The 57,671-nt window shown below is 48.5% G+C and carries 43 protein-coding genes (2 of these 43 running past the window's edge); 14 read left to right on the plus strand and 29 right to left on the minus strand.

Features of this window, described 5'->3' with window-relative positions; translation table 11 throughout:
• The 6 genes from LZG72_RS11575 to LZG72_RS11600 form a co-directional block, all read left to right on the plus strand.
• A protein-coding gene (locus tag LZG72_RS11575; protein ID WP_233871845.1) for a DsbA family protein crosses the window boundary here: on the plus strand, nt 1–456 show its 3' portion. 285 nt of this gene lie to the left of the window's left edge; 456 of the gene's 741 nt are visible here — the last part of the coding sequence; its start codon lies off the left edge, out of view; its stop codon occupies nt 454–456.
• 24 nt (nt 457–480) lie between these two features.
• Entirely contained in the window at nt 481–2,658 is a 2,178-nt protein-coding gene (gene glgX, locus LZG72_RS11580; RefSeq protein ID WP_233871847.1) for a glycogen debranching protein GlgX, read from the plus strand.
• Nucleotides 2,655–3,383, plus strand: coding sequence for a DUF421 domain-containing protein (locus LZG72_RS11585; RefSeq protein ID WP_233871849.1), 729 nt, complete (start codon nt 2,655–2,657; stop codon nt 3,381–3,383). The genes glgX and LZG72_RS11585 overlap by 4 nt, the downstream gene beginning before the upstream one ends.
• On the plus strand, nt 3,380–4,072 hold the full coding sequence (locus LZG72_RS11590; protein ID WP_233871851.1) for a DUF421 domain-containing protein: 693 nt from the start codon (nt 3,380–3,382) through the stop codon (nt 4,070–4,072). Before LZG72_RS11585 ends, LZG72_RS11590 begins: the two co-directional genes overlap by 4 nt.
• A gap of 69 nt (nt 4,073–4,141) precedes the next feature.
• Entirely contained in the window at nt 4,142–5,692 is a 1,551-nt protein-coding gene (locus LZG72_RS11595) for an FAD-dependent oxidoreductase (RefSeq protein ID WP_233871853.1), read from the plus strand.
• A gap of 107 nt (nt 5,693–5,799) precedes the next feature.
• On the plus strand, nt 5,800–6,345 hold the full coding sequence (locus LZG72_RS11600) for a ferritin-like domain-containing protein (protein ID WP_233871855.1): 546 nt from the start codon (nt 5,800–5,802) through the stop codon (nt 6,343–6,345).
• 68 nt (nt 6,346–6,413) lie between these two features.
• Here LZG72_RS11600 and LZG72_RS11605 read toward each other — a convergent pair whose 3' ends face one another.
• The 3 genes from LZG72_RS11605 to LZG72_RS11615 are packed head-to-tail and all read right to left on the minus strand — an operon-like array spanning nt 6,414 to nt 9,065.
• Nucleotides 6,414–7,085: a DUF6766 family protein gene (locus tag LZG72_RS11605; RefSeq protein WP_233871858.1), complete on the minus strand. Its 672-nt coding sequence runs from the start codon at nt 7,083–7,085 to the stop codon at nt 6,414–6,416.
• Nucleotides 7,086–7,087: 2 nt separating this feature from the next.
• Nucleotides 7,088–8,056: a TIGR03885 family FMN-dependent LLM class oxidoreductase gene (locus LZG72_RS11610; RefSeq protein ID WP_233871862.1), complete on the minus strand. Its 969-nt coding sequence runs from the start codon at nt 8,054–8,056 to the stop codon at nt 7,088–7,090.
• Between the two features lie 46 nt (nt 8,057–8,102).
• Nucleotides 8,103–9,065: an MBL fold metallo-hydrolase gene (locus LZG72_RS11615; protein WP_233871865.1), complete on the minus strand. Its 963-nt coding sequence runs from the start codon at nt 9,063–9,065 to the stop codon at nt 8,103–8,105.
• Between the two features lie 268 nt (nt 9,066–9,333).
• On the opposite strand from LZG72_RS11615, the gene LZG72_RS11620 reads away from it, so the two are divergent.
• Nucleotides 9,334–10,659: a Gfo/Idh/MocA family protein gene (locus tag LZG72_RS11620; protein WP_233871868.1), complete on the plus strand. Its 1,326-nt coding sequence runs from the start codon at nt 9,334–9,336 to the stop codon at nt 10,657–10,659.
• Between the two features lie 92 nt (nt 10,660–10,751).
• Here the strand turns inward: LZG72_RS11620 and LZG72_RS11625 are convergent, their stop codons facing one another.
• The 4 genes from LZG72_RS11625 to LZG72_RS11640 form a co-directional block, all read right to left on the minus strand.
• A complete protein-coding gene (locus LZG72_RS11625; RefSeq protein WP_233871872.1) occupies nt 10,752–11,573 on the minus strand; it encodes a T9SS type A sorting domain-containing protein in 822 nt (273 codons plus the stop codon).
• 76 nt (nt 11,574–11,649) lie between these two features.
• Nucleotides 11,650–16,308: an Ig-like domain-containing protein gene (locus tag LZG72_RS11630; RefSeq protein ID WP_233871875.1), complete on the minus strand. Its 4,659-nt coding sequence runs from the start codon at nt 16,306–16,308 to the stop codon at nt 11,650–11,652.
• A 133-nt stretch (nt 16,309–16,441) separates the two neighbouring features.
• Nucleotides 16,442–17,182 (minus strand): glycosyltransferase family 2 protein, encoded by a 741-nt coding sequence (locus tag LZG72_RS11635; RefSeq protein ID WP_233871878.1) that lies wholly within the window; start codon nt 17,180–17,182, stop codon nt 16,442–16,444.
• A 20-nt stretch (nt 17,183–17,202) separates the two neighbouring features.
• On the minus strand, nt 17,203–18,903 hold the full coding sequence (locus tag LZG72_RS11640) for a hypothetical protein (RefSeq protein WP_233871881.1): 1,701 nt from the start codon (nt 18,901–18,903) through the stop codon (nt 17,203–17,205).
• A 295-nt stretch (nt 18,904–19,198) separates the two neighbouring features.
• Here LZG72_RS11640 and LZG72_RS11645 point away from each other — a divergent pair, with 295 nt between their 5' ends.
• Complete coding sequence (locus LZG72_RS11645; RefSeq protein ID WP_233871884.1) at nt 19,199–19,744, plus strand: alpha/beta hydrolase; 546 nt, start codon at nt 19,199–19,201, stop codon at nt 19,742–19,744.
• A 73-nt stretch (nt 19,745–19,817) separates the two neighbouring features.
• Here LZG72_RS11645 and LZG72_RS11650 read toward each other — a convergent pair whose 3' ends face one another.
• The 5 genes from LZG72_RS11650 to rbsK form a co-directional block, all read right to left on the minus strand.
• Nucleotides 19,818–20,804: a nucleoside hydrolase gene (locus LZG72_RS11650; protein ID WP_233871887.1), complete on the minus strand. Its 987-nt coding sequence runs from the start codon at nt 20,802–20,804 to the stop codon at nt 19,818–19,820.
• A 63-nt stretch (nt 20,805–20,867) separates the two neighbouring features.
• Complete coding sequence (locus tag LZG72_RS11655) at nt 20,868–22,601, minus strand: RagB/SusD family nutrient uptake outer membrane protein (protein WP_233871890.1); 1,734 nt, start codon at nt 22,599–22,601, stop codon at nt 20,868–20,870.
• 30 nt (nt 22,602–22,631) lie between these two features.
• A complete protein-coding gene (locus tag LZG72_RS11660) occupies nt 22,632–25,709 on the minus strand; it encodes a TonB-dependent receptor (RefSeq protein ID WP_233871893.1) in 3,078 nt (1,025 codons plus the stop codon).
• A 134-nt stretch (nt 25,710–25,843) separates the two neighbouring features.
• Nucleotides 25,844–26,848 carry a GRP family sugar transporter gene (locus tag LZG72_RS11665; RefSeq protein WP_233871896.1) on the minus strand — a complete coding sequence of 335 codons (1,005 nt, stop codon included), beginning with the start codon at nt 26,846–26,848 and terminating at the stop codon, nt 25,844–25,846.
• A 21-nt stretch (nt 26,849–26,869) separates the two neighbouring features.
• Nucleotides 26,870–27,805: a ribokinase gene (gene rbsK / locus LZG72_RS11670; protein ID WP_233871899.1), complete on the minus strand. Its 936-nt coding sequence runs from the start codon at nt 27,803–27,805 to the stop codon at nt 26,870–26,872.
• 213 nt (nt 27,806–28,018) lie between these two features.
• On the opposite strand from rbsK, the gene LZG72_RS11675 reads away from it, so the two are divergent.
• Nucleotides 28,019–29,485 carry a tetratricopeptide repeat protein gene (locus tag LZG72_RS11675; protein WP_233871902.1) on the plus strand — a complete coding sequence of 489 codons (1,467 nt, stop codon included), beginning with the start codon at nt 28,019–28,021 and terminating at the stop codon, nt 29,483–29,485.
• On the opposite strand, the gene LZG72_RS11680 is transcribed toward LZG72_RS11675, so the two are convergent.
• The 4 genes from LZG72_RS11680 to LZG72_RS11695 form a co-directional block, all read right to left on the minus strand.
• A complete protein-coding gene (locus tag LZG72_RS11680) occupies nt 29,482–31,215 on the minus strand; it encodes an ATP-binding protein (RefSeq protein ID WP_233871905.1) in 1,734 nt (577 codons plus the stop codon). The genes LZG72_RS11675 and LZG72_RS11680 overlap by 4 nt on opposite strands.
• A complete protein-coding gene (locus LZG72_RS11685) occupies nt 31,215–32,345 on the minus strand; it encodes a universal stress protein (RefSeq protein ID WP_233871908.1) in 1,131 nt (376 codons plus the stop codon). Before LZG72_RS11685 ends, LZG72_RS11680 begins: the two co-directional genes overlap by 1 nt.
• Nucleotides 32,345–33,427, minus strand: coding sequence for a porin (locus LZG72_RS11690; protein ID WP_233871911.1), 1,083 nt, complete (start codon nt 33,425–33,427; stop codon nt 32,345–32,347). The genes LZG72_RS11685 and LZG72_RS11690 overlap by 1 nt, the downstream gene beginning before the upstream one ends.
• A 121-nt stretch (nt 33,428–33,548) precedes the next feature.
• Nucleotides 33,549–34,109, minus strand: a complete 561-nt coding sequence (locus LZG72_RS11695) for a K(+)-transporting ATPase subunit C (protein WP_233871914.1) — start codon at nt 34,107–34,109, stop codon at nt 33,549–33,551.
• Nucleotides 34,110–34,251: 142 nt separating this feature from the next.
• Between LZG72_RS11695 and LZG72_RS11700 the strand changes: the two genes are divergently transcribed.
• Nucleotides 34,252–34,482 carry a hypothetical protein gene (locus tag LZG72_RS11700; RefSeq protein ID WP_233871917.1) on the plus strand — a complete coding sequence of 77 codons (231 nt, stop codon included), beginning with the start codon at nt 34,252–34,254 and terminating at the stop codon, nt 34,480–34,482.
• Nucleotides 34,463–34,876, plus strand: coding sequence for a PIN domain-containing protein (locus LZG72_RS11705; protein ID WP_233871920.1), 414 nt, complete (start codon nt 34,463–34,465; stop codon nt 34,874–34,876). The genes LZG72_RS11700 and LZG72_RS11705 overlap by 20 nt, the downstream gene beginning before the upstream one ends.
• Nucleotides 34,877–34,878: 2 nt before the next feature.
• On the opposite strand, the gene kdpB is transcribed toward LZG72_RS11705, so the two are convergent.
• The gene (gene kdpB, locus LZG72_RS11710; RefSeq protein WP_233871923.1) at nt 34,879–36,915 is read right to left on the minus strand and encodes a potassium-transporting ATPase subunit KdpB; all 2,037 of its coding nucleotides are present in this window, start codon (nt 36,913–36,915) and stop codon (nt 34,879–34,881) included.
• 374 nt (nt 36,916–37,289) lie between these two features.
• Between kdpB and LZG72_RS11715 the strand changes: the two genes are divergently transcribed.
• Nucleotides 37,290–37,649: a four helix bundle protein gene (locus LZG72_RS11715; protein WP_233871926.1), complete on the plus strand. Its 360-nt coding sequence runs from the start codon at nt 37,290–37,292 to the stop codon at nt 37,647–37,649.
• 296 nt (nt 37,650–37,945) lie between these two features.
• On the opposite strand, the gene kdpA is transcribed toward LZG72_RS11715, so the two are convergent.
• The 12 genes from kdpA to LZG72_RS11770 form a co-directional block, all read right to left on the minus strand.
• Nucleotides 37,946–39,634, minus strand: a complete 1,689-nt coding sequence (gene kdpA, locus LZG72_RS11720) for a potassium-transporting ATPase subunit KdpA (protein ID WP_233871929.1) — start codon at nt 39,632–39,634, stop codon at nt 37,946–37,948.
• A gap of 15 nt (nt 39,635–39,649) precedes the next feature.
• Nucleotides 39,650–39,727, minus strand: coding sequence for a K(+)-transporting ATPase subunit F (kdpF, locus tag LZG72_RS29445; RefSeq protein WP_409017695.1), 78 nt, complete (start codon nt 39,725–39,727; stop codon nt 39,650–39,652).
• Nucleotides 39,728–40,032: 305 nt separating this feature from the next.
• Nucleotides 40,033–41,370, minus strand: a complete 1,338-nt coding sequence (locus tag LZG72_RS11725; RefSeq protein ID WP_233871932.1) for a sigma-54 dependent transcriptional regulator — start codon at nt 41,368–41,370, stop codon at nt 40,033–40,035.
• Nucleotides 41,371–41,376: 6 nt separating this feature from the next.
• Entirely contained in the window at nt 41,377–43,692 is a 2,316-nt protein-coding gene (locus LZG72_RS11730) for a neutral/alkaline non-lysosomal ceramidase N-terminal domain-containing protein (RefSeq protein ID WP_233871935.1), read from the minus strand.
• Nucleotides 43,693–43,694: 2 nt separating this feature from the next.
• The gene (locus tag LZG72_RS11735) at nt 43,695–45,812 is read right to left on the minus strand and encodes a PVC-type heme-binding CxxCH protein (RefSeq protein ID WP_233871938.1); all 2,118 of its coding nucleotides are present in this window, start codon (nt 45,810–45,812) and stop codon (nt 43,695–43,697) included.
• 6 nt (nt 45,813–45,818) lie between these two features.
• Nucleotides 45,819–47,192, minus strand: coding sequence for a mandelate racemase/muconate lactonizing enzyme family protein (locus LZG72_RS11740; protein WP_233871941.1), 1,374 nt, complete (start codon nt 47,190–47,192; stop codon nt 45,819–45,821).
• Between the two features lie 29 nt (nt 47,193–47,221).
• Nucleotides 47,222–48,634 (minus strand): hypothetical protein, encoded by a 1,413-nt coding sequence (locus tag LZG72_RS11745; RefSeq protein ID WP_233871944.1) that lies wholly within the window; start codon nt 48,632–48,634, stop codon nt 47,222–47,224.
• A 6-nt stretch (nt 48,635–48,640) separates the two neighbouring features.
• Entirely contained in the window at nt 48,641–50,290 is a 1,650-nt protein-coding gene (locus tag LZG72_RS11750; protein ID WP_233871947.1) for a RagB/SusD family nutrient uptake outer membrane protein, read from the minus strand.
• A 24-nt stretch (nt 50,291–50,314) separates the two neighbouring features.
• Entirely contained in the window at nt 50,315–53,662 is a 3,348-nt protein-coding gene (locus LZG72_RS11755; RefSeq protein WP_233871950.1) for a TonB-dependent receptor, read from the minus strand.
• Between the two features lie 48 nt (nt 53,663–53,710).
• Nucleotides 53,711–54,694: a FecR family protein gene (locus tag LZG72_RS11760; protein WP_233871953.1), complete on the minus strand. Its 984-nt coding sequence runs from the start codon at nt 54,692–54,694 to the stop codon at nt 53,711–53,713.
• Nucleotides 54,695–54,821: 127 nt separating this feature from the next.
• A complete protein-coding gene (locus tag LZG72_RS11765; protein ID WP_233871956.1) occupies nt 54,822–55,412 on the minus strand; it encodes an RNA polymerase sigma factor in 591 nt (196 codons plus the stop codon).
• A 196-nt stretch (nt 55,413–55,608) separates the two neighbouring features.
• Entirely contained in the window at nt 55,609–56,166 is a 558-nt protein-coding gene (locus tag LZG72_RS11770; protein ID WP_233871959.1) for an RNA polymerase sigma factor, read from the minus strand.
• A 203-nt stretch (nt 56,167–56,369) separates the two neighbouring features.
• Between LZG72_RS11770 and LZG72_RS11775 the strand changes: the two genes are divergently transcribed.
• Nucleotides 56,370–57,404, plus strand: coding sequence for a FecR family protein (locus LZG72_RS11775; RefSeq protein WP_233871962.1), 1,035 nt, complete (start codon nt 56,370–56,372; stop codon nt 57,402–57,404).
• 35 nt (nt 57,405–57,439) lie between these two features.
• Nucleotides 57,440–57,671: the 5' portion of a TonB-dependent receptor gene (locus tag LZG72_RS11780; protein ID WP_233871965.1), read on the plus strand. Its footprint extends 3,275 nt past the window's final position; 232 of the gene's 3,507 nt are visible here — the first part of the coding sequence; it begins with the start codon at nt 57,440–57,442; its stop codon lies beyond the right edge, outside the window.

Below are 57,671 nucleotides of genomic sequence, written 5' to 3' on the forward strand. Positions count from 1 at the left end.
CCGCCCGCCTCCTCCTATCCGGCTTCGATCGCCATAAAAACCGCAGGCTTGCAGAGTTTTGAAGCATCGGAATATTACCTGCACGCCGTTTGGAAAGCGGTGATGGTGGACTCGCTGAACATTTCAAAAAAGGAGATCCTGCTGGAAGTCGCCCGCAGCACCAGTAACGCCCACCCCGAAATTTTTGATTACGACCGGTTTGTGAAAGATTACGACGATCCTCTAAGCCGCGATGCATTTCGAAGCGACCTTCGACAGGTGGCCTACGCGCAGATCGGCCGGTTTCCGACAATAACCTTAACTAAATCGGGCAAAGGGTTGATCATGACAGGCTTCCGGCCCTACAACGCGCTGGTGGATGCATTCAACCAGTTACACGTATCGTTCCAGCACCCGGTGAAATCTGGCACAAAAATTACTGAAGATCGCTCCCGGACACCCATATCAACAAATTGAACAAGCTTTAAGAATAATAAGACAATGGAAAGACGCATTGAAAACGAACTGCTGGAATCGCCAAGTGGCCAGAAGGTAAAAACATTGCCTGGCAGGCCCTACCCGCTCGGTGCAACCTGGGATGGCAAAGGGATCAATTTTGCCGTTTTTTCCGAAAATGCGGATGGCATAGAACTCTGCCTTTTTCAACCGGAAAATGAGGCGGAGGAATTCATGAAAATAAAGATTGAAGAGGTAACCCATCATATCTGGCATGTGTACATTCCGGGACTTGAACCCGGCCAGTTATATGGCTACCGGGCGTTCGGACCCCATGATCCTGAGAACGGCCACCGTTTTAATCACAACAAATTATTGCTCGACCCATATTGTAAGGCCATTAATGGCAGTATCAAATGGGACAATTCTGTTTTTGGCTATGAGTTCGGCGATCCTGAAGAGGATCTGAGTTACAACGAGGGGGATAGTGCGGGTTTTATGCCTAAAGCGGTGGTGATTGACCCCGGCTTCGACTGGCAGGGCGATACGCGACTGGAAATACCTTATCACAACACTGTCATTTACGAAGTACATGTAAAAGGTTTTACCATGATGCGGGAGGAAATTCCCGAGGAGATCCGCGGAACCTATGCCGGTATCGCCCACCCAGCTTCCATTCAGTACCTCAAAGATCTGGGCGTCACATCTGTGGAACTGATGCCTGTACACCATTTCATAGAAGACCAGCACCTGCTCGAAAAGGGACTTACCAATTATTGGGGTTATAATACATTGGGCTTCTTTGCACCCGACAACCGTTACAGCAGCAACAGGGAGCCGGGCGGACAGGTCAGGGAGTTCAAGGAAATGGTTCGCGAGCTGCACAAAGCTGGCATTGAAGTAATCCTGGATGTGGTTTATAACCATACCGCGGAAGGCAATCACATGGGGCCCACATTGTCGTTCAAGGGACTGGACAATGCCGCCTACTACCGGCTGATGAAAGACGACATGCGGCATTACATGGATTACACCGGAACCGGGAATACATTGAATGTCCAGCTTCCCAATGTACTGGCGCTCATCATGGACAGCCTCCGGTACTGGGTGACCGAAATGCACGTGGATGGTTTCCGGTTTGACCTGGCGGCGGCGCTGGCCCGCACCTTGCACGAAACGGACAGTCTGAGCTCATTTTTTAATATTATACATCAGGACCCTGTCATTTCGCAGGTGAAGCTTATCGCCGAGCCGTGGGATATCGGGGAAGAAGGTTATATGGTTGGCAAGTTCCCCACTGGCTGGGCAGAATGGAACGGCATTTACCGCGATCAGGTCCGTGACTTCTGGCGGGGCTCCGACATTGCAATGACGGCATTTGCCCATCGTTTTACCGGCAGTCCCGACTTGTACCAAAGCGATTACCGGAGACCGACTGCGAGTATCAACTTTATCACCGCCCATGATGGCTATACCCTGAACGATCTGGTAAGCTATCATGAAAAACACAACGAGGCCAATGGCGAGGACAACAACGATGGCGACGACAGCAACCATTCGTGGAACTGCGGCGTAGAAGGCCCGACGGATGATACCCAGATTAATGCACTGAGAGCCAGGCAGAAAAGAAACCTTTTGACGACCATGTTCCTTTCACAGGGTGTTCCCATGCTGGTTGCCGGCGACGAGTTCGGCAGAACCCAGAATGGCAATAACAATGCCTATTGTCAGGACAACGAGATCTCCTGGCTGGATTGGAAAGCGGCGGATCAGCAGCTATTGGAATTTACCAAATCGCTCATCCGGTTTTGTGAAGAACACCCCACTTTCCGCCGTCGTCGCTGGTTCCAGGACCTGCCTGTCATCGGTTCGGATGTAAAAGACATCATGTGGTTCCGGCCGGACGGGCATCAGATTCCCGATCAGCAGTGGGACGACGACATTGCCCGCTCCTTCGGCGTCTTTCTCAACGGGCAAGGTATCCGGTGTGTGGATTCTGACGGCAACAGACTTCAGGACGATCACTTCTACATTATTTTTCACACGGGGGACGAGCCGCTCGATTTTGAGCTGCCCAATGAAGAATGCGGTGACGAATGGCACATTGTGATCAATACTGCGGAAAATTTTATTGGAGAAAACGAATACACGGTCGCTTCCGGTGATACGCTGAATGTAATGGGGCATGCTGTGGTTGCACTCAGATGTCCTGGTAAACGATGAAAAAAGAAGAAATTATACCCGGAGACTGGAATCGGATCCTTTTCGGACAAGCGCCGCCGATTTTTTTAGTAGAAGTGCTGATCCGCACATTCATCATTTACCTCATCCTACTGGTAATCGTGAGGTTAATGGGCAAACGAATGGGCGGTCAGCTTACCATTTCCGAGCTGGCCGTAATGATCACCCTTGGTGCGATCGTTTCTCCCGGTATGCAAATGCCCCAAACGGGTTTGCTGCTGGGAATAATGATCCTCGTTTGTGCGCTGATTTTCCAGCGTGGCTTAACCCTGGCTGAGTACAAGAGTGCAAAGTTCGAGGACATAAGTCAGGGAAGTGCGAGCATTCTGGTGAAAGACGGTGTCATGGAAGTAGACACGATGCGTAAGACCAAAATATCCAGGCAGCAGTTGTTTTCGGCTCTTCGCGGGAAGGAAATATTCAACCTCGGCGAAATTGACCGGGTTTATCTGGAAGCATGCGGCATTTTTACGATTTGTAAGAAAAAGCAGCCAGCGCCCGGCCTGATCCTTTTTCCACCGGACGACAGGGAAATTAATTCCTTTTCGCAGGAGGTCAGCGAGGGCAAGAAGGTATGCCTGAATTGCGGAAAAACGCTACCCGAGGAGTATGCCTCGGGCCAATGTCCGGTTTGCGATTCCAATCATTGGGAACAGGCCAGTATGTCGGTTTCGACTGAATCCAATCAAATAATCAGCCAAAAATGAAACCTGAAGATATTCAATTCAACGACTGGCAGCGCATATTCGTAGGCGAAGTCCCGGGTGCATTTTACTGGGAAGTTATTCTGAGAATAACCGTGATCTATGCCATTCTGATGATCTCGATGAGGTTAATGGGTAAACGGATGGCTTCGCAGCTCAGCCGGAACGAAATGATCGCCATGGTTTCACTGGCAGCGGCCATTGGTATTCCATTACAGGCCCCCGACCGCGGGATCCTTCCGGCATTTATCATTGCCGCAGTTGTGACCCTGATCCAGCAACTGACCGCCTGGCTGGCTACGCGGAGCCAGAAGCTCGAGTCGCTCACCCAGGGTAACATTTCCGTACTTGTATCCGACCACCATTTGAATTTGAAAAACATGAAAACGGCAGGGATTACCAGGGAGCGCGTTTTTGCTCAGCTTCGCAGTAACGATGTCCTGCATTTGGGGGAAGTAAAGCGGCTGTATTTTGAGGCGGGAGGCAATTTCGCCATCATCCGCGACACGGACGTATCACCCGGATTGGGCGTATTGCCGGATATGGATACGGAGTTCCAGGACCAGACCTACAAGCACGAGCCGGTAAAGGTGTGCGGTATATGCGGCTATAATCCAGCTGGCGCGGCGCGCGATCGGCCTTGCAGCAACTGCGGAAGTGACCGGTGGTCGCCGGCGGTATCTTTGCAATGATATACCCGGGATCATTCACCTTGGTATGATTTTAGTTTTTGGTACCGACTAAAAAAATATTTGCTATATATGGAAACCAATCAAAACACACGCGACGGACGAAATCAAAGTCTCTGGCAAAAAAATACGACACCCACGGCGGATCAAACGCCATTTAACCCATCCAAAACGTATGATGTACTGGTAGTCGGAGCGGGCATTACCGGCCTGACTACTGCTTTATTATTACAAAAGGCGGGTTTGCAATGCGTTGTTGCGGATGCCCATAACCTCGGGTACGGGACCACCGGAGGTACTACTGCCCACATCAATACCTTTGCGGACACGACTTATGCCGAAGTGGAAAGCGCATTCAGTAAAGATGCCGCCAGGCAGTTTGCCGAGTCCATTGCCGAATCCGTGGAGCTGATCCACGAGCTGGTTGAAACCTACCAGATCGACTGCGATTTTGAATGGAAGAATGGTTATGTGTATTCACAAAACGAGCAGGAAACCAAGGAGCTCGACGACATTCTCGACAGCTCCATCCGGGCCGGGGTTGAAGTGCGCGTTACCAACCAGGTTCCTGTAACCGTTGAGTATCAGAAGGCGATTGTCTTTGACCGTCAGGCGCAGTTTCATCCATTAAAATACATCCTTGGCTTGCAAAGCCAGTTTAGCAACCTTGGGGGCGTCGTGCTGGAAGATACGTTCATTCAGGATGTAAAAACCGAAGAAGGAGTTCATATCGCCTCGGCAGGTTCGGCACAGATCAGGACGAAAGCGATTGTATACGCTACCCATATCCCGCCGGGTGGGATCAACGTGCTGCATTTCCGGAATGCGCCTTACCGCAGCTACGTCATCGCAGCTACCTTGACTTACGACGCCTATCCCGACGGCCTGGTTTATGATATGCAGGAACCTTACCATTATTTCAGGACGCATGTCATCGATGGACAAAAATACCTGGTGGCTGGCGGCCATGATCATAAGACAGGCCATGGCGATCCCCAGCAGTCTTTCGAAGATCTGATCAGTTTTACAAAACAATGTTATCCGGTCAAAGAGGTAGTCACCCAATGGTCGGCACAATACTACGTTCCGGCAGACGGCCTGCCTTACATCGGCAAATTGCCGGGTGCCCCGGACGGCATTTATACAGCAACCGGCTTCAACGGCAATGGGATGATCCTCGGAACCGTATCCGCAATGGTGCTGAGCGACCTGATCCTGCAGGGTGAAAGTGAGTACAAGTCGCTTTACGATCCGGCACGCATTAAACCGATTGCCGGTTTTACCGAAATAATTAAAGAAAATGCAGATGTCGTCGCGCGTTTCGTAGGCGACCGTCTCGGCCTGGAAGAGATCGAATCCGTTTCTCAACTGCCTGAGGACTCCGGTGAGATTGTGGAATACGATGGTCAGAAGCTCGCGATTTATAAAGATCCGCATGGAAACATCCAGGCCCTCGATCCGGTGTGTACGCATGCCAAATGCATTGTCCATTGGAACAACTCGGAGAAAAGCTGGGATTGCCCGTGTCATGGCGCACGTTTTGATACCGATGGAACGGTACTGACCGGCCCTGCGCGGGAAAACCTGACGCGTATCGAAGCGAACATTCCTACTAACCAGTAAATGACGCGCATTTCAGATGTAGGGTAGGGTTTAAAGGAGGTTGCGGTTGGTACGGTTTTTTAAATTAATACAACAAAAAATCAACGAACACTTTAAACCTAAAATCTATGAAAACTGCTAAAAGCAAAACCACTGCAAAAAAACAAATAACAGAACAAGACGGTGACAAATTAAAAGAGTTACTGGTGGATGGACTAAAAGACATTTACTGGGCTGAAAAGAACCTGGCGAAAGCTTTGGTAAAAATGTCAAAAAGTGCGACTTCGGAAGAGTTGAAATCGGCATTCGAATTGCATACCACTCAAACTGAGCAACATGCTGCCACTGTAGAGCAGGTGTTTGAGATTATCGGTGAAAAAGCACAGGCAAAAAAATGTGCTGCAATGGAAGGTTTGATTGAAGAAGCGAACGAGATCATCGAAAGTACAGATAAAGGAACGATGGTCCGTGACTGCGGCCTTATTATGGCTGCCCAGAAAGTGGAGCATTATGAAATTGCTTCTTACGGTACATTAAGAAACATTGCGAGAACGCTGGGATATGAAGATGTAGCCGGACTGTTGCAGCAAACACTGGATCAGGAAGGAGAAACGGATCACCTGCTTACCGAACTCGCCGAATCATATGTCAATGAACAGGCGAGTGTAGAGTAATTTCAATCGATACCCACAAGAAAAAAGCTGGCTACATACTAGTCAGCTTTTTTCTTGTGGGTAAGTTGTTATTTGCCAGTTTCAGAATGCGGGGCGTCGACTGGCTTGGACTCGGGCGACCCTTTTTGTCTCAAAAAAATTGTGAGGAGTACAATGCTGGCGATCGACAAAAATTCGCTCTGCCAGTTCTGAAAGGTTTCAAACCAGAAATTGGCCTGAGTTAAATAGTTTGCCACAGTATCTTTTCCTTTGCCTTCGAGCAAATTCTGCTCGTTATGGTCGGTCCAGCTGCCGTACAAGTGCAGCCCCCAGCTGATCAGGAATAAAATAGCGAAAGCGATAAAAAGCGAATTTTCATACAGTTTCAATACCAAACCTCCCTTTCTGACCGGCCATGGGGCATCCGGACCGGCAACCGGCTCCCTGTCCACATCCTCCGGCTCGTCGAGCGATTTCGATTCTGCCGATCCTTTCTGCCGCAAGCCCACCGTCAATACCACATATAAAGCCATCTGAAGAAACTCACTTTCAAAATTCTCAAAGGTCGCAGAAATGAAATGTCCACTGGAGAAGTAACTCAGCATGCCGATTGCAGGCGCTCCATTTTGCTGAAGTTCTGCATTATGCTCATGCCAGCCCGTGAATATCTGTCCAACAAGTGCCACAACAAACAAGGTGAGAGCCACCAGTCCCAGCCCGTTTCTGTAGAAAAAAGAATGAGATTTCGACGACGAGGTCATAGTTAGCGATTTAAATGGGGAAGTACCTTCTCTCCAAACATAGTAATAAAATTGGATTGGTTTAGATTTACATTGTGAAGGTAAAGCTCCGAAACGCCGGCTTCAATATCCCTGGACAGCCATTCCACATGCTGCTCGGTACTGTCGGAAATCCTCACACCCGACTGCATATCCTCCGGCCTCACCAGCGCCCCTGCCGCATCGAACCCGACTGGGGAACGGATATCAGAAAGAAGCGATGACGCGAACACGTTGTTTCTCCATTGCTGGTGCGCACCTTCGGTAGCTTGTGCCAGGGACGTGTCATAAGATAATTGAACTTTAAGGTAAACAGGCTTGCCTTCCCCGCCTCCTGCCCTGAACGCGTCGATCATTCTTTTCAGCTCATCCGGCGGCCGGGATGTGGTGATCATCGCGTCGGCCCAGCTACCAACCCACCGGGCGGTTTGCTCGGTAAGTGCAGCGCCGACAATGGCTGGCATGTAATCAGGCCGTGTATATAATTTGGCGTCATACACCTGCACCATCCCGTCGTGTGTCACAGATTCACCAGCCCATAGTGCGCGCATGATATCGACACATTCTTTAAGCCGCTGGTTCCGTTCTTTCTTTGCCGGCCACCTTTCTGCCGTAATGTGCTCATTCAGAAATTGTCCGCTCCCCACTGCGATCCAGAACCTGTGCGGGAACATTTCGCAGAGCGTAGCCACTGCCTGTGCAATAATAGCAGGGTGATAGCGCTGGCCGGGTGCATTTACAATGCCATAATGCATATCCGTTGCCTGCATGGCTGCCCCGAGCCAGCTCCATGCAAAGCCGCTTTCACCCTGCGTTTCGCCCCATGGGAAAAAATGGTCCGAGCTGAGCGCATTTGTGAAGCCGCTCTGCTGGGCCTGTTTCACAAATGTGGTAAGCTCACTGGGTTTAAACTGCTCGTGAGAAGCATGATAACCTACTTTAATCTTGGTCATACCTTTTTTGTTTCAATATGTTAATAATCATTTTGTCTGCCGAACTTCAGCGTAATGCAAATTTTCCTTTTTTTGCAAGGCTGGTCCCGATGGCAAAGCCCAATCCTGCCATAGCCACTACCCCCGCACCGAGAGCGATCCTTTCGGGCATTCCGGGCGTTTTTGGCGGTAATGAGACAACTCCATATTCATTGGTAACCGCTGGATCTGGCACATATCTGCCATGTGCAGGCATTGCCAGCCGCTCAAACTCGTCGGCCAGCCGCATCAAATCCTGCCGCATTTCCGGTCCCCGCATAGGTTTTCCATGACCCGTCGCAACCACCTCCGGCTGCAGGTCAGCCAGGGTTTCCACAGAGGTTTTGGCAAGTTGCCAGTCGCAGGTAAAATATCGGGGCGGGCCCGACAGGATCTTTGTTTGTGTGAGTGTCGAGAAGGCCGATTCCTGCTTGGTAGTGACGAATGCGTCACCCGCGATCAGCACTCTGTCTTCTTCCCGCCACAAGCTGATATGCCCGGGCGCGTGGCCGGGCGTGTGAATGTAACGCCACTCCGGAAGTACCGGAAGTTCCTGGTTGAACGGAAGTGATTTTACCGTTCCGCTCACGTCGATGGGATCGCGAGGGTAAAAATCCGCCAGGGCAGTCATTAACCCACCACCCGCAGAAGAGTCAGCGGGCGGGTATGCCGACTTCCCCGTGAGATAGGGTAGTTCGAGATGATGTGCGTAAACCGGCACATCCCAGTCCAGCAGGAGTTGTTCCAGAGAACCTCTGTGGTCGAAATGTCCGTGAGTGAGCACGATTCCCAGAGGGGGAACACCATCGCCAAATAGTTGGCCTGCTACGTTTTTTATCTTTTTATAAGCACTTTTAAGGCCTGTATCCACGAGGACCCAGCCTTCGGCTGTTGAAATAAAGTAAACATTTACCATAACGTCCTTCATTCCCCAGATACCCTCCGCTACCTGAAAATAGCTTTCCTGCCTGACTTCAATCGATTCTTTCATTTTCCGGATTGGTTAGTTTAAATGAATGACCGCGTGATCTACAAAATTGTGCCACTGAAATCAGGGTTGTAAAAATGGAGGTATTCGTTGCGGGATTCCGCCGGCATTCGTTTTATAAATGCCAGTTTTCCCCGATCTTAGCTTAATCGTGCATAGAAATGATACACGATTCCCTGGCACAATACGCGATGAAAAAAGGGTAGGCTGAACAGCTGAATGCCTTTTCCTTATTTGCAAATTTCGAATTTGATTAAAATACATCTGGTTTATGAACGAAGACAGTAAAACGACCATTAACGCCGGTCGCCGTGATTTTATAAAAGAGTCGGCTACACTTGTGGGTGGTGCCCTGATCGGCACCGCTTTCGCCGGAAAAGCGAATGCCTGGACCCTGAGCAGCGACCCGATCAAAATAGCGCTGATCGGCTGTGGAAGCCGTGGCGCCGGAGCTGCCTTAAATGCACTGAGCGCCAACGCCAATGCCGTATTGGTGGCTATGGCCGATGTGTTCAAGGACAAGCTGGACGAAACTTACGCGACGCTGATGAAAGTGGGACGGGTAAAAGACTTCGTAAAAGTACCTGAGAATCAAAAATTCGTCGGCTTTGACGCTTACGAAAAAGCCATTGCCTGCGCCGATGTGGTTCTTCTCGTAACTCCTGCGGCTTTCAGGCCGTTACATTTCTCTGCCGCAGTGAAGGCTGGAAAACATGTGTTTATGGAAAAACCACTTGCTTCCGATGCACCGGGAATCCGGCAGGTACTTGAAACGGGCAAGGAAGCTACACGTAAAAACCTGAAAGTGGTGGTAGGTCTGCAGAACCGGTACGACCCGGGCTATCAGGAAATGGTTAAGAAAATTCAGGAGGGAGCGATCGGCAGGGTCATTTCGGCTACCGATTATTACCTGATCGGGCCGGTAAAGAATATTCCACGCGTCGCCGGGCAGTCGGAAATGGAGTATCAGCTGCGTAACTGGCGCCATTTCAACTGGCTTTGGGCGGGATCACCCGCCGGCTTGCAGATCCACAATACGGATATAGTCAACTGGGTAAAAGGAGGTTATCCGATACGTGCGCAGGGAATGGGCGGCCGGTCTTCATTGAGCGGCCCCGACAGCGGCGATATCTTCGACCATTTTTATATTGAATACGAATACGCTGACGGGACCAAACTAAACAGCCAGATCCGCCACATCAGCGGTACCTGGAACAAAGGCGGGGCGACGTTTCAGGGAGCCGACGGTACCGCAAGCCTTCAGGCCGGAATTAAGAATGCCAAAGGAGAGCAGATATGGAGAAACCCGAACAAGGATGCAGCAAGTGCATACCAGATCGAACATAATGTACTGTTTGATGCGATCCGGAATAATACGCCATTAAATGACACCGAATGGGGCGCCAAAAGTACGATGACCACCATTCTGGGACGTATGGCTGTTCACTCGGGTAAAATGGTGGAATGGGACGAAGCTCTCAATTCCGACCTCACGCTGCTGCCCAGCAGATTTGCCTGGGACGCCGAGCCGCCGGTAAAACCCGATAAAGACGGTAATTATCCGGTTCCGATTCCCGGCCTGTCGCAAGTCGTGTGACCGGCCATGAAAAGCACCTAGCCCTCATCTAAATTCTTCTTTTTTTCTGCGGCTGGTAATCAAACTAAACCGACCATCCCTGGGTGGTCGGTTTAGTTGATTACCAGCTTTTTGTAGACTCTCATATTTGCTCCCTTGATTTCTGCGCTGTAAATACCCGAGGCCACGTGCTCAGGGATGGTAATGAGCTGGGATGCCGATCCGCCGGGATGGAGCACTTTTTTCGTGTAAATGACCTGGCCAGAGGTATTGATCAGCTTCAGATCGTATTGACCTTTGGCCAAGTTCAGCAATTCAAGATTTACTTCTTTGCCGGTTACAGGGTTGGGATAAAGATTACTTTCGCTACCCGCTTCACCTAAGCTGACCCGCACGATTCTGGTAAACGAAAAAGTCGCATCCAGGTCCAGCACCTTTAATCTGTAATAATTATGACCAGAAAAAGGTACTTCGTCGGTAAAACCATAATTTATTGTCCCGTCTCCGCCAGTCGCCATTACCTCGCCGATCTTGGAAAAGCTTTTCGCATCCGCACTTCTTTCAACCTCATATTTCAAAGTATTTTCTTCTGTAATGATCTTCCATGTCAAAGCGACGGAATGTTCTCTTTGATAAGCTTTAAATTCACTAAACACGACCGGAAGCGATGTGTTGAGCAATAGTACCGTGGCATCTCCGGCGGTTGGCGAAGCCGGGTCGTCGGTGGGTACGTCTGCAAAATTGTTACCCTTCACCGTTCCCTGATTACTGATCGAAACGGCATTGTCGGGGACCAGCGGGTTATTGATGGTCACGTCGTAGTAAATCACGATGCTGTCGCCGGGATGTATCGTGCCGACATTGAACGGGCCCTGCGCGAAGCAGGTATTGGCGGCGAACATGGCAAATGCAATGGCCGGAATTCTATTGAGCATAGATGTATATTTCATAATCGGTTCAATTCATGTTTAACTAATGCGCACAAAGTTTGCTGCTAATCGCCAAAACGGGCTAAGGGTTCGTGGGCGTCAAGGCGGTACCGCCGGCCGGACCGGTAGCACTGGAGGATAAGCTTACTGCCAGCGTCGAAGCCGTTGCTGGCGGATTATTGCCATTGTTATTCCAGGTAGCCACCGCATCGTCTTCAAGACCGGACCCGCCATCAACGAAGCCTTGTAAAAACATAAGCGGATTGGTAGTGCCGTCCAAATCAGAGACACGCAAGCGTATTACGTTCGGCGCACCTCCGGCAAGAATGTTGTTGCTGATAATGTTGGCGTATACCAGCGGACTCGTTTCGTCCGATCCCGATGAACCCGCAATGATGTTGATGGCCGCCAGTGCGGTGGGGTCGGCGTCGATTGTATTGCTTGCCAGTGTAATATCTATTCTTGCTGTTTGAAAACGCGCCTGCATGTCAATCGGCGAGCTGTTATTCGCGTCGCCCATCGTAATATTGTTGCTCTTTACTTCAATGATCAGATGGGAGGTTTCCTGCGCGACAGCGCGCACCCCACTGCCGCCGCCGTTAATCCCGTTGGCTGTAATGGCAGGATTATTGTTGACCCTTCCCATCACATTCGCATCCAGAAACGACGTGATATTGACCGTAGATCCGCCGCGGCTCCGGAGAACCGGATTGTTTAAGATGTTGAAGTTGACCTCCGCCATATCATTTCCATTGATGTCAATGCCGGCGCCGATGTCGTCGAAACTGTTGATGTTACAGTTCGTAATATCGATGTTAAGTTCCGAGTCGTCCTCGGCGATCGCCTGGATACCCTGAGTCCTGAGCCGATGAAACGAGCTGTTTTTAATTTTTACATTACTCACAGGAATTCCGGCTGCATTGCTGAAACTCCTGAACTGAAACCCGCCTTCCCCATGTTCATTGGCTGCTCCCCCTGATGATACCGTTTGCGTATCACTGAATGTCGAACCGTCGATGGTTAAAGTAAGGTTGGCATCTGTATTCAAGATATCCAGACTATTGGTCTCTGAAAATGTGATGCTGGTGTTCGTAATGGAACAAACTCCCGATAAATTCTGCAATTCCATCCCGCTCTCGTGAGCTTCATTTCCTGCGCCATTGATCGTACAATTGTTCATGGTAAGATTGCTGACATTGAGCCCGGTAATGCCATTTTCCACCATTGTTCCACTTAGATCGATGTTATCCAGCGCGACAGTGCTGACGCTACTCAGATAAATCGCAGCATTGCAGCCGCCGATCACCAGGTCGTCACAAGCCCCTGTCCCGCCCCCGTCGGCACTGTTATTGGCACTTATCAGGTTCATATTTTTCAGATTGATATTTCCTGCGGAGATCAGTTCAATTCCCCGGGTCGAGTTGTTCTGGATCGTTCCGCCCGATCCGTCGGTCGTGCCGGTACCGGTCACCGTCAAGCCACCTGACCCGGTACCGTTCAGACTGATCCCTTTTGACGCCCCGTTGGCACTGATACTCACAAAAGTTAAGCCGCCGGCGCCGATGGTCGTTGCATTTACATTTAGTGCAGCGCCGGTAGTAGAAAAGATGGTATTGCCGGTTCCGGTTACCGACACCGTCCCACCGCCCGTGGCATTAAAACCCGCCCCGCTGGTTGTACTGATCACCAATCCGCTGGTTCCGAAGTTAATGGTACTTCCTGTGTTGTTGGTTAATGTAACTGCCGCATTACCGCCCGTGGTTAAAGATTTGGAAGGATTATTGAAATTGATTGTTCCGGCTCCGCTATTCTGTACCCTGATCCCGTTCGCAGAGGAAGTTATGTTTCCGGTCTGAAACGTGATGGTATTGGCGTCGTGGTTATCGATGTCGACAACAAAACCAGTGTTATCCGTAATGCTGCCGCTGTACGTAACCGTCGCGTTACTTGCTGTGGCACCGGATAGGTTAAACGCAGTGCCGCTTGGGTTGGTAATGGTCGTGTTGGTTCCAAAGGTGAAAGTACCCGAAGTCCCGTTCAGCAGATCGATGCCCGCATCCCCGCCATTCAGAGTGGTGGTCCCATTGAAATTGTAAATACCATCGGCATTATTGAACTGCAGGCCGGCGCCATTTGTAGCACTCAGCGTGCCACTACCAAAAGTGATGGTACCTGTAGCATGTCCCCCTTCTACCCGGACCAAATCGGCATTGTTGGTTTGAGAAATATTGCCGCTGTACGTTACAGAAACAGATCCTCCATTTACGTTGAATGCCGTTCCGCTACCCACCAGTGACCCGCCGCCGCCGATGATCGTACCGGCAATGTTGTTGAGGTGAATACCGTTAACGGCACCTGTGGAAGTAAGTCCGGAGAAATTCAGGTTGACCGTCGATGTTCCTGACGCCTGAGAAAGGCTGATGGCAGCACCTCCCGTTGCGCTGATGCCGGAAGTATTGTTTGTGACAATAATCTGCCCCGTGTTGTTTGATCCCAGCAACCCGACGCCATTGGCAGCAGTAACACCCAGCGAGCTGAAAGTAACATCACCCGAATTGTTTTGAATGGATACGCCATCCGTTCCTGCACTGACGGTCGTGATGCCGAACGTTGGAACAATCGCGGAAGAACCGGAGATCAATATCCCTTGTGCGGTGCTTCCGCTGACCGAGGTTGGGCCAAAGTTGTAAGTTCCGGCTACTGAATTGATCAAAACTCCCTGCCCGCCGCTGCTGGTGGTTGCTAAGCTTGTCAAGCCACCCGCAAGTGTCCCTGTTTGCAGGTCCAGCGCCTGCCCTGTTCCATTCAGGACTACATCCGGCGCAGACGCATTTCCGAGCGTTAGTGTTCCAAATGAACTTCCTGTGATTTTCTTGCCGGTACCGGCATTACCCGCAGTGACACCCCTGATCGTGTTACCGGTGTTGAGGGTGATGATGTTCGCATTGCTGGCAGTCAGCAAAACGTTCGTTGCATTTCCGCTGTTCATGGCCGGGAACTGGGCACTGTATGTCGCATTGGGCGTGAGCCCCGTGATCGTTTCCAGGTTTTGTGATGCATCCTGACCGATCAGTTTCTGAGTTGCGAGAAGGTTGATACTGCCCGAATACGCAGTCGCACTTTCGTATAAAAAGATTGTTTGCCCCGCCGCAGTACTTGTTACATTGGTAATGAGCTTAAATGGCGTGTTCAGCCTTCCGTCGCCATTGGAAGCTGCATTGTTATTGACAAACCAAACGACGCCGGTCACATTCAGCGTGGCGGTTGCAGTAGCCGGGGCTGAAAAACCGTTATCAATGGTGTAAGTAAAACTGTCGCTTCCCGAAAAACCGGGTGCGGGATTATAGGTAAAACTTCCGTTGGCGTTCACAGTCAGATTGCCGCCGCCGCCGGTTACCAGCGCAGCCCCGATGCCGGAAGCGTTGCCATTAACCGCAGTAATGAGCAGGCCGCCCCCGGTATCATTGGCTAAAATACCGGCAGCGCCATTCGGGGAAATCGAAACATTTCCAACCACGTCGTACGAGTCGGACATTGCAACAGGCACCCCACCTACTGAAATGGTGACGATTGCATCATTATTCGGCAGATTGCCATTGCCCGCGATGTACCTGAACTGGTCTTTGCCCACAAAACCGGCCGGTGGCGTGTAGGTAAAAGTACCGTCGGCATTCAATGCAACTGTGCCGCCGTTGTCAGAACTTCCTGAGCCTCCCGCCGCTGTCGCAGCAGGGTTAGCCGTGGGACCAAATGATACGACAGCCGGGGAAGGAATTCCGTAATCGTTGGATAACACATTGCCGCCTGATAATGGGGTATCCAATGCAACGATAAATGTTTCATCCCTGGCCATCGTCGATGTTTTAATCGAGCCGCCCACGAAGGTAGTGTTGGTCGGCGCCGGTTCGGTCAATACCACATCTGCCGCGTCGCCGGTACCCGTGTTTTTAATTGCTGTCTTATAAGTGAGCTCGTCCCCTGAATTTGCCTGCCCGACCGGGGAGGTATCCGTTTTTAATATGTATTTCAATGTAGAAGAAACCACCGCCGCAGGAGCCCCGGCGAACACAGAAACGTCATCGAGCCCAAATCCCTGCGCATTCGCGGCGACGGCATCTGTAAACACCCAGCGGAAATATATATCGGCATTGCTGGCAATATTCAGCCCGGACAAGGTTACCGTTTTGGTGATTGTAGCAGGTGTGTCGAATGTAAAAGCGGGAGAGCCTGCGGCAAAAAGTCCGGAAGAAATATTGCCGGCACTTCTGCTTGTCCATGCCGTGCCGTCTTCAGATGAAGAAAATTCGAGACTGAAACCGGAAGTGTTTACACGGTAACGCTCAACATGGAACGATATGGTCAGGGAAGTGATCGCCGCGCCGGATGCATTACGAAAATAGGCCATCACTGCATTTGGACTCGCATAACCCGGCGACGCAAGAAAGCCGGTTGCACGGTCGGTACCCGCCGTGGTTCCCCAATTGTAGCTGCCGCCTGTTGCTGGCGACCCACTGTTAGCTGCCTGAGTAACACTGGCGGTTCCTGTCGCCCAGGTAGCCGTCGCACCCCCACCGGCAACGGATACTTTCCAGTTGGCCGGTAATGCCAATCCTGATCCACCTGCATTAAAATTTTCCTTTACTTCCTGGGCAAGCGGGATTGGAGTCTGGGCCCGGAGCGGATTGGTGATTGCAAAAAATAGCAGGAAAACGGCTATTGCCTTCGAGTAGTATTTTGTCATAAGTGGTGGCCTTAAAAGGAATCGTTCCTGATAAAGGTATATTTTTCCACCTTATGTTACAATCTGAAAATTAGTCTGTAATTAAAAAAACGAATAACTTATTATTCGGTATCACATCCGTTAAATGTGGATGTTATTTAACCAGATGCCAATTCCATAACCGTCTCTTAGCCAGCGCGTACAGGAGAGAAACTTTGAGTACGCCCATCCCGTACACGATACTTCTCTGAAGGTTGATGGAAGAAGCCTCTTCAAAGTATTTGGTAGGACAGGTAATCTCCCCGATTTCGTAACCCTTCCAGAATATCTGCGCAATGATCTCATTATCAAAAACAAAATCGTCACTGCATTTGTTGAAATCAATGCTCCGGAGAACCTCCGCAGAATAAGCCCGGTAGCCGGTGTGGTATTCGGAAAGCTTCTGGTTCATCAACACGTTCTGGGTAAATGTGAGAAACCGGTTGGCTATATACTTATAAACAGGCATACCGCCATTCAATGCGCCTTTACCTAAGATCCGGGAAGCAAATACGATCGGATACAGGTCATTGCCGATGATCGATATGATCGCCGGAAGCAAAAGTGGTGTGTACTGGTAATCGGGATGCAGCATCACGATGATGTCCCCGCCCAGTTCAAGTGCCTTGTTGTAGCAGGTCTTCTGATTTCCGCCGTAGCCCTTGTTTTTTTCATGACAGATCACGTGGCGGATGCCGAGACTCCTTGCAACCGCAATGGTATCATCGGGGCTGCAATCGTCGACCAGCACAATATCGTCAACCAGATCGTCCGGAATTTCGCGAAATGTCCTTTCCAATGTCTGCGCCGCATTATAGGCCGGAAGTACGATGATCACTTTTTTGTTTCTGTACATAAGTTCAGGATAGGTTTGTGTTATAGCTCGGGCAATGCAGGTTTCCTTTGCGAAGGAGTCAGTCTGTCTTTTCTTACATATATTTTCTCCCCGTCGACCGTGGCGACGTAGCTGTAGTATTTGCTGACAAAATCACGCACTGCCGGTACTTTATCGTGCGAGTAAAGCGCAGGATCGCTGAACCAGATCGATCTGTATGTGATCTCATCCACGAAAACCACCGGCTTGCTGTGTTCCAGGTCTTTTACATATTTTTCAACATAATTTACCTGTTTCGGAGAAGGTGTAACCAGCCGGTAGATCATCACGTCGGCAGTTCCCTGGGCCGTCCCGGTTTCCAGGTGATATGCCGGTTTCCAGCCCCATACGGTCATATTTTCACCTGGCCGGATGTATTTTTTAATTTCCGTCACCGCCGCGGTTTCCTGCAAAGGCAGGCCCAGGTCGGCTGAGGCGATGCGGATGTTCTGCGTGGAGGCATAGCCGAGGGAAGAGCCGGTCTTCATGACAAAATGTGGAAGTATGCATACGGCCAGCCAACCCAGCGATGCCTTTTTGATAGTCTCTGATTCCCATTTTTGGTTACCAACCGCCGTTTTGAATAATTCGCCGGAAACAAGCCCCAGTGGAATGATCAGAAATTGGAGGTAATGCTGAAAATAGTATCCCGGCTTGATCACCGAGTAGAAAGCAAGCAGCAGGCTTGACAATGCAAAAAAGAAGAGCAGCGAGGATAATTTTGCAAGCGCACCGTTCCGGATAATTTTGGTTAAAGTCCAGAAAATAAGCACCAGGTAGCTGAACAACAGAAATATAAATTGCCCGGAATGCAGGAGAAAATCGGGAAATGCAAGCAGCTTGGTCAGTAACGTGCCGCCTCCCGAGTACTCCATGTTTCCGATGATATAAAACTTCCAGAAGTAATCAAATGCGTCGAATCGGAGCGTCAGAACGAGGACGATCAGCGGGAAAGCGATGCCGCCCGAAAGCAGGACTATAAGATCCCTGAACTTGCTGGTACTGCGCCGGAAAACGAGCAGCGCGGCAAAAACAACGATCAGCATGGCTGACGGAACGCCTTGTAATTTGGCAAAAGGTACCGTTCCGGCAGCGAATGATAGAAGAAAGAGCCAGCCTGGCTCCGGCTCGACCCGATTGTAAATGACCGAAAAAACCCAGAAGCAAAAAGCCAGTATCAGGAGTACCAGGTATTCATTATAAAGCGCCGAAAAGAATCCCTGGCTGAGCAGGTAAAACAAGGCGGTCGGTGCGAAAACAAGGAGTGCGGTTTTGCGTCCCAGCAGGTTCTCAAAGGTGAGGTAAGTAAGTAACAGAGTAAGAGTTAGTACGATAAATCCCATCACGCGGGCCGTGGTGTAATCGAATGGCATACCCAGCCACGACGGAACAATGAGCGCGTAAATGGTGAGCGGCCCCTGCGTCAGCCCATCGACGTATTTCCAGTAAACCCAATGCTTGCTGAGGCTGAGGGCCTGGGCAAGCATTTGACTTTCGTCGACTTCCAGTTCATGATTATAGGCGATGAATGGCAGCCGCATAAAAAGCAGTAATGCAAAAAAAAGCATCGCCCATTTTCGGGTCGGGACTTCCCGCAAAGATTGCCCGGATACTAAAGTGCGTACAAAAAGAATCGAGAAAATCAGTATCAGAAGAAAGCCAGCCAGGGTGTAAGCAGTCAGCCGCTCATCGAAATTCAGCATGTATAGGCGGGTTATACAAAATTGTTTCAGTTATGATGTAAGCCGGGAAGTGTGTGAATGCTATACAATATATTCAACTTACAAACCTCCTGTGTAAAAAACCATCGGAACTGAGTAAACGGTTACATCGCAAGAGTTTCACCAGGGACAATTTACTGATCCTGAGGAAATAATAACGTAGCAAATTGTCCCGGCAGCCCCCCGAATATGGCCTGATTACCCTACCCAGTTGGCAGCTGTAAGGCGTAATTTTGGGGCAGGTTCAGTTAATCAAGAATTTCCTAAAAGTATGGATATGGCGAAGCAAATAACATTCTTTCATGGCGGAGGATCAAAGGAAGACTACGATGCGGACGAGAAGCTGGCCGCTTCACTTACGCTAAAATTGGGTGCGGGCTATTACGTCCATTATCCTTTTCTCGACAATGACGGATCGCCTGACCTGGGAAGACGTGAGCAGATCAGCCACGAAATTTCAGCAAGTGAAGACGGCATTATTTTGGTTGGCCACTCACTCGGCGCTTCGATGCTGCTGGCATGCCTGTCCGAAATGGATATTAAGAGGAAGATAAAAGGTGTTTTTTTGATCGCGACACCTTTCTGGAACGGGCATGAGGATTGGGTCGGGCCCTTCAAACTGCGTCCGGATTTCTCAGAGAAACTTGATAAGGAAATCCCGCTGTTTTTTTACCATTGCCGGGATGATGAAGAAGTGCCTTTCGCCCACCTGGCGATTTACAGAGAAGAACTTGCCTGGGCCACTTTCCGTGAAATTCCGGATGGCGGTCATCAGTTTGACAATGACCTCACACTTGTTGCAAACGATATCCGGTCACTATGAAGATCGCGGCCTGCGTGGGAAGTTGAGGAATGGACAAAAAAAGGCCCGGGCGCAACCCGGGCCTCACTGGACTTTATTTCTTTGAATGCATCATTAATTTCTCGATGGCTTCGGTTACTTCCTCAGCCGGCTTTTTGAATGTCATGTAAGCGTGGGGCCCGTTCGGATCATCCCGCCATGCATTGTTTCCTCCCTCGGGAACATAATGCCCGCGCTGCAGCCCGAAGTAAGGCTCCGCGCCTTTTACTGCAAACAGTACCGCCGTCTGGTCCCAGCTCTGTCTTCCCAGACTATCTCCCTTCGAAAAAGACATGGCTTTGGCATACACATCTTTCACGGGTGAATTGAGCTCCGCATTGTTTACCACTTTCAAACCGGTAACTACTTTCATTCCAATCTCAAAACCACTGAAAATGACCTCAGTCGGCCATTGTGTATATACCTTTTCCGAGGCAACAGAATCGACATAGACATTATATTCTCTTCCTTTTGGAAAACGGCCAGCCATGGAAACCAATCTTTTTACCTTTTGTTTGATCAGTTCCTTACCTGAAAGTTTGGAGTAATTGTCGGCAGGAGAATCCAGTAATGCAGACATATTTGTCAAAAAACCAACCGTTACAATCGTTACACTGGAATCCGGCTGTTCGGAAAGCAATTTCCTGTAAGTCTCAATCGCGTCCGGCGCATCTGCCGATGACTTGATCTTATGCGGATATTTTCCGGCGATGAGCTCAGGCCAGCCCTGCGAAGCTTTTTCATTCGGAACACCTTCTCCCTTCGGTGCACCGGTCGGTAAATCGGGACGTCCGAAATAGGTGTTGAGAATATCTATCGCAGGCACTACCAGCTCGTGTGAATTACTGGCAATGACCGCCAGCGGAACAACCTGTCCGCTATCCGCAAGTGCATGCAGCACCGCCATTGCACCCACATCGTCATAGTCCGGCCCGATATCGGTATCCAGGATAACGGCAGGCAATGCAACTTCTTTCTCTTTTTGGGTAGCGCAGGCGCCCATTACAAAAACACAAACGAAAACAAGCAGGAGATTTTTCATAAAAATGGTTAAAGGTTATTTTCTTAAACTACTCAATACATTACCGGTGGCCTGCCAAAGCGATTACCACCCGTTATTTTGTTTATAAAGTCTGTTACTTCTCTGAATTTGCTGCTCTGGCACCGGAAGATATTCATCCCGGCCTTTCGCGAAACCTGCGGACGACAAATGCGGCACCCGTGTTTTTTCAGTCGCAAAATACTCGGTCAATGTTTCAGCAGCAACACCCCACCGCACCAGGTCGAAAAAGCGATAACCTTCCAGGGCAAATTCAAGTCTCCGTTCCCATCTGAGAGCGGCGGTCGCGGTGGCCTTATTCCATGTGATATTCTCACCGGGTTTATAGATATCCATGTTATAATTGGATATCGGTTTTCCGCCGGCATACTTCAGAAGGTTCGTCGAGTTTTTAGCCCTGCTTCTAATCTGATTGATCAACGGAAGCGCCTCATTGACCCTGCCTGCTTCAATTAATGCTTCGGCTTTCCATAGTATCACATCACTGAAACGGATGACGACATTGTTTTTCGAGCTGGACGGATACGCATAGGTTTGCGCAGTAGTAAGGCAGGGGCAACTCAGCTGCTGCACTTCTTTCATCGCCGAATACGGACCGTACGTTACTGGTTCACGGGTAAATGTGGCTGTACGATAAATGACATTTTCCTGGTATTTGTAGGGATGCGACGGGATGCCTACCGTGTGGTCAAGCCTCGGGTCGATGGTGTTTTTGATAAAATCAGCCGAATCTTTCAGCGATACCGAATTGTAATCATTGAATAACGGCAAACCGGTAGCCGAAGTCCTGAACGAATTGACCAGATTTTGGGTCGGACGGTGGAAAGAGCAGCAGCCGTAACCCGGATACATCGGATAGTTCAGCGCGGTAGACATATCGATACGACCGATCGGGCTGCCATCATCTTTCGATCTTTGCACGGCAAAAACCGATTCCTGCCCATTGTCAAAGCTCCACAGGAAGTTTTTAGAAAAATCATCAAAAAGCCCGAATTCCCCCGAGTCGATCACCTCCGTTGTCAATGTAATCACTTCATTCAGATACTCCTGATTAATGGAAGTAACCTTATTCTGGTCATCCTGGATATAAGCCTGGAACAAGCGCACCTTCGCAAGATATGCCTTCGCTACCGTCCGGTAAGGCCGGCCCACATCCGACTTTTGTGCAGGGAGGTTATCCACAGCAAACTTGAAATCGTCGGCTATCTTTTGCCAAAGTTCGTTATCACCCAAGGCATCATTCGACAATTTCTCTACCTCATCCGAACCCAGATCATCGGTAACATAAGGTATTTTTTTGAAGAGGATTTTGAGCAGGAAATGATAATGTGCCCTCAGGAACCGCATTTCAGCGAGGCGATGCGTCTTTTCTTTAAAAGTTGTTTCATCCAAAGTATTCAAAACCTTGATCGCCGCATTAGCCCGCTGAACACCGATATACAATCTCGTCCACATTCTGTTCCCGGAATCCATATCCGTTCGGGTGGTCGAAAAAATTTCATACTGATGATATTCTCCCAGATCCGCCGCGCCGAGCCCGCCTTTGTGGGCGTCACCCGCCCGCACGTTGCCATAGGGCCACATGCTGGTGTAGGGTTCAAACCAGTGGTCATTTCCGAGAGACGCATAGGCCGCGACGGTCAGCTTTTCGGCCCCAACCGCATTCTGGAGATCTTCTTCATTGGCGACCCCACGAGGCAAAACGTCCAGAAAACTGTTGCAGCTTGCACAAAACAACGCCGCAGCCAGTAGTATTTTATATGAAAAAAGCTTGTTCATCGCTTATTGAGTTAATGGATTACGATTGGATTATAAATTGATACTTAATCCCAAAGTGATATTCCTGGGCCTTGGAAAACCATTTCCCGGATTTTCAGGATCTTCGGAAGTGAATGAAGAATGCTTAAAAGTAAGCAGGTTGTCCGCAGTCAGATAGACCCGGCTGTTTTTCACAAATTTGATAGCCGGGAGGTTATAGCCAAGACTGATCTGCCGCAATTTCAGATAAGAACCGTTTTCGATAAAATACGAGGACAAACGACCTTCATTGTTATTATCAACAAGCGTTACTGCGGGTATCGTAGAATCCGGATTATCGGGGGACCATGCATCCAGCGTCCTTTTTCCATAGTTTATACCTGCCCAAAGCGACGAGAAATCGGTGCGCCTTTTGAATGCATTATTCACTTCCCGGCCAAACACACCCTGGAAAAATGCTGTAAAATCGAAATTTTTATAGCTCAGGTTCAGGTTCACACCGTACTCATACCGCGGTGTGGAAATCCCAAGGTATTTCTGGTCCAGCGTGTTAATGGTACCGTCGCCATTCAAGTCTTTGTATTTCAGTCGGCCAATTCCTTTTCCAGGCTGAACGGCATGCTGGTCCACCTCCTCCTTACTTTTGAATATTCCGTCTGCAACATATCCAAATATCGAGTTCATGGATCTCCCCAGAATATTCTGTTCCACATTGCCTGGATACGAGCTAACTACGACAGCCGGAAGGTGTTTAATCTTATCCCGGTAATGCCCGATATTACCTGTAATCGAGTAATTGACTTTTGATATAGCATCCTGATAACCAAGCAGAAGTTCAAATCCTTTTGTCTGCATGGATGCTCCATTTACCCATCTGTTGCCACCTTCACCGATGGAAGCGAGATATACCGGGGAAATCAGAATGTCTTTGGTATTTTTTATAAAAAAGTCGAGTGAGCCTGTGAGCTTATTGGAGAAAAGGCCCAGGTCAAGCCCGGCATTCATTTGTCCGCTTTCCTCCCATTTCAGGTTATTGTTACCTGTCTGAGATTTCCTGAATCCCGACAATAACGATCCGGAATCTGCCCCATAAATATCATAAGCCGTTCCATTATCCGAATTAAATGCGATGGCTGATTCTCCGTAATGGGTGATATACGTGGTAAATCGGGCTGTATTGGAGATTTCCTGATTACCCGTTATTCCCCACGACCCGCGCAATTTCAATTCGGAGATCGGCGTTGCCGCGTTTTTCAGGAACTCTTCCTGATCGATACGCCATCCCCCCGAGAGCGATGGGAAAAACCCGAACCTGTTGTTTTCTCCAAACCGGGAAGAACCATCGTACCGTCCGGTGGCCGAAAACAGATATTTGTCGGCATATACATAGTTTATTTTACCAAAATAAGACAGCAGGCTATAACCTGAACCAGACCCGCCCACGATATGCCGCCCGCTTCCGGCATCTTCCAGAAAGTAGTCAAACGTTTCCAGAGCGAAGTTTTCACGGAAACTTGAATTCTGGCGGGACTGGTTTCTGATCGCCTCGGTTCCCAGCAGGACAGTCGCATTATGTTTTCCGCGGGTCAGGTTATAATCCACGGTTGCATTCAGTACCCAGTTGAAATTATCGGAATCTATATTCTGAACGGAGTTCACTAAACGTTTCTTGATCCCGGTATCATAAATCCTTTCAATGTTCCTGTCGAGTCCCTTTTGCCAGTCGATACCAAAGTTGGTTTTGAAGTTCAGGTTTTTCGCCAGAACGACGTCGGCATACACATTGCCAAAGACATTGAGATTATTCCGCTGGTCCCATTTATTGATGTCCAACACCATGTACGGGTTTTCGTCGTCGGTAAATGCGCCGGTAATCGGGCCCGAATAATTGCCCGCATCATCCTTAACCGGCAGGATTGGCCGCACGCTTAATGCTCTTTCGAGCGGCAGCAAACCACTGAAACCATTGTCGAGTACATTGGAAACAGAAAGATTTTGGCCTATTCTTATTTTCTTCTCGAAGAAATCCTGTCTGGTATTTATTCTCGCACTGAACCGTTGGTTATCTTTTGCATGTAACACATACTTATCCTGGTAATACCGGAATGAGATTACCGAGCCCGTATTTTTACTACCCGCAGTTAATGACAGGTTGTGCTCCTGGATAAAACCTGTCCGGCTGATGGCTTCAAACCAGTTGGTATTTGCCGACTTCACACCGGGTATCAGGTATTCCGGGATCGTTATATTGTTCAAAACGGCCTTTCCGCTCGCATCGCGCGACCAGTCATAATCGATGAATGGGATATTGTCCGGATTCCCATTGTCATTGATTGTCGCCTGCCAGTGCACCCTCGCCCGTTCCATCGTGTTGAGCATTTTAGGCATGCTGAAATATTTGGAATGGGTAAAAGCCGACGAATAATTGACCTGAAAACCTTCTGTTTTGGCCTGTTTCGTAGTGACGATGATGACCCCGTTCGATGCCCTGGAACCATAAATGGCCGCAGACGCTCCATCTTTCAACACCTGAATGGATTCTATATCATTGGAATTGAGGATATTAAAGGCACTTGATTTCGTGGGCACACCATCAATAATGTAGAGCGGATCGTTGTTGTTCAATGTACTCACACCTCTGATCCTCACCGTTGCCCCTCCCGCCGGGTTACCGTCGGTTTGAATGGATACTCCCGGAACCTGCCCCTGCAAAGCTTTTATGGGATTGGGGTTTGGGCTGTTTTTCAGCATTTTGGTATTGACAATGGACACTGCGCCCGTCAGGTCAACCTTTCGCTGGGTACCATAACCCGTCACCACCACTTCGTCCAGCGCCCAGTTCTCGGGTATCATTTTAAAATTCACAACGGACGATTTGCCGGCCACGGCCGACTGCGGCTGGTATCCAATAAATGAAACCTGGATCGTCGCACTTTCCGAAACCACGGTCAAAGTATATTTCCCGTTCACGTCGGTCACGGTGCCATTCGTACCACCGAGCTCCATCACAGTGGCCCCTATCAAAGGCTCGCTGGTTACATTGTCCATCACATGACCTGTTACGGTCATCTGGGCGTGTGTTTGCTGAATGATCAGCCAACAACATACCATTGAAAATAGAATTTTCATGATCATTTCAGCAATTAAGGTTTAATTGGGTTTAAGAATTTGTTTTTCAAAAGGCAACTGCATTGCAGCCGTTGCCATCGACGGCAACGTCCTCATAGTGTGTATGTGAAGTCATTTCTGCGAGTACTCCTCTGTCAGTTTCCGGATGCTATAATGAGCCCGAGACCAGTCACGAACAATGCCATCATCCATTTTATCAATAGCGAAATGGTCTTGTCGCCGCCTTTAAATTCTTTCCATATCACTACTCCCCAGAGAGCAGCCACCATCGTGGCACCTTGTCCGAGTCCGTAAGAGATGGCCGGTCCGGCTTTCCCGGCTGCAATGAGATTGAATAAATTTCCCAAACCCCAGATACTGCCGCCGATAATGCCAATGATATGGGTACCGAAATTTCCTTTGAAATAGGCTTTGTAGTCGGTAGGCCCGCCTTCGAGCGGATTGTACATCAGGTAGGTGACAAACAGCAAGTTACTGACCAGGATACCGGATGCGAAAATCACAAACGCGGTGTACGGAGTCATTTTCCCCGCCGCGGGGGACACAAAATTATCGAGGTCCATCCCCGACGCCACGAAGGAATAGAATGTCGACATCAGTATCCCCGCCACCACCGATACCACCACCCATTTCGTTACATTCTTCTTTTCCACATTACCGGCATACCGTTTATAGGCAGTCGCATTCAGGACGATCGCCACCGTTACCAGGAACACACCGATGAAAAGTAAATACGGATCACCTTTGCTGTGCATGAGGTAGTTGATCAACACACCGATGATCAGCGCAATGCCTATACCGATCGGAAATGCTACGGCCATTCCCGCATTCGCGATTGCCGCTGTCAGCAGAATATTTGCCAGGTTAAAAACGACGCCTCCGATCAATGCATTGATAATATTGCCCGAATCGGCCTGCTGGATGTCGTCGATAAACCCTCTGCCGGATGTGCCGGTGCTGCCCATGGTGAGCGCGCCGACCAGTGCAAGCAGGAATATCCCCAGCGCATAATCCCAGTAAAAAAGCTCGAAACGCCATCGCCCCTGGACGATTTTCTGTGTATTCGCCCACGATCCCCAGCATATCATGGTGACAATGCAGAAGATCACGGCCATCGGGTAACTTTCAACAATAAACATGGTTAAGGGTTAGGTTTAGTTTTAAAGATTTGAAAGCGGGTTAAAGTTATTCAGCAACGGCAGCTGGTCCACTTCCTTTCTGAGCGGAATAGAACTTTGCGCGCCCATCCGGGTTACGCTGATCGCTGCGACTTTACAGGCAAAAGCCACGGCCTCGTCCAGCGGCATGCCCTCGGATAAAGCCACAGCCAGCGCACCGTTGAAACAATCGCCGGCCGCCGTGGTATCTACCGCCGTGACCGCCGGGGCAGGAATTACCTTACCTTCATTTTCGGTGAACAAAAAAGCGCCTTTGCTTCCCAGTGTGATAATCACGTTCTGGCATCCTCTGGCTACGAGAATGGCAGCCGCCTGTCCCGCAGTTTCATCGTTGACGACCCGGATTCCGGTCAGCAGCTCAGCCTCCGTTTCGTTTGGCGTGATCAGATATAGACATTTCAGCACATCGTCGGAAAGGTTCTGCGCGGGTGCCGGGTTCAGGATTACTTTTACATTTTTTTCAAAAGCAGCTTTAATGCTGAAAATGACGGTATCCAATGGAATTTCCAGTTGAATCAGCAGGATATCCTCGGGTGTCAGATCGTCAAAAGCGAGGATCACTTCACTTGGCCTCAATGAACTGTTCGCTCCGGGTGCCACGGATATGCAGTTTTCACCGTCGGTATCCACGTTGATCAGCGCAACGCCAGAGGGCAAATGCGGGTCGGTGACGATGAAGTCGGTCCGGATCATTTCTCTTTTGAACTGCTGCAAAGCCTGTTTCCCAAAAAGGTCGTTTCCTACTTTGCATATAAAACTTACCTTCCCTCCCAGCCGGGAAGCGCTCAAAGCCTGATTTGCGCCTTTGCCGCCGGGATTCATCAGGAAATTCCCACCCATAACGGTCTCTCCCGGCATTGGCAGCTTGTCTGACTTTACAACCATATCTGTATTGGAACTTCCCACAACATAAATCATACTGATCCGATATATCGCTTTATTACTGGTTAAAACTCCGTGTTTCAAAACCCTATGATCCAAAACTATCCGTAAATAATATCATTTTAAATCCAAAAATTACACCTTTTGGTCAATGCTGTCCTTTTGATTATCCTCTTACTGATTTCAATAAATTCAAGTATTTTGTCAGATAAGCCCTCTTTTTAATGAAATAATTAATATTCTCAGTCAATGCTATCTATATCTGAATTATTTTCTCTGACAAAATCCCTTACCAAATCCGAAAAACGGTATTTCAGAATGTGCCAGAATTTTCAGGAGGGGGACAAAGGGTATATGAAAATGTACGACCTTTTGGAAGCGGCAGACATTGATGATGCGGACCTGCTGAAAACCATTCATGCCGCGCTGGGCACAGCAACCGTTGAGCCCGCGAGAAAACACCTGTCCAAAGTACTCACACGGTCGCTGAGCGAATTTGACGGAGATAAAGCGGTGGAGAATCAGCTTTGGAGCCTGTATCAGAATAGCAATACATTGTATAAAAAAGGGCTTTACGCAGCTGCAATGCGAATTATTAATAAAGCCGAAAAACTCGCGGTGGAACATGAGAAGCATTTATTTCTCCACATCCTGAACAAGAAAAAGATCGAATACATGATGCATCAGCAGTTTGTAGACTGGAACGAGTCGGAGCTGGTTTTGGCCCAGGAAAAATCGAGGGATGCAATCGCTACCGAACATGCGATCCAGCAACATGCTTCACTTTACGAAATTCTGCTTTGCAGGTACTGGAAAAACGGGACCATCCGCAGCACGCGTGAGCAGACCTTACTCAACGACCTGATTCTGGAAGAACATTTAACGATCACAAACAGCAAGCATACGTCGTTTGAATCCGACATTACGCACCTCCATTTCCAGTCCGTTTTCTTTCTGGTTACCGGGGACGTGGAAGGAAGTCTGCAAATATTTTATGAGCTGGATAACTTGTACCAGGCAGAGCCTAAATCATGGATCAACTCACCACACTATTATATACAGTTTTTGAATGGGATCCTTCAGACACTCAGGCGGGTGGAGAAGTTTGATAAAATGGCCTTTTTCCTGGATAGGTTAAGGTCGTTAAACAACATTTCAGAGTACCAGAATCTGCGTATTCGTTACCAGGTTTTTGAACACGAGCTCCATATCCTGATCGCAAAACAGCAAATTTCAGACATCCCGTCTTTTCTCGCCTCCCTACCCTCCGAAAATGAAAAACAATTTATGTTAACGCCCTACCAGGACAAGGCTCAATGGTGGTTCACACTGGCCAGAGCATATTTTGAAACCGGGCACTATGACAAGGCATTGCATCACATCAACCGGATCCTGAACAATAACAACGATGCGATCAACAATCTTCAATATGTAACCTACCGCATCCTGAAATTGATGGTCCATTTTCATCTCGGGGACCACGACTACCTCAACTATGAAATGCGGTCCATCGAGCGAAAACTGAAAAAAGCCAACCAATTGTACCGGACCGAAAAATACGTCATTTCCCTGCTCAGAAAAGAGATGAATTTCAAATCCGTTTCAATATTGAAGGAAGAGCTGGTTAACCTGAAAAACGATCCTTACGAACAGCATATCATTACGGAGCTGGCACTGATCCCGTGGTTTAACAAACGGTTCAGCAAATTGGCTTAATGCGCTTTTACCAGTTCAAAAAAGAAAGTACTCCCCATACCGATTTCACTATTCACGCCAATATGCCCGCCCTGGGCTTCGATGAATTCCTTGCTGATCGCGAGCCCCAGTCCCGTTCCGGTCTTCGCGCTGCCGGGCACCTGGAAGTACCGGTTGAAGATCTTCGCCCTGTAACGGCTGTCGATACCCTGGCCATCGTCTTTTACAGAAAACTGCACCTTGTCCGACAGCTGCTGGATTGAAATATGGATCTGGCCGGACTGCTGGGAATACCGGATCGCATTGGTCAGAAAGTTGATGAGTACCCAGGCGGTCTTTTCAGTATCCGCTTTTACCTCGGGTAAGTCTTCTTCTTTGTCAACAATCAGTGAAATCTGCTTCTGCTCGGCCTGCACTTTCACTGCTTCCAAAGCATATTCAAGAATCTGCAACGGGTTGGATTGCTGGATATTAAGCTGAATGTTACCCGTTTCCACCTGCGACATATTGAGCAGTTCTCCGGTAATTTTTAGAAGACGGTTACTATCCTCTTTAATGCTCTCGATCAGCTGGCGTTGCTCCGCATTCACATGTCCGGTGTTCTGATTTTCAAGCAGCAGCAAACTCATCTTAATCGACGAAATCGGCGTTTTCAGCTCGTGGGAAACGGTGGCTATGAAGTTGGTTTTCGCGAAATCAAGTTCTTTAAATGGGGTAATGTTCTTAAGAATGATCACATGACCGATCAATCTCTTTTCCCGCTCGCCGGTGGGCTTAATGGTAATGTTGACCACTTCTTTTTCAAAATAACTCTCTTTGTTATCCGCATAAATTTTCAGCGGGGCGGACGGCAGTATGTCCGTTTTTTGAGTTTCCGAAAGGTCATAAACCAGCGAGCGCACCAAATCATTGTTCAATGCAATTTCCCCGGCTGGTTTGCCTATAATGTCATCCGGTCTTAATCCCGAAATTTTAAGCGCCTCATTATTAATGAACAATACGATCTTGTTTTCATCCAGGCCAATTACAGGCTCGTGCATGTTGTTGATCAGCGTCTCGATCCGCATTTTCTCCACCAGGATTTTGGAAAGGTTACTGTTGTTGTATTCTTCCAGCTTTTCAGCCATTGTATTGAAAGACTCAGCCAGCTCGCCGAACTCGTTTTTACTGCGGTAATGTACGCGCTGGGAATAATTTTTGGCCGCAATTTCTTTGATGCTCGCAGTCAGTTCCCTCACTGGATTGGCGATGTTGCCCGGGAGGTTAATCAGCAATGTCATCCCGAAAAGAAAACAAAGCGTACTCGAAATAACGATCCAGGTGTTCCCTGTTTTTGCGGTTTCTTTGGCAATATCACTCTTGCGCTGGATCGCAGCCATATTCACCTCCATGATCCGGGATATGTCTTTCCGGATCAGCAAATGCAGGTTCGCGTCCGACGGAGTAGCTTTCAACTGCACCATTCGCTGACTGATCTGCCCGGTAGCCTCCCTTTCCCCTGGCTCGGTCACATTCATTTTTTGCAGCTCGAGATTTTTTTCAAAAACCGGTAACCCGTTCGCATTCTGCTGAATAGCATCCAGCGCAGCAATCATATTTTCACAATATTTCATTGTGTTATAATTGTCGGCGAGGATATTCTCGGTGTCGGTTTTTAATGCAGTGATGTTTTTGATCCCCACGGTCGACAGCAGCAGGATCATCAGAAAAAGCAGGCCGATGCCCAGTATAAGTTTGATTTTAATGCTCATCAGGATAGGATGACTAGGTCGATTTCGGAAACGGAAAGTTTTTTAAGAAGCTGGTTGAATATATTGGTAGCCAGAATGACCCTGAAAAGGTTCATATGCGGTTTACCAATGCAAATGGTCGTAATATTTCTTTGTTCGGCCACTTCCATGATCGTCTTTGAAACATGCTTACTTTCGATCCGGATGATTTCCCCGCCGAGCTCGGTAGCAAGTTTAAAATTGTTGATCAAATGGCGCTGTTTATCGAGCGCGATTTTGTCTGTGTTTTCGGCGGGCGTCTGCACGTACAGCAGGATCCAGGGGCTATTGTAATAACTGGCCAGACGTGCTGTTTTGCGGATCACATTTTTGGCTGTTTCCGCATTACTGCTGATACAAGCCATAAAACGGTTGGGTTTCAAGGCGCTCAGCCCACGGGATGAAATCTGGGTTTCTACTTTGCGAACAACCTGGCTGGCGACTTCTTTTAACGCCAGTTCGCGCAGTTGTAAAATATTATTGGAGGTAAAAAAGTTGCCCAGCGCCGTAGCCACTTTGTCCGGCGCGTAGATTTTACCTTCTTTCAAACGCGTGATCAATTCATCTGCGGTCAGGTCAATGTTAACCACTTCGTCGGCCATTGCCAGCACGCTGTCAGGGATCCGTTCTTTTACTTCAACGCCGGTAATGTCCTTTATTTCTTCATTTAAACTTTCAATATGCTGAATGTTGACCGCGCTGATCACGTTGATCCCCGCGTCCAGGACATCCATCACATCCTGCCAGCGCTTGTCGTTTTTACTTCCTTCAATGTTGGTATGCGCCAGTTCGTCAATGATCACAATTTCAGGCCGCAAGCTGATCACGGCCTGAATATCGAGCTCTTCCAGTTCTTTTCCTTTGTAAAACAATTTCCGGCGGGGGATCACAGGCAGGCCTTCCAGCAGCGCATGCGTTTCCTTGCGGTTGTGTGTTTCAATGTAGCCGATCTTCACGTCGATGCCATTCCGCATCAGCGTATGCGCCTCCTGCAACATCCGGAAAGTTTTGCCTACACCGGCGCTCATGCCGATGTAGACTTTGAACTTGCCTTTCCGCGACTGCTGGATCAGGTCCAGAAAATGCTTTACGTGGCTTTCCTTTTCAGTCATTAAAATGATAGGGCAATGGAGGTGGTTAGAAAGAAATCCTGTTTTTTGGCTGTGTCATTTTGCGTAAAAATTGCGTCTTTACTGTTTAAAGAGCGGGCTTCCACACGCCACATTACATTCTCGGCGGGCAGGTAATCAAAGTTCAGGGAGTAACCAAAAGTTTTAAAACCATTCATAGTCCCGGTGCTGATGATCACCCCATTTTTATCTGCATAAGACTCGCCCCGCGCTGCAATCCTGATTTTTTCGGTAGGGCTAAACCTTGCAATCAGTACCGGCGTGTACCAGGTATTGTACTTGCTGCTCCCCTTTGCTTTTTGTTCAGATCCAAAGTCAAATCCAGCGATCAAACCGAATTGATTTGTGAGCTGAAAAATCCCATACAGATTATGAAAATAACGCATTTGTCTGAGACTATCGGGTTTATCATTCCCAATAAAGGTGCTGTAATTTAATGTAACAGAGCCGGTTGGTTTGTAAGTAAGCTGCGTTCCAAAAGCGGGCGTCGAATTTCCGTCCACCCGCTGGATCCGTTGCCAGCCGTTGAGGTACATGGCCGACAGATATAATTTCTCATCTTTGGTGGTGTAACCCAGTTTCAGTCCGGATTCGAAGTAAGGCGAGTTTTCTGCCAAAAGGCTCCGGCTCAATGTCCAGTTGTCTTTCCCGATCGCGCTTTCAAAACCAATGTGCGAAGGTATGATGCCCGCATCGAGCCAAAGATTGCTTTTTTGGGAAAGCTTGACCCCGATATTCGCTTCATAAATGTTCTTCAAAACACCGGGCTCTGCGCTGTAATTCGCATTCATATAAGTTCCGGTCGCCAGCGCAACATTCGCCCTGACACGGTCGGTAGCGTAGTTGACCTTGATAAACCCAAGGTTTAGGTTCACCTCATTCATCCGGTTAAAATTGTATAGAAAACCGGGAGCAGTATTGTTTTCAGGTTTGTTAAAATCCTGATTGTAGTATGCTTCCAGATACCCGCTGATGGTAAATGGATTTTTTGCCTGTGTAGAATCCTGCGCCAGGGCAGGTTGCAATGTCACAAAACCGATTGCACTTAAAAGTAAATTTTTCATTGGTACTGTAATGGAAATAAAAATGCAGCGACGCTGTGATCGTCTCCAGCCGCCGGATCGCCGGCCGCCGGATCGCCGGCCGCCGCGTCGCTGCGAGTGATGGCCGGCCTCTTTTCTTAATTTATTTCAATTCGTCCAGGGCAATGTTCAGTTTCAGCACATTGATCTTCTCCGGTCCGAACAGGCCCAGTAAAGGACCTTCCGTGTTTTTAGCGATCAACTGCTCCACGCTTTCCGCTGAAACTTTTCTGATTGCAGCAATCCTTTTCACCTGAACCAATGCAGCTTTGGAAGTAATATCCGGATCCAGCCCGCTGCCGCTGGCAGTGACCAGCTCGACCGGGATATCCTTTGTCTCAACACCAGGATTGTGCACCAAAAAGGTATCAATCCGCGCCTGAACAGTCGCCAGGTAATCCGGATTGGAAGGTCCTTTATTGCTGCCACCACTACCAGCCGCATTATATCCGACTGCAGATGGACGTGAATAGAAATACTTATCTTCAGTAAATGTCTGCCCGATATTAGCATAGTACATTTTACCTTTCACAGTTATCATTTCACCCCTGCCCCCATTCGGAGCCAGTTGCGCCACGCCCCAGATTGCGGCAGTATAGATTCCTGAAAAGAAGATCAGGGTAAGAGCGGTTAATTTTATTGCGGGAAATATGTTGGTTTTCATTTTATGTGAGATGTTTTTTTGTGAGATGGTTTTTTGTGAGATGTTTTTTGTGAGATGTGAGATGTTTTATCCCGGCCGCCGGGCGGTGAGATGTTTTGATTTTCTTGGTTTTTCTTTATTTTTGGTAATAAACACTTGTATTATGTTTCGAAAAGTATTTGTTGCAGAGAGCGCTGCTGAGCTTACCATCAACCTGCCCCATGAATTTCTTCACAATCGAATTGAAGTTATTGCATTTGAGGTGGATGATGATTCTGAGTCTATTGACTTGGCTAAAAAGAAAGCTGCCCGTAATGCTGTACAGTTCTTTAAAAACTATGAGATTGATATGAGTGATTTTAAATTTGACCGCGATGAAGCCAATGAGCGATAAGTTCTTCATCGACAGGAATATCGCTTTATACCTTCTTGACTTTAATGACAGCCGAAAGAAAGAAATCGCGTCCGCACTTCTAGAACAAGTTCCCTTTATTAGCGCCCAGGTCATTTTTGAATGCCTGAATGTTTGTTTAAAAAAGTACAAAATGGAGCGCAGCCGTGCCGTTGCTTTTGTAACTGAACTTGCCAGCGTTTCATACATACAATCAGAAAATGAGGCAGTTGTAAGTGGTGCGCTGCATATCTTTAACAAGTACCTGCTGCAACCTTTTGATTCTAAAATCGTCGCTTCTGCTCTGGAAGCTGGATGTAGCATATTGTACTCAGAAGATATGCAACACAACCTGGTTATCGAAAAACGCCTCACTATCATCAATCCTTTTCTTTAAGGTTAAATCCAGATACTAACCAGCAGATCAATCACTTTAATCCCGAAGAAGGGGACAATCACTCCGCCCAGGCCGTAGATGAAAAGGTTTCTTCTTAGTAGCGCGCTGGCGCCAATGGGTTTGTAGGCGACGCCTTTCAGGGCCAGCGGGATCAGGATCGGGATGATGATGGCGTTGAAGATTACCGCCGACAGAATTGCGCTTTCCGGACTATTCAAGTTCATGATATTCAGACCTTTCAATGCCGGGATCGAGGCGATAAACAGGGCCGGGATGATGGCAAAGTACTTGGCGACGTCATTGGCGATTGAGAAGGTGGTCAGCGTACCGCGCGTCATTAAAAGCTGCTTTCCGATTTCCACGATTTCAATCAGTTTTGTTGGGTCATTATCCAGGTCGACCATGTTACCTGCCTCTTTCGCAGCTTGTGTTCCACTGTTCATCGCCACGCCCACATCAGCCTGTGCAAGTGCAGGCGCATCATTGGTACCATCGCCCATCATCGCTACCAGCTTGCCGCTTTCCTGCTCGCGTTTGATGTAGTTCATTTTGTCCTCCGGCTTGGCTTCGGCGATAAAGTCGTCCACACCTGCCTTCTCAGCTATAAATTTGGCAGTCAGCGGATTGTCGCCCGTTACCATCACCGTTTTTACACCCATTTTGCGAAGCCTTTCAAAACGTTCACTAATGCCCGTTTTGATGATATCCTGCAACTCGATCACACCCAGCACCTGCTCGTTTTCAGAAACTACCAGCGGCGTTCCCCCATTGTTTGAAATATCCTTTACTTTTTGCTCAATGTCAGACGGGAATTTGTTACCAGCGCTCACTGTCAGGTTTTTGATCGAGTCAAAAGCACCTTTCCGAATCCGGGTCTGGTCAAAGTCGACGCCAGAGCTCCGGGTTTCCGCTGTGAACTTGATGAAAGTCGGGTTGTTGAGACCGTTGTAGCTGGACGGGTTCAGGTTCGCCAGTTCCAGGATCGATTTACCTTCCGGCGTTTCATCTGCAATCGAGCTGAGCACGGCGCATTTGATGAAATGGTTATCTGTTACGCCTTTGGCCGCATGAAAATGCGTGGCTTTTCTGTTCCCGATGGTGATCGTTCCTGTTTTGTCCAAAAGCAGCACATCGATATCACCCGCCGTTTCCACTGCCTTTCCTGATTTGGTGATCACATTCGCACGAAGCGCCCGGTCCATCCCGGCAATCCCGATCGCTGAAAGAAGTCCACCGATCGTAGTCGGGATCAGACAAACGAAAAGGGAAATGAAAGCGGCAATGGTAATCGGCGTGTTCGCAAAGTCTGCGAAGGGTTTCAAAGTAATGCACACAATGATAAAGACGAGCGTAAAACCTGCCAGAAGGATCGTTAATGCAATTTCATTCGGGGTTTTCTGGCGGCTCGCACCTTCTACCAGGGCGATCATTTTGTCCAGAAAACTTTCGCCGGGCGCAGTAGTCACCATTACTTTGATTTTGTCGGACAAAACCTTGGTACCGCCGGTAACACTGCTTTTGTCACCCCCAGCCTCGCGGATCACGGGGGCGGACTCACCCGTGATCGCACTTTCATCAATGGTAGCAAGACCTTCAATAATCTCTCCGTCGGTAGGAATGTTATCACCCGCTTCACAGATAAACACATCCCCTTTTTTCATCGATGCAGACATGACATGCTGCGTTGAGACATGAAATCCGGGTTTGTTTTCGACGACCAGTTTGGCCGGCGTTTCTTCCCGTGTTTTACGAAGACTGTCGGCCTGCGCTTTTCCTCTTGCTTCGGCAATTCCCTCCGCGAAATTGGCAAAAAGCAAGGTCAGCAGAAGCACCAGAAATACGACAAAGTTATAGGCAAAGCTGCCTTGTGAACCTTCCCCGGCAAGCACCCAGAGACTCACGATCAGCATGACGAATGTCCCGATTTCCACTGTGAACATCACAGGATTACGAAACATGATTTTAGGATTTAATTTGATAAATGACTGCTTCAAAGCCTCATTCACCAGTTCCTTTTGAAATAAGGAGGTTTTTTTCATTTTATGTGAGATGTTAGATGTGAGATGTTTTTAGTGAGATGTGAGATGTTATTTGTGAGATGTGAGATGTTAGATGTGAAATGTTGGGTGTGGGATGTGAGATGTTACATGTTGGATGTGAGTTGTTAGTTGTTGGATGTTGGTTGCTGGATGTTGGATTGAGGTTTGTGATGTGGGATCTGGGCGGTGGTGGGATGATATGTTGATGTGGATTCGTGAATTGTGAACGCGTTACTTTTTCTCATTGCCAGCGTACTATAGTCGGGTACTAAAACACTCTTTTCACATTTCAAAACCACCAACCGGCTCAATCACATTTCACATCTCACATCTCACATCTCACATCTCACATCTCACATTTCACATTTCACATAATGAAACCCCACAAACAGTTAAATTCCTGGAAAAAAAGTTTTGAGCTTGTTAAGATTTTGTATGCAATCACGGCTTCTTTTCCACCTGATGAACGTTTTGGTCTGGTTTCGCAAATAAGAAGGGCCGCGGTTTCTGTTCCTGTCAATATTGCGGAAGGTGCTGCACGAAAAGGCAAAAAAGAGTTTATCCATTTTCTGCACATTGCCCTGGGTTCTTTGACAGAACTTGATACGTTAATCCTGCTAAGCACAGACTTAAAATTTATGTCAGAAGAACAATCCATTTCGGTCATTAATGAACTTGATATCATCGGAAAATTGATTTTTGGATTAGTGAAGAAGTTGGAGGACAGTGTGTGAGATGGGGAAGTAAGATGTTGTTTGTGAGATGTGAGATGTAAAATGTGAGATGTTGTTTGTGAGATGTGAGATGTTTTTTGTGAGATGTGAGATGCGATTTTTGTGAGATGTGAGATGTAAAATGTGAGATGTTGTTTGTTAGTTGTGAGATGTTTTTAGTGAGATGTGAGATGTTATTTGTGAGATGGATTTCCGGAATAACCGTTTTAACATTTTACATTTTACTTTTCACTTCACATTTCACTTTTTACTTCTCACATTTCACATCTCACATTTCACATCTCACATTTCACATCTCACTTCAAAGAGAAATACTCCGCAATAGGCCCCAAGGTCAGTGCTGGGAAGAACGATAAGGCTGTTATGATGACGATTACCGCCAGTACCATGATACCGAATGTGCCTGAATCTGTACGTAGCGTGCCTGCGCTTTCCGGAATGAATTTTTTACTTGCCATGAGGCCGGCGATGGCGATTGGGCCGATGATTGGGATGTATCTTGATAAAATCAATACGAAACCGGTTGAGATATTCCACCAGGGGTTGTTGTCGCCCAGGCCTTCGAAGCCGCTGCCGTTGTTTGCCGACGATGACGTGTACTCGTAAAGCATTTCACTAAATCCGTGGAAGCCGGGGTTGTTTAAAGTACCTGCCGTGATTGCAGGAAAAGCAGCTGCGAGTGCGGTACCAGCCAAAATCAACAGCGGGTGCAACAATGCTACGATCATGGCTATCTTCATTTCCCTGCCCTCGATCTTTTTACCTAAAAGTTCAGGAGTACGCCCGACCATCAGCCCGGAAATAAACACGGCCAGGATGATGAAGATGAAAAAATTAAGCATTCCTGCCCCTACCCCGCCGTAAAATGCATTGGTCATCATCGCAAGCATCTGGGTCATTCCGGACAATGGGGTAAAGCTGTCATGCATGGAATTGACCGAACCTGTCGAAATAACGGTTGTGGCTATACTCCAGAATGCGGACGCTGTACTGCCCAGCCTCACTTCCTTCCCCTCCATCGCCCCCGAACCGTTATCGATGCCCATGGCAGTAATGGCCGGATTGCCGCCGTTTTCCCAAAGAATGGTGGGGACGGTTAAGGTCAAAAAACCAATGGTCATGACGCCGAAGATCATCCAGGCCATTTTTTTACGCATTAAAAAAAATCCGAATGCAAATACCATCGCAATGGGAACGATCATCTGCCCGAACATTTCCACCATATTGGTGAGGTAGTTCGGGTTTTCTAGCGGGTGCGCCGAATTGGCCCCAAAAAAACCACCCCCATTGGTTCCCACGTGTTTGATCGCGACGAAAGCGGCGACCGGCCCGGTGGAAACGCCCACGGTATCGCCCTGCATATTGACGATCGTGTCTTTTCCCTCAAAAGTCATGGGTGTGCCGTTGAAAGTCAGAACAATGGCGACCACGACGGATACGGGCAGCAGGATCCGGGTACAGGATTTGAGCATTAGATCGTAAAAATTCCCCAGTTTGTCGGTCGTACGCTGCTTTAAGGCCATAAACAGTACAGCCGCCGCAGCCATCCCGGTTCCCGCTGTTACAAAGTGCAGGAACATCAGAAAAAGCTGGGACAAATAACTAAGCCCCGATTCACCGGAGTAATGCTGCAGGTTACAATTGACCACAAACGAAATGCTGGTGTTAAAGGCCAGATCGGCACTTTGTGCCGGGTTGCCATCCGGGTTTAGCGGGAGCCAGTCCTGGTTCATCAGTACAAACATGCTTAAAACAAACCAGACGAAATTGATCGTCAGTAACGCAGCCATATGCTGCTTCCAGTTCATTTCCGATTTCACATCAATGCCGCTGATGCGGAAAAAGAATTTTTCAACGGGGTTAAAAACGGGGTCCAGCGGCGTTTTGTCCCCGGAGTACACTTTGGCGATGTATTTCCCGAACGGTATTGCGAGGGCAACGGTCAGGACGAACATGGCAATAATTCCAACTAATTCAGTGTTCATTTTCTTGGTATTTATTTAGAATTTTTCAGGTCTGATCAGTACATAGCACATGTACCCAAAAACCGCAATGGAAATAATGAATAGCGCTGCCATGTCAGATTTTTTCGAAAAAGTGGACGGTTTTGTAAAAAAGCAGGAAGCATAAACTGCCGGCTGCGACTAAGACGATTGTGATCATTTTTTTGATGTTAAGCTGCTGTTAATCTCCTTTTGCATTGTTCGTTTCATTTAGATCTGTTTGAGAGATACCAAACATATTCCAATGAATCGCTTACAGAAGAAAATGATTGATCAACAGGCACTTACATTCATTTTTACAACAACTGCACAAAAAAATGCCCTATCAAAATGATAGGGCATTATCAAAATGAATCGATTTGCCGGGCTGGATGAGTCCGCTATCTGATTCCGTATTCTTCCAGTTTTCGATACAAGGTAGCAATGCCGATTTCCAGCAGCCGGGCCGTTTCTGCCTTGTTTCCTTTACAGTAATTCAAGACTTTTTGTATGTGAAGCTTCTCGACGCTTTCCATTGAAAATGCGGAAAGCTGATGACTTTTGACTGGTGCTGCCTGCTGCACATCCAACGGCAGGTTCTCCGGCTCCAATATTCCGTCGCTGAGGATTACGGCCCTTTCAATTACATTTTTGAGTTCACGGATATTACCTCGCCACTGGTAAGCTTCGAGCCTTTCCAGGAATTCCTTGGAGTAATGCAAGTCTTTTTTATTGGTTTGCCCTGCAAAATGGCTGACGAAAAATGTCGCCAGCGCAGCAATATCCCTGACCCTTTCCCGCAACGGTGGCAGCTGCACCTGAAAAACATTCAACCGGAAATAAAGGTCCGGACGGAACCGGTTGTGATCCGATTCCACCTGCAAATCCCGGTTTGTAGCCGCAATCAGGCGAAAATTCGATTTGATCGGTTTGGTATCACCTAACTTGATAAACTCATGTGTTTCCAGCACCCTGAGCAGTTTCGCCTGCAGTTCCAGTGGAAGCTCCCCGATCTCGTCCAGGAACAACGTTCCATTATGCGCTTCTTCCAAAAGCCCCTTCTTATCTTTACCAGCCCCGGTAAATGCACCTTGCCTGTACCCAAACAGCTCACTTTCAAGAATTTCACGGCTGAACGTGCTGCAATTAAGCGCCACCAGATTTTTGTTTGCCCGGCTGCTAGCGTAATGGATCGCCTGGGCAAAAACCTCTTTCCCCGTCCCGGTTTCTCCGGTCAGCAGCACGGGCGTTTCGGTCGGTGCTACTTTTTTGGCCAGTTCAATTGCATTTAGAAATGACGGAGATTTACCGATAATGGCATCAAAAGAAAACTTTCTGGAAACGATGTTTTCGAGTTTGTGAAGTTTCTTTTGCATCTGGGCCTTCTCTACCGCGCGGTCCAGCAGAGGAAGGATCTTATCATTGTCATCCCCTTTTACAATGTAATCCATTGCCCCGTTTTTCATAGCCTGCACGCCATCGGCGATGTTCCCGTACGCAGTCAGAAGTATGATCTCAGCCACCGGGTTTTTTGCCTTCAAAAGCGGGACCATTTCCACTCCGTTCCCATCCGGTAATTTCACGTCGCAGAGAACCGCGTCAATATCCTGGTTTTCAATCAGCCTGAAAGCGGACCTGCTATCCGCTGCTTCCAGGACTTCATAGCCTTCCGCTTTAATGATCCTGGATAACAGGCTGCGAAGTTTCTCTTCGTCGTCAATGATGAGTACTGTTTTCATTACATTTCATTTCAAAACCTCATCCATTTTCTGGTAAGCCTTCTGTCTGACAGCTACCGGGAAATCGTGGGCGGCATCGGGATAATGGACTTCGAACCGGTCACTCACTCCCAACTGCTCAAAAACCTTTCTCGCGCTCTTTTCTCCTTTTTTTACCCCGTCCGTATTGAAATTGGAGTCGTTTACCGGAGAATTGGAAAAGAAGTACCGGGGAGCGAAAGTAGCGATCATTTCATCAAAATTAAAAGGCATTCTGGCCGGATCGAGCCCAAATTTTGTCCGTACCAATGGCATATACAGCTCCTGGGCCCAGGGAGCCAGTTTTCCACCATACTGTGCGGTCGCCTTTTCTCCGGCATTGTAATCTTCAAATTGCGTCCATCCGCAGCTGGCGACTATAATCTTTATCCGCTCATCGAATGCCCCCAGAAACATAGCAGTATGTCCGCCCAGGGAATGACCTATCGCCCCGATTTTCCCGGGATCCACATCCTTCCGCGACTGCAGGTAATCGACGCAGCGCATATTGTTAAAAACCGATTGCATCATCCCGGATTCAAACCGGTCTTTCGAAAAATCGTGATTAGCCAGTTCTCCAAAGCCCGGATAGTCAGGCGCTACCACGATGTAACCGCGATAGGCCAGCTCCGTAGCTGTGGCCCGATTGGGCCCGGCCTCGGAACTGTCAACCAGAAACTTACCTTTCGCCCCGGTACCATGCAATGCCAAAACCGCCGCTACCTTGCTACCGGCGCGAAGCTTTTTGGGAACATAAAGAAGCACCGGAACGATTTCGCCAGGGAACGATTCGAGGTGGACCGTGTATCTGGTAAAAACAGGGTTTGCCATGGAATCCAGAAAAATTGCTTTGGGAGCCGGAAGATTCACAGCCTTAGACAACGGACCTGTAACCTGCTGAATCCGTGCCAACACCTGTTCCCTTTTAGATGCCGGATCTTTGGCATTTTCTGCAGGAACTCTAACCGTTTCATTTAGTAATCTCACCGCCGTTTCAATCAGGATAAGTCCGGCATCATCTGTACCGACCGTTCCGCCACCCATCTCATAGCCGCCTTTTGCTTTTTCGCCGGGAGGTGCCACATAATGCACGCCATTGCCATTGGCATAACCCAGTACCAGCGTGTGCGGAAACGGAGAACGCTTTCTGATCGCCACACCCATCTCCGTCAGCGGCTCGCCCGGCAATGTTACAATGGCCAGCGGACCAATGGAAAGAACCTGCAATTCTGCCGGAACCAGCTCCATTCCGGTCCGTTTTCGTCCGGCTTCGTCCAGGGGAAGCGCAGCCAATGCCTTTTTCACCCGGATGGAATCTGTGCTGAGCTGCACACTCAGCTCAAATGCACCTTTTGCCCGGCCCGATACACCCCGCCCCATTTCATTAACAGCTTCCCTGCCGCGACGCCACGGATTAATATCACCGGCCGTTCCTTGCAGAAAAAGCGCCTTTCCGCCCAACTGCTGCTCGATCTGCTTGATGGCTTCACCTGGCCAGTCGGCTGATATTTCGTCGGAATAAGGATAAATGGAAACAGAATGTACGGCCATATGAAACATGGAAGCGATGTTCTGACCACTTGCGTTCCGGAATGAAACGATGCTCATGGTCCGGTCCATCGGCCCGTAACTGCTGCCTTCCGTAATCACATCGGGGTTGTAGGCCGGGTGCTTGTAACTGTATCCTTTGGGAGCACCGTCCGCAAGTACGCCCCACTGCGGTTTTACCGGTCGCCGGTTGTTGGCAAATGCGGAAATATCTGCTTTCCCGATCCATATCGTGGCGGGTTCGAGGTGATCGTTGGCTGTTTTGGCCGCCAGTACCACGTTTTTCAGCAGCTTATCCATCCAGCGCTTAAATGGCGGATAATTGTTTTGTGCCGGCATGTACCGAATTGCCCACCAGGTGTCATTTTCCTTTCCGCGGTATCCGGTTTTATAAACGGGCGCCCAGGGAGCGGAATGGTTATGGGTGGCTGTTACCATAATGTGATTTTCGGCGATACGCAGCTCTTTCCCGACCGCCTTCCGTATTTCGTCCGTGACAGATTCCCCTGCATCGACCAGATCCAGTGTTACGATCACGCTTTTTGTGGAGCCATCCCCGATAATCAGCACGCGCGCATTCAGCGGGTCATTCACTTTGGTATACGGTTTGCCGTTTACCCAATTTTTAACAGCTGTTTCGGGTGTAATATCCTGAACTCCAAACCCCACTGAAAGCTGGACGCGCTGCCCCACCGACAATCCGGGAAGAACCAGTAAAATAAAGAGGCCGAAGATAAATTTGATCCGATTTTTCATGCTTATTGGACGTTCAATGCTTTTTTCACCAACTGCACCGCTTTCTTTACCTCATCACCCGATTTATCCTCCATTTTCTGTAAACTTTTGATCACATTTTTGTCAGGTTCGCTCTGATTCTGTGACCGTTTGATTCCTTTGGCAAGTCCGTTTAATGCAGCTGCCTGATAACCTGTATCTTTTTTCTCTACAATAGCCAGTAGCCTGCCGATTTCATTTTTACCATTTCTCGATCCGGTGATGTAGCCAAAATCCTCCGCAAACTTCAATTTCCCGGGAGACACATTATCGAAAAAACCGCCGTCAGCCAGCAGATCGGCCATTTCAGCAGAACTTCCGGGGACAGAACTCAGTACCGCCAGCCGGAATAATGGCTGCTCGGCATTTTTCCCGGCCACATTCGCAAGTACAGGCAAAACCTCCTTTCCTGAAAACTGCCCCACACTCAGACTTGCCTGATATGCAACCTGCGGCGACGGATCGTTCGTCAGTTTTAGTACTTCCGGGAGAAACCTTGGATATTTTTCCGACAGTATCAGTCCGTGTTCGCGCATTCCGGAATGGCTGTCTGCCAATGCGCTGCCTACCATCCCCTCGTCCAGTGCGCCGAGACCTTCCAGGGCGTACATGATGTGCAAGCGGCCGCGGGCATCTTTGGTTTCGGTAAAAGCTTTTTTCAGGATCGGTACCATGCTCTTATCCTGCCTTTCCAGCAGCAAGCGTTGCGCATTCAGCCGCCACCATTGGTTTGGGTGGGACAAAAACGAGACGAGTTCCGTGGAATTTTTACTGCGAAGGTCGGGCAACTGAACATTCCGCTTTTCGCCGGCTTTTGGGAAAATCCGCCAGATCCGCCCATGTTGTTCGCCATTTGCAAAATCCATATCCGTTTTCAGATCCTCGGGAATGGATACCGGCGTTTCGATGTGCTGACGGTACATATCGATCAGATACAGGTATCCGTCGGGCCCCAGCGCCATGTTTACAGGCCTGAACCAGTTGTCGGTGGAGGCCAGGAATTCCTTGTCTTTTTCCTCCGCGCTCCGGGTAGCAGTGTAGGCAGGCTGGCCGGGCAGCGATTTCATCACATCGCGGTGCACCAGGTTTCCAGCCACATCGCCGGTGAAAATAGAGCCGTAAAATGCCTCGGGGAATGCGTCACCTCCGTAATATGTGGCACCGGAGGCACCGGTAAAATGGTCGCGTGCGTACTCTTTGTTACCTGTTTTTAATGAGTCGTATTTAGCCTGGCGGCGATCGCTTCGCTGCTGGCGCCAATGCGGAGTTGCCGATTTCTGGAACATTTCAAGTTCATGGTCGGAAACATTCACGTCGGTGCGATAGCTCGGCAGGTATGCGTGGCGGTTTACGTATCGCGCAGCAGTGGGCGACTGCTGAATGTGCAGGGTGTTTTGGGTATAAAACCGGTGGCCCCAGTCATCGATAGCCTGCCCAAACTGCCCCGTGCCGGACTCCTGCTCAAACACTCCGCGGTCCATCCGGAACCGGAAACTCCCTCCTCCTACCTGAATGGCAGGTTTGTCGGGCCATTTCGGCGACGTGATCTGCCCGGCCTGGCCATTGTTATTGGCATATATCCAGTTGTCAGCCCCGAAACGCAGACTTGTAATCTGAGCTTCCGAATTCCTCGCAAAAAATCCAGTAAAAAGGACTTCCCTGCTGTCGGCTTTGAAATCGCCGTTGGTATCTTTTAAATATAAAATATCCGGTGCAGCCGCCACAATGATGCCTCCTTTCCAGGGCAGCACGGAAGTTGCGCTGGGCAAACCTTCCGCGTACACGTACGATTTGTCTATTTTACTATCGCCGTCACTATCCTTCAAAAGCCGGATCCTTCCCTTAAAATTCCCGGGTTTCGCATCGTAAGGATAATCGCCCATTTCAACAACATAAATATTTCCATTGTCATCGAAAACCATATCGACCGGTGAAAGTACGTCCGGTTCAGCAACGAAAGGTTCGATACCAAAAGCATCATGGAGCTGAAACGTGCGCATCGATTCCTGCGGGGAAAGCGCCTGCGGGTAACGCTGGGAAAGTGCCGGAAAACTTTTACCGACAATCAAAAGAAGGATGGTCGCGGTAGCTATATATTTCATTGATTCTTATTTGTGAAAAAGCGATTTGTAATGTGGGATTATGTCAAAAATTCCGCCGCTGCGGTCGAAGAAATCCTGATCGAGCCGGAATACACCTCTGTCTGCATTTGCCCATCCAGCCCCGGAAGCGGGAAGATAGCCTCGCATTCGTTCCCAGTTTTTGTAATTCATATCACCATTTGTTTCCAGCAATCCCATGTCCAAACCCGGAAAAGGCGCGAGCCGGGCCGCCAGGCTTTTATGCCATTCCACGAGCGCGGGATTAACAGTGAGATCCGAGCAGGCGCAGGGAATCTGGTGTTCATGGGCAATGCGGGCAATTTTCATGGAGAGGCTCAATGTTTTTGCAACGCCTTTCAGGATAATGGCACCGTAGCCAAGTTCCAGACATTTTAGGGTACTGGCCTCGTCATTCGCCCGCTCGTCGGCGGCGATCCGCAGGCCCAGTCCACCTACATGCTCGTCGCTGGTTTCGGGGAGCGGTTCCTCGATAAACAGGATATGTGAGAACGCGCCTATTTTGTGGGCGTACCCGATCAGCTTTTCAAGGGCTTCTCTTTTCTGGTAGCGGCCGTTGGAATCCAGCGTGTAAAGGATCCTGCCGTTTTTTGTTTCTGCACTGTTCTTATTTTTTAATGCCTGATGAATTTCAGCCAGCCTGGCTTTGTCTTTTTCGAGCATTTCTGACTGGCTTCCCGGCTGCCCCGTTTTTATTTTTATTACAAAATAACCTTTATCCACTGCCTCTGAAATTTCCTGAACAGGCATTCCATATGGTACCTGGAACATCACAGCCACTTTTCGGTTCTGATGCGAAAGTGCCGATTTATAAGTCTGTGGGATCATATCCTCATAGCTTGCCAGGCCATTCTCGCGTGCATATAAAAGCCAGGCTGCATGGTCGATACTGACGAGTGCATTCAAAATAAAATTTACGCTCAGATCTTTTCTGTCGGTCAGGTTCGCAGCAATGGGACGGAGTTTTGGGATCAGTTGATCCACCAGCGAAATGGGATCTTCAAATGGAATTTCCCTGGCCAGCAGCGCCGCTTTTTGTGTAAGTACATACATCAGCGCATTTCCGGCAGCTTCCGGATAGTGGCTGAAAAGTTCGGCGTCCCCATAAAGCACACTCTGCGTAGCCAGCCCGATCCCCTCGTGGTTTTCTGTTGAAAGCTTTGACACGGTTTGCCACAGCTCGGTCAGATAACCGCCTTTAAATCCAAATGGACGCAGCAGCGGCTCTCTTTCAAAATCAGAATCGGTTGAAATGATTCTCAGCATAGGTTGTTTTTTCAAATCCTCAATAAACGGAAGTCCGGCGGGATAAGCTAACATTGCCGCCATTCCGGACTTCCTGATAAAATCTCTCCGGTCCATTTCATGCAGGCTGGTTAATGGCCACGTTACTATTTTTGCAACAGCTGAAACATGGCCTTCATCAGCACACCTTCCACTTCGGGCGCAACGCTGGAAGCGCGATCGCTCACCTCATATCCGCCTTTTTTATAGGCGTCGGCAGTCCCGATGTAGCCAGGCCCCAGATCGCCGTAGGCAGCCATGGCGACGAAAAGATCGGGTCTTTTTGCTTTGGCAGCAAGCTGATATTCCACAAACAGCTCGCCCGGCATATACAGTATCCTCGCATTTTTAATTTTCAGGCACGCCAAATCCAGCTTTTTCCCGCTTTCGCAACGTCTGAGCCAGGCTATCTTGCCCGCGTTTCCATTGTTTTCACGCAGGATCGCATTGCCCGATGCCAGGTCTTCTTTCATTTTGTATAAATGGGCAGCTGGCGGCAAAGCAACGGAAACAACCGACCAGTCCATGTCGCCGGGTTTTATCGCTTCCCGCCTGGTTGCCTCCCAGGCTAGCTTCATACCCTCCGCGAGCCTTTCGGCGAAGATAAGCCGGTTCGCGGGTGAGCCGTCGTTGTACTTCCCGGCTGCAATGTTTCCCCCGGCTCCATTGAAATGAATGTGAAGCGCTTCGGGCTCGGCAAGCTGGCGGTAAAAGCGCGCTACGCCGGGGAAATCGGGATTAACGACACCGGTACGGTAATAGCTCTGCGGGTGCGTGGCATAGTAAGTGAGCACTGCAACCGGTTTGTCCCCATTCCAGAAACTTACCAGCGATAGCTCGGGATCAATGAGACCTTCGGGTTCCGCCCGGATCGCCGGGTCTTTGGTCGCTGACATCCGCGTCACCCGTACTTTCCCATCGGGACCATAAATGTTCCGGTTGGAAGCAACCTTATGTACTTTGGATTTGCCCAGTCCGATATGCGTTACAGGCCGGGATTTTCCGAGAGAATTTTTCACAGCGACGGTCAGCTCCCGCAGCGCCTGGCGCGGAAAGTCTCCATTGAACTGGGTAGGGTTAATGAACGCCGGATCAATTCCCGCTTCCAAAAGTACCTTTTCAGCCCCGGCATCGTACCGGGGCGCATCGTGTTGGTGCAGCACATTCACGCTCACGCGCTGCGGCGTCGTTCCGGCTGCGGCGGCCAGCGCATTTTTGAATTCGTCCATTCCTTCATTACTGATACCAAGCCAGTCCACCGCGCACAAGACTACCGGCAATCCCGAGGCAAACAAAACGATCCCTTTTGCACGCAGTCCCAGGTCCCATTTGTTGATTTCAGGATCATAAGATAAGTGACTTCCCACGGGAGGGGTCACGTCAATATCGAACGTGGAGAGTCTGACGGTATCCGGTTGCTGCGCCAATGCATTTTGTACCAAAAGGAACAACAGGAAACCAAACAGCCGACAAATGGCCCTGGGGTAACGAACGCCTGACGGACCGTGGTAGTGATGCATAAAGGCTTAGTAATTAGGATTTTGTTTCAGCTTTGCATTCTTGTCCAGTACGGCCTGCGGGATTGGCAAGAGGTAGTTTCTGTTGGCAAAGAAAATCCTGCCGCCATTCGGCGCTTCAATTACTGAATATACTTTTTTACCTGCTTCTTTTACAATTTTCATTGCGTGAAACGCGCCGTTTAGCGTTGTTTCGGCTATTTTAAGTCTCAGCAGATCGGGCCAGCGTTTTTCTTCGAACGCAAGTTCCACCCTTCTTTCCTGTTGGATCGTCACGCGCATTTGTGCCTGCGTCAGACCGGATTTGAGTGCCGGTAACCCGGAGCGTTCGCGTACTTTGTTTACTGCACTATAAACGCTTGCATCGGGGCCCACTTCTTCATTTTTTGCTTCGGCATAGCTGAGAAGAACTTCTGCAAATCTGAAAATGATAAAGCTGGCGCTGCTGAGCCGCTGATCGCCACTCGCAAATTCATACTTGGGGTTCAGCCCTTTTCTGAGGTAGTACCCTGTATTGGTGGCTTCATTGGCACTCGACAAATCGAGCATATTACGGGAACCCGAACCGATCCACATTTCCATTTCAAAACCCAGCCATTTGCTTCCATCATAAATAACAGACTGATAAAATCGCTTCTCGCGGTTCAGGTAGGGATTTTGAGGATCATAACCCGAAGCCGGATCCGTGATAGGCAGTCCATTTGCCATAAAATACGAATCCACAATTTCCTGGGTAGGGTTCGGCGCACTCCAAGCACGCTGCGTGCCCCCTACCATCCACGCCCCATGCAATCCCTCCCGGCTCGCTCCCAAGGTAGTTCCGCCCAGATACGCTTTGTCAAAAATGACTTCCACATTATTATTATTTTCCTCGTAAAACAGCGTCTCCAGGTCCGGAAAAAGGCTGTATTTATTCAGGTCCATTACCTGCTTGTTGGTCGCGGCGGCGGTAGCCCATCTTGCTTTATCGTTTGTCGGATTTTTGAGCGGGCTTGCCTGAAACAGTTCGCACCAGCCTTTGAGCGTGAGTGCGGCGCCTTTGCTCGCTCGTCCTTTGTCCGGTGTAAGTGGCAGGTCGGCTGCGATGGCGGCACATTCGTCGGTGATAAACTTAAATGTTTCGTCCGAGGTGCTCCGCTCTCTGAAAATTTCGTCTCCCTGCTTTTCGCGGTTCAGCACTTCTGTGATAATGGGCACACCTCCGTAGCGGGTCCAGAGCAACTGGTAGAAATACGCTCTCAAAAACCGTGTTTCTGCAATGCGCGTTACTTTCCAGGCGTCGGGCAAAGCACTTGCCGACACTTTTTCGATGAAGACATTGCATTTCCGGATCTTTGCAAAATTGGTAGTCCAGTCGTCCCGGACGGATCCCGGCGTGTAGCTTGACTTTGCGTAGGCAGTAAAGCTGTAACCGGAAGAAGAACCCCGCATGGTATTATCCGAGAAACTTTCGTCGGGATCGTTGGTGGTAAATGAGCCGGGCAGACTTCCGTAAATGTCGTTCAGGAACATATCGGCAACGCCGGTCGTCGACCAGGCATTGTTGTCGGAAACCTGGTCCGTCGGCGAAACATCCAGGTAGTTGTCGCAGGAGACAAGTCCGTAGCCCAGCAGCAGTACGGCAAAGGCTGAATATATGTAGTGGTTTATCGTTCTCATGTCTGATTTTTTTGATCTGTTGAATTAAAACGTGACGTTCATACCCAGTGAAACCACGCGTTGCTGCGGGTAATTGAGCCCCGAGCTTACAATGTTCTCCGGATCGTAATTGACGATCTTTGTCCAGGTCAGCAGGTTTTGTCCCGAAACAAAAACCCGGGCGTTCTTCATGCGTACTTTGCTCATCAGGTTCGAAGGGATCGAATAAGAAAGCATCGCGCTCTTCAATCTCAGGTAACCCGAATTCCTCATCCAGAAAGAAGACATCTGTGTATTGTTGGTGGTCGGCGCGCTGGTGATCCGGGGGTTTAATGCATTGGTGTTTTCAGGAGTCCAGTAATCCAGGTTTTCTTTTACCGGAACCGTTCCTCCGTAAAAAGCCCAGGCGGAATACAGGCTGGTGTAAAAATCGGTCTTCGCCGCTCCCTGAAACAACACATTCAAAGCCAGTCCTTTATAGGTAATGTTAGGCATTACCCCGTAAATGATCTGCGGAACGTCTGGATTACCGATCACCGTCTCATCGTCCGTATTGATCACGCCATCCTTGTTCATATCCTCATAGCGGATGTCGCCCGGCTGTACTTTGCCCCACGGCTGTACCGCTATGCCCTGTTTCAATGCGCCGGTTTCGGTAAAATCATTGACCTGAAAGAAACCCAGTGAGCTATATCCAAACTGCGTTCCGAGCGGCCTTCCGGTCCTTTTGCGGTTTGGGTTGCCAAAAGTGGATGCTGTTTCAAAAACTTTCAGCAGCGTATTTTTTGCATATGTGAAATTACCGGTCAGCGATACGTGCAGGTCTTTGGTTACATTGTATTCGGTACCAATAGAGAGGTCGATCCCGCGGTTTTCCATGATACCTGCATTCACCTGGCTCAGCCCGATCCCGTATTCTGCCGGAACGGTTACGTCAGGCGTTGTCAGCATATTGGATCTTTTTTCATAGAAATAGTCCGCTTCGATCGTCACCAGACCTTTCCAAAGTGTTGCTTCTATTCCGATGTCAGTTTTTTTAGCTCTTTCCCACGTAATGTTCGGATTGGACTCGGCGCGTTCGCTAATCCCCTGAACTGCTTTTCCGCCAAGCACATAGGCCGGGCCATATACCCCATACGTACTCAGGTATTGAAATGCGCTGCCCGCGAGTGCGCCTACTTCTCCATAAGATGCCCTGATTTTAAGATTATTGACCCAGTTGACATTTCCTTTCATGAAATTCTCTTCCGAAATCCTCCAACCGAGCGAGAATGCCGGGAAAAATCCAAACTTCTTGCCGGGGGCAAAATAGTAGCTGCCGTCGTATCGTCCGCTGGCTTCGAAGAGGTACTTTCCGTCGTAATCATACTGGCCACGATAAACCAGCCCCACCTGCCTGGCCCTGGTAGAACTTCCCGAGTTGGAGATATCCGCCTGGTTCGAGCTTCCCATATTCAGCTCATCGATGCTTAGGCCGAAGTTTTTCCGCGTCGCCCCAAACGTAAGCTGATCATTTCCTTTGGCTTCAAAAAGACCTAAAAATCCGACATAATGCTTACCGAATGAGCGGGCGTAGTTGAGGCTTCCCTGAAATGTGAGCTGCATGGCACGTATGTATCCCTGGGTCAGTTCGGCTGCAGACCGTTCGCCGTATGAGACATTATACTGATCGCTCCCCGCGACCGGCGCCCAGATGGCAATCGGGGTGAGCCAGTTTTTGTTAAAAGTCGAGGTCGGGTCATAGGCTACGGAGCCTTTGAGTTTCAATCCCTTGATAAAATTCAGGTCCTGCTCAATGGAGAGCTGAGAGAAAATTTGCGTGGTATTGATCTTACGGTACCCGTCACTTTTTATTAATCCGGCCAAAAGATTTCCGACCAGACCGTTGGGGTAAATCTGCGTCCAGGTTGGGTTTGCATTGGTAATGGTAATGAACATCCGGTCGGTGGTCGACGACGGATAATGGTTGTTTTGCTCCCGGCCTTTCAGTGACAACGAAACTTTGGTTGATTTGGTAACCTGCGCATCAAGACTGAAATTCAGGTTGAAACGATGCTGATAAGTAGACCCGAACAAACCCGCTTCATACTGATACCCAAGGCTTCCATAATACTGCACAAGATCGGTACCTCCTGAAATTTCGAGGTTATGACTTGTGAGAGCAGTGTTTTTATTGACCAGATCCCAGGGGCTGTTGTTGGGAAAATTCACCGGGTCGGAACCGTCTTTGAATTTTTGAAGATCGGCGTCCGAGTATTTTGCAGGCAGGCCTTCATTCCGGGAAGCCGCGTTGAGCAACGATGCATATTCGAACGAATTCGGATATTTCGTGAGCACGGTTGGATTTTGAAAACCCATGTAGCCGTTGTATGTGAGCGCCGGAGAGCCTGCCTTCCCTTTTTTGGTAGTAACCAGGATTACCCCGTTTGCACCGGCCACACCATATGGCGCAACCGCCGCGGCATCTTTTAAAACCGTAATGCTTTCAACCGAGTTGGGATCAAGATCCTGAAACGCCCTCGGGATATTATCTACCACCAGCAATGGCTGGCTGTTCCCCGTCGTGGCGATACCTCTGATGTAGATACTGGATGCATCCCGGCCCGGCTCGCCCGAACCCTGGCGGAAAATCACACCCGACATTCTGCCTCCCAATCCGTTGCTGAGATTTGTAATGGGCGTCGAAGCCACCTCGCCGCCTGTCATGGAAGATATGGCTGCGGTTACGGAAGTCTTTTTCTGCGTGCCGTAACCTACCACAACCAGCTCTTCCAATGCCTTTGTATCAGGCAGCAGCACTACGTCCAGGGAAGTCTTATTTCCTGCAATTATTTCTTGGGGTACGTACCCGACGAATGAAAAAATAAGTGTCAGCGTACCTTCCGCTCTTTCATTTTCCGAAATATCCAGAGAATATTCACCGTTCACATCCGTAACCGTGCCGCGCTGGCTTCCCTTTACGAGAATGCTCACGCCCGGCAAAGCGCCCCCTTTTTCTTCGGTGACCTTGCCTTTTATGGGAACATTGGCATCCTGCGGCTGCTTGCCGGAATTTCCTGGCTGGTTCACTTCTTTCATCACGCTGATCAATATCCTTTTATCGACTTGCTTGAAAGTCAACTTATTAGGCGTAAGTAACCTGACGAGAAGTTTTTCGACGGTGATTTTTCCTCCTTTGAGTTCCAGCTCACCAATGTGCTTCACATCCTGTTTACGGTACATAAACCGGAACGGTGTCTGTTGCTCAATCTGATTGAACACGTCGATGAGCGTTCCGTTTTTCAGCGCTATTTCTACCTCCAGGCTCTCAAGGTTCTGCCCTTTCAGGGTCGAAGCGCTCAGAAGCTGGGTAGTCGCTAAAACAGCCAGTGACAAAATCAGTGAAAATCGCATAAGCTTCTTTAATTTTCGAACAGTACAATTGTTCATAGGAAATTGGGTTTAGTTGGGTGAAATAATAACTGCTTTATTTATCGGATCCAGCTCGTACCTGGCGTCGTTGAATTCCGTAATGCTTTTCAATACACTTTCCAGGGTTTCGTCCTTTCCAAAGGTTGTGGTAAAACGCTGTGTTTTCAGCCTTTCGCCGTCGATCCGGATCTTTACGCTGAACCGCTCTTCGATCAGCTTCGCCGCGTTGAAGACCGTCACATCGTCGAACAAAAGGTTCTCACTCTTCCATTCGACCGTCTTTTCAGCATTGACTTTCTGTTGTACAGCTTCGTGGTTTACGGTATTGTAAGTGATTTGCTGATCGGGTATCAGGGTTCCGAAAATCTTGTTCTGGTCGCTCACTTTCACTCTCCCCCGGGTAACGGTGACCGTTATACTTTCGTCTCCGGGCCAGGCCCTGATGTTGAATGCGGTACCCAGTACGGTCGTCGATAATTTTCCGGCATGCACGATAAAAGGCTTTGCCGGATTGCGCTGAATGTCAAAATAAGCCTCTCCGGAAAGGTATACCTCCCTCTTTTTCTTATTATCAAATGAATCGGGATAATCGATCTTGCTGCCGGCGGTAAGAATTACCGTGCTGCCATCGGGCAGCTGAACGAAATTATTGGGTTTGCTTACTTTTTTCTCACTCTTAACATAAACTACCTCAGGCTCTGCTTTTTCAGTATTTCTAAAAAAAACAAAAGCAGAAACCAGCAACACAAGCACAGCCGCGGCGTAGGCTGACCATACCGGCAATTTTCTTTGAGCTGAGGGAAAAACGATCTCCGCTTTCTCCGGTGCCTGTTCGTCGATATTTCGCTTAATTTCCAGCGCCAGTGTTTCCTGGTCCATTTCCGACATGCTATCGAGAATATCGGGCCGAAATTCAAATGCATTGTAATACGCTTTTATCAGGTCAGTTTCCTCCCTCGTAGCCTTTCCTGTCCGGTATTTTTCCAGAATCTTTAAAAATTGTTCTTGCTGCATGTCAGGCCTTTGATCCTTTAAACATTCCGATAATACCGATAGAAATTACTGATCTCACCTGTATGTTCCGAAAACCCAAAATCCGCCCACGCCGGACAGAACTTTTTTTATCTTTTTTTAACAACCCTCAGGCTGCGAAAGAAAAGGAGGATATGCAAACCAAAGACATCAACAATGCGGTCTTCAACTTCAGCAAAGCCCGGCCAAGCTGGTTACGGACCGTTTTCGGGGAAACGTTGAGCTTATCGGCGATCTCGTCGCTGGAAAGATCGAAGTCATAGCGCATGCGAAAAATAACCTGCTGTTGCTGGGGCAATCGTTCGACGACCGTCTCAAATGCGGCACGGAGTTCATTGTACCTGACCTGCGCATCTGCATGGTCCCTGCGGCTTTCCAGTTGAACAAGCAATTCAGGGATCGGCACGAACTTCTTCTCGCTCTCCATCCATTTCAACACATTGTTACGGACGGCGACGAACAGGTAGGCCGACAAATTATCGATAGCCGGCGCGGACACACGCGACGTCTGTTGGGTCCAGAACTGAATGAATACATCCTGGGCAATATCCTTGGCCTGATCGTAGTTTTCCAGTCGCTTGTAGGCGGCATTGTACACAAATTTCCAGTGTTTCCGGTACAATGCGTCAAAAGCATCCCTGTTTCCCTCACGGATCTGAAGCATCAGCAAGCTGTCCTCTGCGGCGGATATCTCCCTCATTGTTTCTCGGCTTTAACCTTCTTGGAAAATTATCCTAAAAGTATCGCACGGATTTTAGCAAAGCAAATTCTATAAAAATTATAGTTACTAGAATTAAATTGGGCATTATGACAAAAAGCCGGATAATTAGCAATTCACTAAGTATACGGAAGTCCGGTGTGAACCACGGGAGAATGTTGACCGATGTAATGCACGGTTATTTCTTAATACTCCGCAGGTCGAGGGAATCGCGGATTGCGTCCAGGGCTCTGTAAACTAATTTATAGGCGGCCCGCGGCGTGATTTCCATCAATCTGCTGATCTCGTCAAAGCTCATGTCTTCGAAAAAGCGGAAGAAAATGATCTCTCTCTGACGGACAGAAAGGTGCGAGAACATTTTGGTTAATGCGGCACTTCGGCCCTGTTCTTCCTCACCCTTGATCCACTGATCTTCAAACGAAGGTTCTGTGTCGGAAAACGCTTCGGTAAAACCATGCTGCCATTGTTTTTGGCTGTTACTCTTATGGAAAATCTCCCTCCGCAACGACCGGAAAAGATAGAATTTGATCGAATCCGTCGCACTGAGTTTCCGGCGCGACAGCCACAGATTCACAAACAAGTCCTGAATGCAATCCTTCACGAGATCTTCATCCGGCGAAAGCCGATAACCGTAGGTGAACAGAACGGGCGCAAATTTCTCATAGATAGAGGCATATGCATCCTCCGATCCCTCTCTAAATTTTAACCAAAGTTCAGCTTCGCTATCGTCAGACATGGAAGATTTTATCGAACTAAAAAAATAAAAAGCAGGTGTTATCCGGCGTTCTACTAGGGAATTTTAAAAATACAATAAAAAATTTCCAGATCGTGGGTCACTTCTTATTCTTTTCCCCTTTTTCAAGTTAAAAACGAATGTTAATCTGCCATCGTAATTCAGATTGCCGGTTACTATATATCACCATGCATCAGAAACCGCATATGAATTACGAAGATTTTAATGAACATGATTTTGCGCTCGATCCTTATTTTAACGAATGGGTTAAATCTCCCACGAAAGAAAATAGTCACTTTTGGGAATTATGGGTTTCAGAACATTCCGAAAAAAAAGAACAGGTAGAAATAGCCCGTGAACTAATCCTTGCGATCCAATTACCCACTCCGCAATTAAGTCAGACGGATTTGAAGCAATTATGGGAAAATATTCAGCAACGAAATAAAGTAGCAGAGCATGACATTCCGGATGATATCGTCATACCAATTCACAGCAAGTTTAAATGGTTTAGCCGTGTCAATATTGCCGCTTCCATTTCATTATTAATTGCTTTTTCTGCGCTGTTCTGGCTTTTTAAATTAAATAAAAATCCGGAAATGGTGCGTTATCAATCAAAGTTCGGAGAGATAAAAATGCTGACTTTGCCAGATAGCTCGAAAGTATTCCTGAATGCAAATTCAACACTCACTTTCGCACAGCATTGGGATGAGTCCGCTGACCGAAAAGTTGAGCTGACAGGAGAAGCTTTTTTTGAGGTCACCAAAAAACCGGGGAAGGGAAATGCAAAATTTGCGGTGTACTCGGATGGCGTTCAGGTAGAAGTGTTAGGCACGAAATTCAACGTCTACAACCGTCGGAGCAAGATAAACGTTGTTTTACAGGAAGGTTCGGTCCAGCTTTCGGTTCCGGGACAGAACCATAAAGTGCATATGCGGCCCGGAGATCTGATCGAATATGCAGCTTCCAATTCACGCCTGAATCGCACGCATATCGATCCGTCGAGGTATTCCAGCTGGATCAATCATGAACTTATATTTGATGAGACCCCATTAATAGAAGTTGCCCGATCCATTGAAGATCTTTTAAACCTTAAAATCGATTTTGAAGATGAGTCAATCAAAAAACTTCCTTTTACCGGTACACTGTCCATTGCCAATCCTAATGAACTGATTGTTGTATTATCAAAGTCATTTAATATAAAAACAACCCGGTCCGGAAACCGCATTTCATTTCATCATTAATTATCCTTTTCACCTAGTCCCTTAACTTAAACATCATGAATTTATTTATACGGCCTAAAAGGCTTATGTGGTTTCTTGTGCCCCTACTTATAGGCACCTCACAAAGCTTCTCACAAGAATTGTATTCACTTCTTTTAAAGGCGGATCACCCGATTTCAAGGACTTCCGATCAGGCAAAAAGTCTTAAAGATTTTTTAAATCAGGTGGAAAAAAAATTAAGGATACAATTTAATTACAACAGTAATATCGTCCGGAATAAAACCATTG

Source organism: Dyadobacter sp. CY323 (genome assembly GCF_021390245.1).
Classification (GTDB): Bacteria; Bacteroidota; Bacteroidia; order Cytophagales; family Spirosomataceae; genus Dyadobacter.

Coding starts and splice junctions, on each gene's coding strand:
- glgX (WP_233871847.1), top strand. CDS start 481: ATGGAAAGACGCATTGAAAACGAACTGCTGGAATCGCCAAGTGGCCAG.
- LZG72_RS11585 (WP_233871849.1), top strand. CDS start 2,655: ATGAAAAAAGAAGAAATTATACCCGGAGACTGGAATCGGATCCTTTTC.
- LZG72_RS11590 (WP_233871851.1), top strand. CDS start 3,380: ATGAAACCTGAAGATATTCAATTCAACGACTGGCAGCGCATATTCGTA.
- LZG72_RS11595 (WP_233871853.1), top strand. CDS start 4,142: ATGGAAACCAATCAAAACACACGCGACGGACGAAATCAAAGTCTCTGG.
- LZG72_RS11600 (WP_233871855.1), top strand. CDS start 5,800: ATGAAAACTGCTAAAAGCAAAACCACTGCAAAAAAACAAATAACAGAA.
- LZG72_RS11605 (WP_233871858.1), bottom strand. CDS start 7,085: ATGACCTCGTCGTCGAAATCTCATTCTTTTTTCTACAGAAACGGGCTG.
- LZG72_RS11610 (WP_233871862.1), bottom strand. CDS start 8,056: ATGACCAAGATTAAAGTAGGTTATCATGCTTCTCACGAGCAGTTTAAA.
- LZG72_RS11615 (WP_233871865.1), bottom strand. CDS start 9,065: ATGAAAGAATCGATTGAAGTCAGGCAGGAAAGCTATTTTCAGGTAGCG.
- LZG72_RS11620 (WP_233871868.1), top strand. CDS start 9,334: ATGAACGAAGACAGTAAAACGACCATTAACGCCGGTCGCCGTGATTTT.
- LZG72_RS11625 (WP_233871872.1), bottom strand. CDS start 11,573: ATGCTCAATAGAATTCCGGCCATTGCATTTGCCATGTTCGCCGCCAAT.
- LZG72_RS11630 (WP_233871875.1), bottom strand. CDS start 16,308: ATGACAAAATACTACTCGAAGGCAATAGCCGTTTTCCTGCTATTTTTT.
- LZG72_RS11635 (WP_233871878.1), bottom strand. CDS start 17,182: ATGTACAGAAACAAAAAAGTGATCATCGTACTTCCGGCCTATAATGCG.
- LZG72_RS11640 (WP_233871881.1), bottom strand. CDS start 18,903: ATGCTGAATTTCGATGAGCGGCTGACTGCTTACACCCTGGCTGGCTTT.
- LZG72_RS11645 (WP_233871884.1), top strand. CDS start 19,199: ATGGCGAAGCAAATAACATTCTTTCATGGCGGAGGATCAAAGGAAGAC.
- LZG72_RS11650 (WP_233871887.1), bottom strand. CDS start 20,804: ATGAAAAATCTCCTGCTTGTTTTCGTTTGTGTTTTTGTAATGGGCGCC.
- LZG72_RS11655 (WP_233871890.1), bottom strand. CDS start 22,601: ATGAACAAGCTTTTTTCATATAAAATACTACTGGCTGCGGCGTTGTTT.
- LZG72_RS11660 (WP_233871893.1), bottom strand. CDS start 25,709: ATGAAAATTCTATTTTCAATGGTATGTTGTTGGCTGATCATTCAGCAA.
- LZG72_RS11665 (WP_233871896.1), bottom strand. CDS start 26,848: ATGTTTATTGTTGAAAGTTACCCGATGGCCGTGATCTTCTGCATTGTC.
- rbsK (WP_233871899.1), bottom strand. CDS start 27,805: ATGATTTATGTTGTGGGAAGTTCCAATACAGATATGGTTGTAAAGTCA.
- LZG72_RS11675 (WP_233871902.1), top strand. CDS start 28,019: ATGCTATCTATATCTGAATTATTTTCTCTGACAAAATCCCTTACCAAA.
- LZG72_RS11680 (WP_233871905.1), bottom strand. CDS start 31,215: ATGAGCATTAAAATCAAACTTATACTGGGCATCGGCCTGCTTTTTCTG.
- LZG72_RS11685 (WP_233871908.1), bottom strand. CDS start 32,345: ATGACTGAAAAGGAAAGCCACGTAAAGCATTTTCTGGACCTGATCCAG.
- LZG72_RS11690 (WP_233871911.1), bottom strand. CDS start 33,427: ATGAAAAATTTACTTTTAAGTGCAATCGGTTTTGTGACATTGCAACCT.
- LZG72_RS11695 (WP_233871914.1), bottom strand. CDS start 34,109: ATGAAAACCAACATATTTCCCGCAATAAAATTAACCGCTCTTACCCTG.
- LZG72_RS11700 (WP_233871917.1), top strand. CDS start 34,252: ATGTTTCGAAAAGTATTTGTTGCAGAGAGCGCTGCTGAGCTTACCATC.
- LZG72_RS11705 (WP_233871920.1), top strand. CDS start 34,463: ATGAAGCCAATGAGCGATAAGTTCTTCATCGACAGGAATATCGCTTTA.
- kdpB (WP_233871923.1), bottom strand. CDS start 36,915: ATGAAAAAAACCTCCTTATTTCAAAAGGAACTGGTGAATGAGGCTTTG.
- LZG72_RS11715 (WP_233871926.1), top strand. CDS start 37,290: ATGAAACCCCACAAACAGTTAAATTCCTGGAAAAAAAGTTTTGAGCTT.
- kdpA (WP_233871929.1), bottom strand. CDS start 39,634: ATGAACACTGAATTAGTTGGAATTATTGCCATGTTCGTCCTGACCGTT.
- kdpF (WP_409017695.1), bottom strand. CDS start 39,727: ATGGCAGCGCTATTCATTATTTCCATTGCGGTTTTTGGGTACATGTGC.
- LZG72_RS11725 (WP_233871932.1), bottom strand. CDS start 41,370: ATGAAAACAGTACTCATCATTGACGACGAAGAGAAACTTCGCAGCCTG.
- LZG72_RS11730 (WP_233871935.1), bottom strand. CDS start 43,692: ATGAAAAATCGGATCAAATTTATCTTCGGCCTCTTTATTTTACTGGTT.
- LZG72_RS11735 (WP_233871938.1), bottom strand. CDS start 45,812: ATGAAATATATAGCTACCGCGACCATCCTTCTTTTGATTGTCGGTAAA.
- LZG72_RS11740 (WP_233871941.1), bottom strand. CDS start 47,192: ATGGACCGGAGAGATTTTATCAGGAAGTCCGGAATGGCGGCAATGTTA.
- LZG72_RS11745 (WP_233871944.1), bottom strand. CDS start 48,634: ATGCATCACTACCACGGTCCGTCAGGCGTTCGTTACCCCAGGGCCATT.
- LZG72_RS11750 (WP_233871947.1), bottom strand. CDS start 50,290: ATGAGAACGATAAACCACTACATATATTCAGCCTTTGCCGTACTGCTG.
- LZG72_RS11755 (WP_233871950.1), bottom strand. CDS start 53,662: ATGCGATTTTCACTGATTTTGTCACTGGCTGTTTTAGCGACTACCCAG.
- LZG72_RS11760 (WP_233871953.1), bottom strand. CDS start 54,694: ATGCAGCAAGAACAATTTTTAAAGATTCTGGAAAAATACCGGACAGGA.
- LZG72_RS11765 (WP_233871956.1), bottom strand. CDS start 55,412: ATGAGGGAGATATCCGCCGCAGAGGACAGCTTGCTGATGCTTCAGATC.
- LZG72_RS11770 (WP_233871959.1), bottom strand. CDS start 56,166: ATGTCTGACGATAGCGAAGCTGAACTTTGGTTAAAATTTAGAGAGGGA.
- LZG72_RS11775 (WP_233871962.1), top strand. CDS start 56,370: ATGAATTACGAAGATTTTAATGAACATGATTTTGCGCTCGATCCTTAT.